This window comes from Bacillus sp. AFS037270, from assembly GCF_002585305.1.
Window position 1 is genome coordinate 1 of the sequence record NZ_NUNF01000052.1, and the last position, 57,069, is coordinate 57,069.

At 36.8% G+C, this 57,069-nt stretch carries 61 protein-coding genes, 2 pseudogenes, 2 riboswitches and 1 other annotated feature (1 of these 66 only partly in view); of the genes and pseudogenes, 31 read left to right on the forward strand and 32 right to left on the reverse strand.

Going from position 1 to position 57,069, the window contains the following annotated elements; all coding sequences use genetic code 11:
* Window positions 1–358: 358 nt before the first annotated feature.
* On the reverse strand, window positions 359–925 hold the full coding sequence (locus COD92_RS23050) for a cysteine hydrolase family protein (RefSeq protein ID WP_098533429.1): 567 nt from the start codon (window positions 923–925) through the stop codon (window positions 359–361).
* Between the two features lie 182 nt (window positions 926–1,107).
* Complete coding sequence (locus tag COD92_RS23055) at window positions 1,108–1,350, reverse strand: hypothetical protein (protein WP_098533427.1); 243 nt, start codon at window positions 1,348–1,350, stop codon at window positions 1,108–1,110.
* Between the two features lie 230 nt (window positions 1,351–1,580).
* Here COD92_RS23055 and COD92_RS23060 point away from each other — a divergent pair, with 230 nt between their 5' ends.
* Both COD92_RS23060 and COD92_RS23065 read left to right on the forward strand, forming a co-directional pair.
* Complete coding sequence (locus COD92_RS23060; RefSeq protein ID WP_098533425.1) at window positions 1,581–2,105, forward strand: YsnF/AvaK domain-containing protein; 525 nt, start codon at window positions 1,581–1,583, stop codon at window positions 2,103–2,105.
* Window positions 2,106–2,173: 68 nt separating this feature from the next.
* Window positions 2,174–2,596, forward strand: coding sequence for a YsnF/AvaK domain-containing protein (locus COD92_RS23065; RefSeq protein ID WP_098533423.1), 423 nt, complete (start codon window positions 2,174–2,176; stop codon window positions 2,594–2,596).
* A gap of 74 nt (window positions 2,597–2,670) precedes the next feature.
* On the opposite strand, the gene COD92_RS23070 is transcribed toward COD92_RS23065, so the two are convergent.
* A complete protein-coding gene (locus tag COD92_RS23070; protein WP_255286848.1) occupies window positions 2,671–4,446 on the reverse strand; it encodes a PhoX family protein in 1,776 nt (591 codons plus the stop codon).
* A gap of 226 nt (window positions 4,447–4,672) precedes the next feature.
* Here COD92_RS23070 and COD92_RS33655 point away from each other — a divergent pair, with 226 nt between their 5' ends.
* On the forward strand, window positions 4,673–4,912 hold the full coding sequence (locus tag COD92_RS33655; protein ID WP_098533421.1) for a YczF family membrane protein: 240 nt from the start codon (window positions 4,673–4,675) through the stop codon (window positions 4,910–4,912).
* On the opposite strand, the gene COD92_RS23080 is transcribed toward COD92_RS33655, so the two are convergent.
* From COD92_RS23080 to COD92_RS23090, 3 genes are read right to left on the reverse strand one after another with little or no spacing between them, the layout of a single operon-like run.
* Window positions 4,896–5,996, reverse strand: coding sequence for a GerAB/ArcD/ProY family transporter (locus tag COD92_RS23080; RefSeq protein WP_176541457.1), 1,101 nt, complete (start codon window positions 5,994–5,996; stop codon window positions 4,896–4,898). The two genes, COD92_RS33655 and COD92_RS23080, sit on opposite strands and share 17 nt — an antisense overlap.
* 19 nt (window positions 5,997–6,015) lie before the next feature.
* Complete coding sequence (locus COD92_RS23085; RefSeq protein ID WP_098533417.1) at window positions 6,016–7,200, reverse strand: Ger(x)C family spore germination protein; 1,185 nt, start codon at window positions 7,198–7,200, stop codon at window positions 6,016–6,018.
* Window positions 7,197–8,720, reverse strand: a complete 1,524-nt coding sequence (locus tag COD92_RS23090; RefSeq protein WP_098533415.1) for a spore germination protein — start codon at window positions 8,718–8,720, stop codon at window positions 7,197–7,199. Before COD92_RS23090 ends, COD92_RS23085 begins: the two co-directional genes overlap by 4 nt.
* 243 nt (window positions 8,721–8,963) lie before the next feature.
* Here COD92_RS23090 and COD92_RS23095 point away from each other — a divergent pair, with 243 nt between their 5' ends.
* Window positions 8,964–9,188: an ABC transporter gene (locus COD92_RS23095; protein ID WP_098533413.1), complete on the forward strand. Its 225-nt coding sequence runs from the start codon at window positions 8,964–8,966 to the stop codon at window positions 9,186–9,188.
* A 144-nt stretch (window positions 9,189–9,332) separates the two neighbouring features.
* Here COD92_RS23095 and glnA read toward each other — a convergent pair whose 3' ends face one another.
* The gene (glnA, locus tag COD92_RS23100) at window positions 9,333–10,694 is read right to left on the reverse strand and encodes a type I glutamate--ammonia ligase (RefSeq protein ID WP_098533411.1); all 1,362 of its coding nucleotides are present in this window, start codon (window positions 10,692–10,694) and stop codon (window positions 9,333–9,335) included.
* A gap of 463 nt (window positions 10,695–11,157) precedes the next feature.
* On the opposite strand from glnA, the gene COD92_RS23105 reads away from it, so the two are divergent.
* Both COD92_RS23105 and COD92_RS23110 read left to right on the forward strand, forming a co-directional pair.
* Window positions 11,158–12,045, forward strand: a complete 888-nt coding sequence (locus tag COD92_RS23105; RefSeq protein WP_098533409.1) for a permease — start codon at window positions 11,158–11,160, stop codon at window positions 12,043–12,045.
* Between the two features lie 12 nt (window positions 12,046–12,057).
* The gene (locus tag COD92_RS23110) at window positions 12,058–12,915 is read left to right on the forward strand and encodes a TIGR03943 family putative permease subunit (protein WP_098533407.1); all 858 of its coding nucleotides are present in this window, start codon (window positions 12,058–12,060) and stop codon (window positions 12,913–12,915) included.
* A gap of 85 nt (window positions 12,916–13,000) precedes the next feature.
* On the opposite strand, the gene COD92_RS23115 is transcribed toward COD92_RS23110, so the two are convergent.
* From COD92_RS23115 to COD92_RS23130, 4 genes are all read right to left on the reverse strand, one after another.
* Window positions 13,001–14,170, reverse strand: coding sequence for a DUF3800 domain-containing protein (locus COD92_RS23115; RefSeq protein ID WP_098533406.1), 1,170 nt, complete (start codon window positions 14,168–14,170; stop codon window positions 13,001–13,003).
* Between the two features lie 129 nt (window positions 14,171–14,299).
* Window positions 14,300–14,488: a hypothetical protein gene (locus tag COD92_RS23120; protein WP_098533404.1), complete on the reverse strand. Its 189-nt coding sequence runs from the start codon at window positions 14,486–14,488 to the stop codon at window positions 14,300–14,302.
* A gap of 93 nt (window positions 14,489–14,581) precedes the next feature.
* A complete protein-coding gene (locus tag COD92_RS23125) occupies window positions 14,582–15,067 on the reverse strand; it encodes a DinB family protein (RefSeq protein WP_098533401.1) in 486 nt (161 codons plus the stop codon).
* Window positions 15,068–15,109: 42 nt separating this feature from the next.
* On the reverse strand, window positions 15,110–15,631 hold the full coding sequence (locus tag COD92_RS23130; RefSeq protein ID WP_098533399.1) for a YfiT family bacillithiol transferase: 522 nt from the start codon (window positions 15,629–15,631) through the stop codon (window positions 15,110–15,112).
* Between the two features lie 241 nt (window positions 15,632–15,872).
* Here COD92_RS23130 and COD92_RS23135 point away from each other — a divergent pair, with 241 nt between their 5' ends.
* From COD92_RS23135 to COD92_RS23145, 3 genes are all read left to right on the forward strand, one after another.
* Entirely contained in the window at window positions 15,873–16,733 is an 861-nt protein-coding gene (locus COD92_RS23135; protein WP_098533397.1) for an SPFH domain-containing protein, read from the forward strand.
* 13 nt (window positions 16,734–16,746) lie between these two features.
* Window positions 16,747–16,902: a type II toxin-antitoxin system antitoxin gene (locus tag COD92_RS23140; RefSeq protein WP_098533396.1), complete on the forward strand. Its 156-nt coding sequence runs from the start codon at window positions 16,747–16,749 to the stop codon at window positions 16,900–16,902.
* A 162-nt stretch (window positions 16,903–17,064) separates the two neighbouring features.
* Window positions 17,065–18,489 (forward strand): Na+/H+ antiporter NhaC family protein, encoded by a 1,425-nt coding sequence (locus COD92_RS23145; RefSeq protein ID WP_098533394.1) that lies wholly within the window; start codon window positions 17,065–17,067, stop codon window positions 18,487–18,489.
* A gap of 72 nt (window positions 18,490–18,561) precedes the next feature.
* Here the strand turns inward: COD92_RS23145 and COD92_RS23150 are convergent, their stop codons facing one another.
* Complete coding sequence (locus COD92_RS23150; protein WP_098533392.1) at window positions 18,562–19,119, reverse strand: GNAT family N-acetyltransferase; 558 nt, start codon at window positions 19,117–19,119, stop codon at window positions 18,562–18,564.
* Window positions 19,120–19,339: 220 nt separating this feature from the next.
* Between COD92_RS23150 and COD92_RS23155 the strand changes: the two genes are divergently transcribed.
* Both COD92_RS23155 and COD92_RS23160 read left to right on the forward strand, forming a co-directional pair.
* Entirely contained in the window at window positions 19,340–19,534 is a 195-nt protein-coding gene (locus tag COD92_RS23155) for a hypothetical protein (RefSeq protein WP_098533390.1), read from the forward strand.
* Window positions 19,534–19,737, forward strand: a complete 204-nt coding sequence (locus tag COD92_RS23160) for a YwbE family protein (RefSeq protein ID WP_098533388.1) — start codon at window positions 19,534–19,536, stop codon at window positions 19,735–19,737. Before COD92_RS23155 ends, COD92_RS23160 begins: the two co-directional genes overlap by 1 nt.
* A gap of 33 nt (window positions 19,738–19,770) precedes the next feature.
* On the opposite strand, the gene COD92_RS23165 is transcribed toward COD92_RS23160, so the two are convergent.
* The gene (locus COD92_RS23165; protein ID WP_098533386.1) at window positions 19,771–20,556 is read right to left on the reverse strand and encodes an arylamine N-acetyltransferase family protein; all 786 of its coding nucleotides are present in this window, start codon (window positions 20,554–20,556) and stop codon (window positions 19,771–19,773) included.
* Window positions 20,557–20,730: 174 nt separating this feature from the next.
* Between COD92_RS23165 and COD92_RS23170 the strand changes: the two genes are divergently transcribed.
* The 4 genes from COD92_RS23170 to COD92_RS23185 all read left to right on the forward strand — a co-directional run bounded on the left by COD92_RS23170 (window position 20,731) and on the right by COD92_RS23185 (window position 23,905).
* A complete protein-coding gene (locus COD92_RS23170; RefSeq protein ID WP_098533384.1) occupies window positions 20,731–21,543 on the forward strand; it encodes a DUF4405 domain-containing protein in 813 nt (270 codons plus the stop codon).
* Window positions 21,544–21,556: 13 nt separating this feature from the next.
* A complete protein-coding gene (locus COD92_RS23175) occupies window positions 21,557–22,225 on the forward strand; it encodes a response regulator transcription factor (RefSeq protein ID WP_098533382.1) in 669 nt (222 codons plus the stop codon).
* Complete coding sequence (locus COD92_RS23180) at window positions 22,225–23,541, forward strand: sensor histidine kinase (RefSeq protein ID WP_098533380.1); 1,317 nt, start codon at window positions 22,225–22,227, stop codon at window positions 23,539–23,541. Before COD92_RS23175 ends, COD92_RS23180 begins: the two co-directional genes overlap by 1 nt.
* A gap of 82 nt (window positions 23,542–23,623) precedes the next feature.
* Window positions 23,624–23,905: a helix-turn-helix domain-containing protein gene (locus tag COD92_RS23185; RefSeq protein WP_098533378.1), complete on the forward strand. Its 282-nt coding sequence runs from the start codon at window positions 23,624–23,626 to the stop codon at window positions 23,903–23,905.
* Here COD92_RS23185 and COD92_RS33455 read toward each other — a convergent pair.
* From COD92_RS33455 to COD92_RS23205, 4 genes are all read right to left on the reverse strand, one after another.
* Window positions 23,815–24,438 carry a spore germination protein gene (locus tag COD92_RS33455; RefSeq protein ID WP_176541456.1) on the reverse strand — a complete coding sequence of 208 codons (624 nt, stop codon included), beginning with the start codon at window positions 24,436–24,438 and terminating at the stop codon, window positions 23,815–23,817. The genes COD92_RS23185 and COD92_RS33455 overlap by 91 nt on opposite strands.
* Before the next feature lie 17 nt (window positions 24,439–24,455).
* Complete coding sequence (locus tag COD92_RS23195) at window positions 24,456–24,725, reverse strand: hypothetical protein (RefSeq protein WP_098533374.1); 270 nt, start codon at window positions 24,723–24,725, stop codon at window positions 24,456–24,458.
* Window positions 24,726–24,772: 47 nt separating this feature from the next.
* Window positions 24,773–25,732, reverse strand: coding sequence for a DUF3231 family protein (locus COD92_RS23200; protein ID WP_098533372.1), 960 nt, complete (start codon window positions 25,730–25,732; stop codon window positions 24,773–24,775).
* Between the two features lie 169 nt (window positions 25,733–25,901).
* Entirely contained in the window at window positions 25,902–26,372 is a 471-nt protein-coding gene (locus COD92_RS23205; RefSeq protein WP_098533370.1) for a hypothetical protein, read from the reverse strand.
* Between the two features lie 629 nt (window positions 26,373–27,001).
* Between COD92_RS23205 and COD92_RS23210 the strand changes: the two genes are divergently transcribed.
* The 3 genes and pseudogenes from COD92_RS23210 to COD92_RS33465 all read left to right on the forward strand — a co-directional run bounded on the left by COD92_RS23210 (window position 27,002) and on the right by COD92_RS33465 (window position 28,171).
* The gene (locus COD92_RS23210; RefSeq protein ID WP_098533368.1) at window positions 27,002–27,346 is read left to right on the forward strand and encodes a helix-turn-helix domain-containing protein; all 345 of its coding nucleotides are present in this window, start codon (window positions 27,002–27,004) and stop codon (window positions 27,344–27,346) included.
* Window positions 27,347–27,488: 142 nt separating this feature from the next.
* Window positions 27,489–27,719: pseudogene (locus tag COD92_RS33460) on the forward strand (IS3 family transposase); the annotation flags it as partial.
* Window positions 27,720–27,731: 12 nt separating this feature from the next.
* Window positions 27,732–28,171: pseudogene (locus tag COD92_RS33465) on the forward strand (transposase).
* Window positions 28,172–28,260: 89 nt separating this feature from the next.
* Here the strand turns inward: COD92_RS33465 and COD92_RS23230 are convergent.
* A complete protein-coding gene (locus COD92_RS23230) occupies window positions 28,261–28,581 on the reverse strand; it encodes a BC1872 family protein (RefSeq protein ID WP_098533362.1) in 321 nt (106 codons plus the stop codon).
* A gap of 297 nt (window positions 28,582–28,878) precedes the next feature.
* Between COD92_RS23230 and COD92_RS23235 the strand changes: the two genes are divergently transcribed.
* The 3 genes from COD92_RS23235 to COD92_RS23245 all read left to right on the forward strand — a co-directional run bounded on the left by COD92_RS23235 (window position 28,879) and on the right by COD92_RS23245 (window position 31,398).
* Entirely contained in the window at window positions 28,879–29,559 is a 681-nt protein-coding gene (locus COD92_RS23235) for a TerC family protein (protein WP_176541454.1), read from the forward strand.
* A gap of 65 nt (window positions 29,560–29,624) precedes the next feature.
* Window positions 29,625–30,953, forward strand: a complete 1,329-nt coding sequence (locus COD92_RS23240) for an MATE family efflux transporter (RefSeq protein WP_176541453.1) — start codon at window positions 29,625–29,627, stop codon at window positions 30,951–30,953.
* A 181-nt stretch (window positions 30,954–31,134) separates the two neighbouring features.
* Window positions 31,135–31,398, forward strand: coding sequence for an HPr family phosphocarrier protein (locus COD92_RS23245; protein WP_098533356.1), 264 nt, complete (start codon window positions 31,135–31,137; stop codon window positions 31,396–31,398).
* A 190-nt stretch (window positions 31,399–31,588) separates the two neighbouring features.
* Here the strand turns inward: COD92_RS23245 and COD92_RS23250 are convergent, their stop codons facing one another.
* The 5 genes from COD92_RS23250 to guaC all read right to left on the reverse strand — a co-directional run bounded on the left by COD92_RS23250 (window position 31,589) and on the right by guaC (window position 38,488).
* Window positions 31,589–31,822: a hypothetical protein gene (locus COD92_RS23250; RefSeq protein ID WP_098533354.1), complete on the reverse strand. Its 234-nt coding sequence runs from the start codon at window positions 31,820–31,822 to the stop codon at window positions 31,589–31,591.
* A 452-nt stretch (window positions 31,823–32,274) separates the two neighbouring features.
* Complete coding sequence (gene metG, locus COD92_RS23255; RefSeq protein WP_098533353.1) at window positions 32,275–33,909, reverse strand: methionine--tRNA ligase; 1,635 nt, start codon at window positions 33,907–33,909, stop codon at window positions 32,275–32,277.
* 65 nt (window positions 33,910–33,974) lie between these two features.
* Window positions 33,975–34,247: a binding site (T-box leader), on the reverse strand.
* Between the two features lie 488 nt (window positions 34,248–34,735).
* The gene (locus COD92_RS23265; RefSeq protein ID WP_098533349.1) at window positions 34,736–36,907 is read right to left on the reverse strand and encodes a transglycosylase domain-containing protein; all 2,172 of its coding nucleotides are present in this window, start codon (window positions 36,905–36,907) and stop codon (window positions 34,736–34,738) included.
* A 59-nt stretch (window positions 36,908–36,966) separates the two neighbouring features.
* Window positions 36,967–37,206 carry a hypothetical protein gene (locus tag COD92_RS23270; protein ID WP_098533348.1) on the reverse strand — a complete coding sequence of 80 codons (240 nt, stop codon included), beginning with the start codon at window positions 37,204–37,206 and terminating at the stop codon, window positions 36,967–36,969.
* A gap of 298 nt (window positions 37,207–37,504) precedes the next feature.
* Window positions 37,505–38,488 (reverse strand): GMP reductase, encoded by a 984-nt coding sequence (gene guaC / locus COD92_RS23275; RefSeq protein WP_098533346.1) that lies wholly within the window; start codon window positions 38,486–38,488, stop codon window positions 37,505–37,507.
* A 401-nt stretch (window positions 38,489–38,889) separates the two neighbouring features.
* Between guaC and COD92_RS23280 the strand changes: the two genes are divergently transcribed.
* Window positions 38,890–39,444 (forward strand): DUF4865 family protein, encoded by a 555-nt coding sequence (locus COD92_RS23280; RefSeq protein ID WP_098996577.1) that lies wholly within the window; start codon window positions 38,890–38,892, stop codon window positions 39,442–39,444.
* A 359-nt stretch (window positions 39,445–39,803) separates the two neighbouring features.
* Here the strand turns inward: COD92_RS23280 and COD92_RS23290 are convergent, their stop codons facing one another.
* The 5 genes from COD92_RS23290 to COD92_RS32235 form a co-directional block, all read right to left on the reverse strand.
* Window positions 39,804–40,346 (reverse strand): flavodoxin domain-containing protein, encoded by a 543-nt coding sequence (locus tag COD92_RS23290; RefSeq protein WP_369689375.1) that lies wholly within the window; start codon window positions 40,344–40,346, stop codon window positions 39,804–39,806.
* Entirely contained in the window at window positions 40,285–41,328 is a 1,044-nt protein-coding gene (locus tag COD92_RS23295; RefSeq protein WP_098531200.1) for a ribonucleotide-diphosphate reductase subunit beta, read from the reverse strand. Before COD92_RS23295 ends, COD92_RS23290 begins: the two co-directional genes overlap by 62 nt.
* Before the next feature lie 24 nt (window positions 41,329–41,352).
* Entirely contained in the window at window positions 41,353–43,629 is a 2,277-nt protein-coding gene (locus COD92_RS23300; protein ID WP_098531199.1) for a ribonucleoside-diphosphate reductase subunit alpha, read from the reverse strand.
* Window positions 43,630–43,978: 349 nt separating this feature from the next.
* Window positions 43,979–44,159, reverse strand: a riboswitch (cobalamin riboswitch).
* Between the two features lie 86 nt (window positions 44,160–44,245).
* On the reverse strand, window positions 44,246–46,525 hold the full coding sequence (metE, locus tag COD92_RS23305) for a 5-methyltetrahydropteroyltriglutamate--homocysteine S-methyltransferase (protein ID WP_098531198.1): 2,280 nt from the start codon (window positions 46,523–46,525) through the stop codon (window positions 44,246–44,248).
* A gap of 156 nt (window positions 46,526–46,681) precedes the next feature.
* Window positions 46,682–46,870, reverse strand: a riboswitch (cobalamin riboswitch).
* 123 nt (window positions 46,871–46,993) lie between these two features.
* Window positions 46,994–47,158 (reverse strand): hypothetical protein, encoded by a 165-nt coding sequence (locus tag COD92_RS32235; RefSeq protein WP_176541250.1) that lies wholly within the window; start codon window positions 47,156–47,158, stop codon window positions 46,994–46,996.
* 105 nt (window positions 47,159–47,263) lie between these two features.
* On the opposite strand from COD92_RS32235, the gene COD92_RS23310 reads away from it, so the two are divergent.
* The 5 genes from COD92_RS23310 to COD92_RS23330 all read left to right on the forward strand — a co-directional run bounded on the left by COD92_RS23310 (window position 47,264) and on the right by COD92_RS23330 (window position 50,517).
* A complete protein-coding gene (locus tag COD92_RS23310) occupies window positions 47,264–47,482 on the forward strand; it encodes a hypothetical protein (protein WP_098531197.1) in 219 nt (72 codons plus the stop codon).
* A gap of 246 nt (window positions 47,483–47,728) precedes the next feature.
* On the forward strand, window positions 47,729–48,058 hold the full coding sequence (locus COD92_RS23315) for a hypothetical protein (protein WP_098531196.1): 330 nt from the start codon (window positions 47,729–47,731) through the stop codon (window positions 48,056–48,058).
* Between the two features lie 34 nt (window positions 48,059–48,092).
* Window positions 48,093–48,383, forward strand: a complete 291-nt coding sequence (locus tag COD92_RS23320; RefSeq protein ID WP_098531195.1) for a hypothetical protein — start codon at window positions 48,093–48,095, stop codon at window positions 48,381–48,383.
* Window positions 48,384–48,439: 56 nt separating this feature from the next.
* Window positions 48,440–48,817: a hypothetical protein gene (locus tag COD92_RS23325; RefSeq protein WP_098531194.1), complete on the forward strand. Its 378-nt coding sequence runs from the start codon at window positions 48,440–48,442 to the stop codon at window positions 48,815–48,817.
* A 122-nt stretch (window positions 48,818–48,939) separates the two neighbouring features.
* On the forward strand, window positions 48,940–50,517 hold the full coding sequence (locus COD92_RS23330; protein WP_098531193.1) for a GMC family oxidoreductase: 1,578 nt from the start codon (window positions 48,940–48,942) through the stop codon (window positions 50,515–50,517).
* Between the two features lie 94 nt (window positions 50,518–50,611).
* Here the strand turns inward: COD92_RS23330 and COD92_RS23335 are convergent, their stop codons facing one another.
* Genes COD92_RS23335 through COD92_RS23345 form a run of 3 tightly spaced genes read right to left on the reverse strand, consistent with a single transcriptional unit; the run spans window position 50,612 to window position 52,810 of the window.
* Window positions 50,612–51,727, reverse strand: coding sequence for a cysteine desulfurase family protein (locus COD92_RS23335; protein WP_098531192.1), 1,116 nt, complete (start codon window positions 51,725–51,727; stop codon window positions 50,612–50,614).
* Between the two features lie 27 nt (window positions 51,728–51,754).
* Window positions 51,755–52,480: a gamma-glutamyl-gamma-aminobutyrate hydrolase family protein gene (locus COD92_RS23340; RefSeq protein ID WP_098531191.1), complete on the reverse strand. Its 726-nt coding sequence runs from the start codon at window positions 52,478–52,480 to the stop codon at window positions 51,755–51,757.
* A gap of 21 nt (window positions 52,481–52,501) precedes the next feature.
* Window positions 52,502–52,810: a BC1872 family protein gene (locus COD92_RS23345; RefSeq protein ID WP_306418562.1), complete on the reverse strand. Its 309-nt coding sequence runs from the start codon at window positions 52,808–52,810 to the stop codon at window positions 52,502–52,504.
* A 306-nt stretch (window positions 52,811–53,116) separates the two neighbouring features.
* On the opposite strand from COD92_RS23345, the gene COD92_RS23350 reads away from it, so the two are divergent.
* The gene (locus tag COD92_RS23350) at window positions 53,117–53,326 is read left to right on the forward strand and encodes a hypothetical protein (RefSeq protein WP_098531190.1); all 210 of its coding nucleotides are present in this window, start codon (window positions 53,117–53,119) and stop codon (window positions 53,324–53,326) included.
* A gap of 182 nt (window positions 53,327–53,508) precedes the next feature.
* Entirely contained in the window at window positions 53,509–54,573 is a 1,065-nt protein-coding gene (locus COD92_RS23355; protein ID WP_098531189.1) for a sulfite oxidase, read from the forward strand.
* 69 nt (window positions 54,574–54,642) lie between these two features.
* On the opposite strand, the gene COD92_RS23360 is transcribed toward COD92_RS23355, so the two are convergent.
* Window positions 54,643–55,437: a GNAT family N-acetyltransferase gene (locus tag COD92_RS23360; protein ID WP_098531188.1), complete on the reverse strand. Its 795-nt coding sequence runs from the start codon at window positions 55,435–55,437 to the stop codon at window positions 54,643–54,645.
* A gap of 365 nt (window positions 55,438–55,802) precedes the next feature.
* Here COD92_RS23360 and COD92_RS23365 point away from each other — a divergent pair, with 365 nt between their 5' ends.
* Window positions 55,803–56,123: a hypothetical protein gene (locus tag COD92_RS23365; RefSeq protein ID WP_098531187.1), complete on the forward strand. Its 321-nt coding sequence runs from the start codon at window positions 55,803–55,805 to the stop codon at window positions 56,121–56,123.
* Window positions 56,124–56,381: 258 nt separating this feature from the next.
* Window positions 56,382–57,069, forward strand: the 5' portion of a protein-coding gene (locus COD92_RS23370) for a Cof-type HAD-IIB family hydrolase (protein WP_176541249.1). 92 nt of this gene lie beyond the right edge of the window; only the first 688 of its 780 coding nucleotides appear in the window; the start codon lies at window positions 56,382–56,384; its stop codon lies beyond the right edge, outside the window.

The following is a 57,069-nucleotide window of genomic DNA, read 5'->3' on the forward strand; positions in this document are numbered from 1 at the left end:
GCGACCTTTGTTCGGACAGAACCTTCATTCTTTTTGCCTTCTCTTGTCCGAAGACGCCCCATGTTTGGACAGAGCCTTTATTTTTTTGCCTTCTCTTGTCCAAAGGCGCCCCGTGTTTGGACAGGTCTCTTATTTTTTTGCCTTCCCTTGTCCGAAGCCGCCCCGTGTTCGTACAGGGTCTTATCTTTTTGCCTTCCCTTGTCCGAAGCCGACTCGTGTTCGGACAGGGCTCTCATTTTTTTGCCTTCTCTTGTCCGAAGGCCACCCATGTTCGGACATGGCTCTTATTTTTTTTGCCTTCCCCTGTCCAAATGTCACCCGCATTCAGTAGCTCATGGTGCTTCAGATAGTTGAATGCTCATTTAAAGGAATTAACCCAGTCATCCACCGTCATCACATCTGCTTGACGTGGGAACACTTTTTCAGTCAGAACACGGTGAACCTCAGGGTCACCATCGAGACAAGCATCCGAAAGGACCGTAATTGCATAGTCTTTATCCGCTGCTTCCCTTAATGTTGAAAGAACAACACCGCTCGTAGCAATCCCACTCAATATTAACGTGTCAATTCCCATAGATCGAAGAATGACTTCGAGGTTACTCCCAGCAAAAGCACTAACCCGAAACTTGGTTACGACTGGTTCATTAGGTTGTGGTTGAAGCGCTTCATGAATTTGCGTTCCTGGGTCTACAACCGTCATTCCCTCAGATTTAGACAATGCTGAAAACATTTTATTCCGTGGATTGTTCTCAGGATAACCCTCGCTGAAGGCAACACGGACAAAAATAACGGGAATATCGTTCCCGCGAGCTGCTTCCACCGCCTTTTGAAATGGAACAAGAATGTCTTGCTTTTCTGAGTACCGTGAAACAATACCATTTTGCAAATCCATAATTAATAACGCAGTTTTTTCATTAAATTTCATATATGGTATGATCTCCTTCACATTAAAGTAAATATGTAAATAGTAGGTATTAACAGACGATTTTATTCCTGATTGATTAATCATTGAAAACAGATTATGTTATTTTAACATAAAAATAAGCCATAAACATACAGGACAGACTTCCAACCTGTATATTTATGGCTTATTAATGTTAGCCCATTTTAGGCGTATTTAATACCAGCTATCTTAATATTGTTTTTATCAGATGATCCGCAAGGCGTAACAGCATAGGTCATTTCGCATTTTGGACAGTTCATAACAATTGTTTGTAATGTAAAGGTTTCTCCACACTCACATGTTATCTTATGAGGCACTGTCGGGGCAAAGTTTTCCTTACCTTTACTTTTCACGTGATCAACAACATCTTTTCCGCTTTTTAATTTCGATGTACAATTGCAGCTCATTTTATTATCCTCCAAATAATCAATTTAATAATTTATGTTCAGAATATCACAAACTCATCCAAAGCTCTGTGTCCAAAAATCAAGACATTTTTCCCTAAATGTATTCACCTTTCCTACTCTTGATCTTTACACTTTTCCCATTTTTCCAACACAATTTTAAAGAATAAAGATTTCTCCCTAGCACATTCTATAAGAGGCTTGACCAATATCAACTTACAAGGGGGATTTTTATGAGCGACTTCTTAGGTTTATTTAATGATGACCAATCACAAAAAACCGACAATCAAAATAGCCAGACTGATTCAAGTAACCAAGGGAACGAAACCACTTCGACTACCCAAAGTAATCAAAATGACGGCACACTTCAACTTCATAAAGAAGAGTTAGACATTACGAAAAATAATGTCGATGCTGGAGAAGTAGTGATTTCTAAGGATGTTGTGGAAGAGCAAAAAACGGTTGATGTTCCTGTCATGCATGAGGAAGTTGTCATAAAGAGAACCCCAATGAATAACGAACGCAGCGATTCATCAGCCATCTCGCAGGGGACCATCACGATTCCTGTATCCCAGGAACAAGTGGAGGTAAACAAGTATGCAGTAACGACTGAGGAAATCTCCGCTTCTAAACGTCAAGTTGAGGAAACGCAGCAAGTCCAAGAGACACTCAAACGCGAAGAGGCTCATGTTGATACAACCGGAAGTGTGAATATCGTTTCCGATTCGTCAAGCTTTAGTGATATTAATAATAGCTAAAAAAAAGCACCTATTCATTGCTAGGCAATGAATAGGTCTCTCATCACTTTCCTATGGAGGGAAATTAGTTGACTGAACAGCAGAATTCACCATTAGACCACCAAGATGAAGTAACGCTCCAATTACATAAGGAAGAACTGGAGATAAATAAAAAGTGGGTTGATACAGCCGATGTTACCATTTATAAGAAAAAGTATACCGAGGAAAAGCAAATTCTGGTACCTGTCACCCGTGAGGATCTAATTATTGAGAAAAAAGTAGCAAATCCAGAAAATCCTACGGATAAAAAATTGGAAACCATCCGCATTCCTTTATCTGAAGATCAGATTGAGGTCACATTGACCCCAGCTATACTGAATGATGTTGAAATATATAAGAATCAATATGAAGAACTTATCCAGGTTCATGAAACCTTGAAGGAAGAAATAGTCCACATAGAAACTGTTGGAAATGTTAAACTAGCTGACGAAGATCCTTTAACATCAGTTTAACGGTCGACTTGGTTATCATATAAAAAAGCAGCCTTGTTTCACAACAAGACTGCAAATCCATACTACTTAAAAATTTATTTTTTATCAACACCCATAGATGGAAGCCCTGAAAGATAACCAACATATCCTGGATTTTGGGAACTGTTCATAAGATACGTATGTCCGTCAAGATTATCGACCATTTGCAGGCCGGTTGATTCCCCGCCGCCTGGCACCGATAGGATTCTAGATAGTTTTTTGGTATCAACATTGTAAGCCCATGTATAGTTATTTTCATGTTTATCCGAATCCTCGGCAATGAATAAGGTCCTCATATCTTGTGAAAATACGACATTGTCCGGATTCGCAATCTTATCAACGTTGGCTGTATTTCCATCCGCATCCGGAGCTGTTAAATCTTCGCCCATTAGGGTTCCTGTCATGCTTACGGGTACATAATGACTGTTGATTTTCTCGTTTTCCATTGTTTTTCTATTAGGCTTGAAGGAAAGCTCATAAACTCCCCCTGCACTAATTTTTGGAAGCTGGATATCATCTGCAGGTGCAGTTGGATCAGCTAACATCGTTTTTTCTTGGTAGGAAATAGCAACGTAACCCTTATTGTCTTTTTCGTTAAAATCAAGACCTTCCATCTTATTAAATTCAACTGTTGCGCCGAGATAAGCTGCATAGCGATGAGTTTCTAAGAATGCGGCTGCGGTTTCCATTCCCGGTTTCACTTTCACCCACTCTACTTTTCCTCCATTCGCGGCTGTTTTGATCGCTTTATAACCTTCCGCTTTTCCTTTTACAGCATCATCTGTTGCGTCAAAAATATCACTAAATTTGGTTGTGTCAGCGAGCTTCTGTATTTCTTTATCAGTTGCATGTCCAAGCTTGATCCATTCAAGATTAGCAGAACCGCCATTTTCTGTGCCTGTTTGGACCCATTTAGCCGCATAAAGTGTACCTGCTGATAAATCCTTCTCTTTGTCAGCCACATACATAAACAGCCCGCCAGGATTGCTGTCGATTCCATAAATAACAGTTCGATTATCAGGCATTACTTTCACTCGTTCGAAGGCCATTCTGCCCATACTGAAGTGTTTGACCACCTTTGTTTCACCCTTAGCGTTCACTGTTACTTCTGGTACGTGGCCGTAGTAGTAGGGATTGCCCGTTATAGTTGGATCATTATAGTAGTTTTTCATGAAATTAGTTACGGCAGAAGCTGAAGGATTTTTTTCATGCGCTCTAGCATCTGGGTCTGTTTCTTCCGAGCCAAGATGGGTATTCCATGGAGTCAATAATCCTGCACATGGCTTCCAAATCCCATGCACCGCTGAAAAATCAATAGGTTTGATGTCGATGACCGTCAATTCACCTGTAGCCGGGTCCATCTTTACGGTGCTCAGACTCATGGTTCCTGGATTTTCTAGTCCATTTTCGTTTTTAGGCATAGATTCATAGTGGCTGATCAAATAATATGTATTTTCAGGTAATCGTGGAACCTTCATCAAGCTATTCATATCAGGTGCTGTCGATACGTATGGAGTTCCATTGGATTTGGTCATTACTTGTCCGTTTGCATTCAGGGTCACTCCCGCGATTTTACCATTAATCACATCTCCAGGATTGAACAAGGTTTCATAGCTGAGAGGAACCGTCTTCTTTGTTCCGTCATTGTAGGTCACCTCCACAGATGCCTTTGAATACATTAACTCATCTTTTTCTTGCTGGGTCTTGGGTGCATCCATTCCGAGGAATTCAACCGATTTAATTTTGCCAGGTTCATCAGGGGCTGCCATAACGGCATTAAACGAAGATAGTGTGAATGTAGCTGCGAAAACTGGTACTAATACTTTTTTCAATTCTTCTCACTCCTATTTGCTGTTTGGTTTACTCTTAAAACAATAACGAGAAATCATTAAGCCGATGTGAAAGGAGTGTAGGAGTTGTGTAAATTTTTCGAATTATTTCATCGCAAAAAAGTAGACCAGATTCAAAACGATAGAATCTGGTCTCTGATTCAAGTATTTGGATAGATTTTTATTCGTACTCAAATAATATAAGAAAATGGTTCAAAGGGTGTTTACAATGAAACAGCTTTTCATTTATATCCTCTTATTCTTCCTAGTCATTTCCGCTGCTACTTTTTTAGATATACTACAAGGTCTTAGCGTTATGGACACTCTACATATTTTTTTAATCCTTAAACAAAAGTTGACAGGTGAGGATTGGATGCTTATTTGTCTTTTTTTCTTACCTCTGATCTTTTCATTGTCCAACAACTTTTTAAAAAAGAACCATTCTTCCAATCCTACGTTTGAGGAGTAAACTTTTGTTTGATCATTGCAATGACCAATAGTACAGAGGGAATTATGATTTGAAAAGGAAGATGTAAATAGTACGGGACAAAATGTAATCCTTCATCTAGATGCTCAATATAATTGGAGGCAATAATCCGAGAGGTAATTAAAACAATGACACCCATCGGATAAATCAATTTCTGCGATTGTTTCAACTTAAATACGTCAGCGGCCCCCATGATTGCACAAAAGAAAAATACTGTAATTTTTACGAACCCCAATATCACCATAGTTATGATGACTACCGTATCTAGCCGTTGAACAAAATCAGCTATATTGATATAACCTACAGCGGTGAGAATAGGAAATGCGGAACGCGATGTAATATCTGCACCAGCTATCAATATATTCAATAGGGTAAATAGCAATAAAACTCCCCCACTTATACAAACACCTATAATCCCTACTTTCCTGGCCTTTTCCTGTTTATTTAGGAAAGGCAATAACATCGTAAAGGTAACCATTTCCCCGAATGGGAAGGTCAATGTCGTGGGGAAAAATGACTTAAAAACGGGATGCCAACCGTTTTCTAATAATGGTTGGAGATGTTTAAATCTAATTATTCCACTCGCCAATTCAAAAATAACAAGAAAAACTAGAATGAAAAGAATGATAAAAAGGCATAGTTCCGAGAAACGGAAAAATACTAAAATTCCTTTATAGGCTGCATACATCACACATAAAACCATAATAATTCCTATCGTTAGTAGTGAACTTGAACGGTAGGCCGTAATGACTAAAAGTTCTTCGAAATCCCGCAATACTCTCGATGCAATGTACATAAAATAGACTACATATAAAAGCGCAAATAATGTTCCTACATAGCGGCCCAAGATTTTTGGAATATAACTTGTCAATGGCAAGGATGGAAACATATTATTTAACTTTGAAAAAATAAGATAAAGCACACATCCTGAAACGATTCCCAATAAGATTGTAATCCAGGCATCCTGCTTTGCTTCTCCAGCCATCCCTAGCAGTATGGCACTTCCTAATTCAAATAAAAAAATAACACAAAACAGCTGGAATCCATTTATTTTTGCCTGTTGCATGCTGTATTTCCACTCCTGTTTAATAAGGATAAGGCTTAATTCGCATTCCTGTCTCTTCAATTGATACATTCACTTTAATATTTACTTTCGCCTGGGAAAATAATTGATCCCATTGGTGCTTAGATTCTTTCCACTTTTTAGGTTGAGTGGTATGGAGGATCTCTCCGAACCCGAATACATCACTTTTCAACTTTTGGGCAGTCAAAATTCCTTCCGATATTTCCTTTTTCAATTCTTTTTCTGCTTTTGCCTCATATTCACTAATAACTTCACGTTTCCTAATATCCTTATTGCATAATAATTCAACAATATATCCATAGGCCTTCGTATTAACTGTAATAACGGCTTGATTGTTTTGGATATTGACTTTCGTATCATTTTTCAATTGGTTAATAATCATATTGTTATACCGTTTCTCATCACAATGAAATCTCAAGTTCGTACTCTGCAATTTATTATTAATAATTTGCAGTGACTTTGTTTTTCTCCCATCAAGCCAGCCAACAAGTCTCCCTCCTTTAAAAATGGCAATACCATTAAGTTTAACAAAGGTTTTATCCATTGTTTCTAGGTTTTTCATTGTTGTACCTGTTTTCTTATTGCCAATTACGCTAACGCCACTGATTGCGGGTTCAGAACCATCGTTGGTTAAATCCTCAATCACTTCATAGATTTTAGTCTCGTCATGCTCCCCTAGCAATTTTGAGGCATTCTTTATTTTCCCCACCATTGCTCGAACAGGAATTTTATCAATTGTAGAAAGTGTATCCATGATGGTTTTTACCCCAGAACCACGGGCTATTAAAACCGGCACATTGACCCGTACCCCCGCATCCCGCTCAAACACATCAAAAATAAAGTTTAAGCTCTCTTTTTTTGCCAGTTGTTCGCCAATGATGACTAACTGAATGTGAGAATAGATATTCTGGCGTGAAAAAATATTACTAGAGTTTCCTGCTGCTTCATTAAGTGTTTTACCAGTTGCTTTATAGTTGATTATTGGAGTAGAACCAGAACCAGTCCCTTTTGCAGCATTTTCACTTGGTTTTACCACTTGATAAGTAACTTCATACTGGTTTTTATCAGGGATATAGTCGATCCCTACTCCAAGGACAATAGCCAACTCATTTAATTCTTTGTAATTTGAGCAAGCGGTGAGGATCACTATTAAACATATAAAAAGGAGTAATAATTTAGCCCTCATTTCTTATACCTCATTCTAATGTTTTTCCTACCTTTTGCTTTAGAAGGTCGATTAACTATATGTTCAATCGAGAAGCGAAAAAGTACGTCTTTTTGCTCCTTAAGTCGAAATGGTGCAACAGGATAAAGATAGGGTACTCCGAAAGAACTCAACCCGCACATATGCATTCCGATAATTAAAGAAGCAGCTAATACACCATATAACCCTGCATACGAAGCAACAACCAATAATAGAAACCTAAGAATGCGAGCAGTGATCCCAAGATTGTAGTTTGGCAGTGCAAAACTAGCAATCGCTGTAACTGAAACAATAATCACCATGGCGGCTGATACAAAACCTGCCTCTACCGCTGCTTGTCCCAAAATTAAAGCTCCTACGATGGAAAGAGCGGAACCTACAGCCCTTGGCATTCGAATTCCAGCTTCTCTTAGGACTTCAAAAGTAATCTCCATGATGAACGCTTCTATTATGGCAGGAAAAGGAATGGCCTCCCTTTGTGCCGCAATACTAACAAGTAAGACAGTAGGAACAAGTGCCTGATGATGAGTAATCATGGCGATGTATACTGCTGGTGCATATAAGGCTAATAAAAATGCCCCTAGTCGGAGAAGTCTTAAAAAACTGCCGATATATTGGTTCTGATAATAATCCTCTGAGGATTGAAAAAGTTGTGTAAAGGTTACAGGTACAATCAGTACGTAAGGGGTCCCTCCGATAAAAACGGCTACCCTTCCTTCCAGTAAATTCCCAGCAACAACATCTGGACGTTCTGTATTTTGAACGGTCGGAAAAGGTGAATGCCTATCATCTCTGATATAGTTTTCTATATAGGAAGATTCCAAAATGCCGGCAATTTTAATTCTCTTAATTCGCTGCTTAACTTCTTTAACAATTGAGTCATTTGCAATATCTTTGATGTACATGATTTCAACTGATGTTTGTGTCACATCTCCAATGATCATAGAGTCCAGACGTAGATTCGGACTTTGGATCCGTCCCCGCACTAAGGCTGTATTGGTTCGAAGGTTCTCCGTAAAACTGTCTTTTGGACCACGGATGACGGTTTGTGTTGTTGGTTCTGCGACACTCCGAGATTCGATTTCTTTGGTATCGAGTACTAAGGCTGTGGAGTCACCATCTATTAAAATGACAGTGCTGCCAGTTACAATGGCAGTAAGTACATCTTTTAGAGTAGTTTTTTCCTTTATTTTTGAGATAGAAATCGTTTGTTCTAGTTCATCCTTTAATGACACGGCATCCAGGGTCGATTTATAGGTTAGCAGAGGTTCTAAAATATGTTCTTGAATGATTTTGGTGCTAGATATTCCGTCTATATGAACTACTGCAAAGGCATATTTATTCTCGTTATGCTTAATAAAGCGATCGATCAAATCTGCGCTGCTTCCCAGTTTTTCTTTGACGTGTTCGACATTTTTAATAGCAGACTTTTCTAAAGGGATATTAGAGTATCCTGCTTCCTCCTTGCTTTTATCTTGTTTCAGGCGAGAATTTTTCCACATAGGTCATGCATCACCTCTTACCGTATTTTTTTAGATTTTCCAAATTTCTCATTCCTATGTAAAAACAGCCAGACGAAAAAATCCACCATTCATAAGAATGATGGAGTAAAACATTTTCCGAATGCCCAGTTTTTCAGCTTGAGTTATGTTAGGTCTTTTGCCTTTTTTCTATTTTAATAAAACAAATCCTCAGGTAACCGCATACACTGTTGGTGAACAACCGATGACAGGGGGTGAGAATAAATGAGTTCTAACCATTATTGCTGGGGAGCTTTTCTTGGATTTTTAACAGGGGTATTTTGGGTACTTGCTGTAGTATTGGGCTGGATTACTACATTACTTGGAATTATCGGCCTAGGCGGTTTACTTGTTACCGTTATCAACTTCCTAATTGCTTTAATTGGCATCCTAGCTTTCCTCATTTTCGGATTTTGTGTTTTCAAAAAAGCCTGGCATCATTGTAAGTGAATAAGCCAAGGTTAATTATAGATATTCATTCAAGCATGTAACTTACTAAAGACGGTCTAATATTTAGGGCGCTCTTATCAAGATAAATAAAAAAAGCGGGCAACAAGAGACGTAATGCGCCTTGGCCCGCTTTTTATCATTAAATTAGAATTTAGAATGATAGTTATCGATTTCCCATGTATGAACTGCTGTACGGTAGCTATCCCATTCTGCTTTTTTCATAGATACATATTCATTGTAAACATGCTCACCAAGTGTATTAAAAGCAATTTCTCCTGCTTCTAATTCTTTAACAGCTTCAGCTAAGCTGCCTGGTAGGTTATCAATTCCCCTAAATGCTCTTTGTTCTTCACTCATGTGGAAGATGTCATCGTTAATTGGTGCTGGTGCTTCAAGACCTTTTTCAATTCCATCTAAACCTGCAGATGCAATCACTGCAAATGTTAAGTACGGGTTAGAAGATGGATCTGGACAACGTAATTCTACGCGTGTCGCAAGACCTCTTTTTGCTGGAATACGAATTAACGCTGAACGGTTTGAAGCAGACCAAGCGATATAACATGGGGCTTCGTAACCAGGTACTAAACGCTTATAAGAGTTTACTAACGGGTTTGTTACCGCTGCAATACCCTTTACGTTTTCTAATACACCCGCAATAAATTGGTACGCTTTTTCTGATAATTGCATCTCATCAGATGGATCAAAGAATGCATTTTCGCTTCCTTCGAAGAATGACATATTCACGTGCATACCAGAACCATTGATTCCGAATACTGGTTTTGGCATAAAGGTAGCATGCATGCCAAATTTCTTCGCCACTGTTTTTACAACCCATTTATAGGTAGTTGCAAGGTCAGCTGCTGTTAATACATCCGCATATTTAAAGTTAATTTCATGTTGTCCTTCTGCTACTTCGTGGTGAGAAGCTTCAATAGTAAAACCCATTGCTTTTAACGCACGGTAGATTTCTAAACGAACACGCTCGCCAAGATCATTTGGAGATGGTTCAAAATAACCCGCTTTATCAGTTAACTCTGTAGTTGCGTATCCATTGTCATCGTTTTTAAATAAGAAAAACTCTAACTCAGGGCCTACTGAAATGGTATAGCCTTTATCAGCAGCACGCTCTACTGTTTTTTTCAATACATTTCTAGTATCGCCTTCAAAAGGTGTTCCGTCTGGATTTGTTGCTGAGCATAAGAAACGAGCTTCTGAATATCCCGCTTCTACTGTCCAAGGAAGAACAGCAAATGTAGTCAAATCTGGTTGAAGATAAAGGTCAGATTTATTAATAGGTGAAAAACCTTTGATAGAAGATCCATCAAACATCATTTTTCCTTCGACAACATCTTCTAATTGCGCACTTGTAACAGTGACGTGTTTTAAAATCCCTTCAATATCGACAAATTGCAAGTGTAAAAGTTCAACACTTTTTTCTTTGATTATTTCTTTGATTTGTTCTAAAGTTGCTTCTGCAGTTGCGTTTGAAATTAGTGTTTCAGCCACGTCACATTACCTCTCATTTTCATGTTATATTTTGTCACATCATTTAATAACTAGATTATATTTTAAAATTACTAGTTTGACAATCCTTTTTTGCATATTTTTTTGAATATTTATTACATTAATTCCGAAAGCGTTTTCAATCTTTTTATGTTTATTAGGGTAAATCCCTATTTACAGCTAGATCCTTATAAATAAATATGCAAAAATATGCAAGGTTATCAATAGACCCTTTCCCTCCGCTTTACAAACATTAGCCGGAAAAATTTCCTTTTATATAGAAATACCAAAAATAAGAGCTTTTTCGAACTTGAACGCAATTATAATAGTAGAAAGGGCTGCTCCAAGTTGCGAGCAGCCTTTTTTAATCAAACTTTAATGAAATACCAGTTTTTTAAGTTGGACGAAAGTTGGGTAATGGGGGTATAGTAGTTTCCATGAGTTTTTTATAAATAGGAGGACTATCATGTTTGGTATTTCCTTACCGCAATCTTTTTTACAAATGAATACTATTTTTATTTCCATTCTCATTGAGGCCTTGCCCTTCGTAACACTAGGCGTACTTATATCAGGGATCATTCAAATATTTGTAACGGAAGAAATGATTGCTAAAATCATGCCTAAAAATAAAATACTAGCCGTCATTTTTGCTAGTTTCCTAGGAATTTTATTCCCTTCATGTGAATGTGGGATCGTTCCAATCGTGAGCAGGCTTGTTTCAAAAGGTGTTCCAATCTCAGCTGGTATTGCCTTCATGCTGACAGCGCCGATTATCAATCCAGTTGTCTTATTTGCCACTTTCATCGCATTCGGCAGTGATTGGAAGATGCCTTTATACCGTGCGATTGGGGCAATTGTTGTGTCGGTCGTTGTAGGTAATTTAATTGCGTTTAAATATAAAGGCAGCCCATTTAAAGAACATGTTCATCATCACCAGCACCATTCTCACGACACCACCATTTGGAAAAAAATCTGGCAGACGCTTGATCATGCAGTGGAAGAGTTTTTCTCTATGGGTAAATATTTGGTGATCGGCTCATTAATTGCTGCGGCCGTTCAGACATATGTTAAAACATCGACACTTGTTTCCATCGGGCAAGGACAAGCATCATCGTCTGTTGTTATGATGGTTCTGTCGTTTATCCTTTCACTTTGCTCGGAAGCCGATGCCTTTATTGCTTCTTCTTTTAGAACAACCTTTTCAACCGGTTCCTTATTAGCCTTTCTAGTGTTTGGACCAATGGTAGATATTAAAAATTTAATGATGATGCTGGCAACCTTTAAAAAGAAACTCGTGTTTATGATAGTTTCTTCCGTTTTCGTTGTTGTCTTCGTTTACTCTTTGTTGTTTTAAGGAGTTGGAACTATGATAAGAAGCTTAATATTAATAGGGTTTACGTATTTAATTTTTCACATGCATATTACTGGGGATATTAATAAATACATCAATATGAAGTATTCCTACCTGTCAGCGTCTGCGGGGTATGCGTTACTTGTGTTAACGATTATCCAGATTTTGAAGCTTAACAAGGAAGCCGACGAGTCCCATGATGAACACTGTGATCATGACCATTGCGGACATAATCATTCGAAAGAGGATAAATGGTATAAAAAACTGTTGATCTATCCTATTTTCGCCTTTCCAATTATTTCAGGATTATTTTTCCCGATTGCTACTTTGGATTCCAATATTGTTAAAGCAAAGGGGTTTCATTTTCCGATTTACGATGAAAGCAAGGGCGACTCGTTTATGCAACAGCAATTTTTGCGTCCCGATACGAGTGTGTATTATGGAAAAGATGACTATGATGCGTTAATGAATAAAGAAAAGAAGAAATATATTAATCAAAATACGATTGTTTTAAACGATCAAAATTATTTAAAAGGAATGGAAACTATCTACAACTTCCCAGGTGATTTTCTTGGAAAAGAAGTCGAGTTTAAAGGGTTTGTGTTCAATGATTCTGAATCCATTAATAAGAACCAGCTGTTTGTTTTCCGCTTTGGGGTCATCCATTGTATTGCTGACTCAGGTGTGTTTGGAATGATGGTTGAAATGCCAGATGGTACGAAGAAATTGAAAAACGATCAGTGGATTACTGTTAAAGGAAAAATATCTACGATTTATTATCAGCCCTTTAAAACCAATATCCCATACTTAAAGGTTGAGGATTGGAAGACGACCACTGCTCCAAAAGAACAGTATGTTTTTAGAGGATATTAATAAAAATGACCTATTCCAAGTGTGAATAGGTCATTTTTTTATTTATTACGATGCAAAAAGTCTAACCGGATGAATGAGCTATTATTTATATCTTCATTTTCCCTAAATCAATGATTCTTTTCAGGTAATCGTATTCTTTTTGCTCTAGAATGTCGACCTCATTGTTGGTAGCAAGAAGAATCTGATCTCTGCACTTTGCAATTCTTTGGATCATGGGATGAATCGTGAGACTTGATAAATTCACAAAGTCATATAAGTCGTTTAGGCATACGGGCAATTTGTAGCCTTTATTACTGCTCGCTATCAATAACCCGCTGTCCCGCAGCTTTGAAACTATGTTAGAGCGAAAATTATGCGGATTTAATTTAACATCCCTAATTGCATTCAGATTATCTAAGATTTCTTCTGTATATACATACTCGTCCGGATTTTCCTTTAAATTAAATAAAAGAAACTTTAGAAAATCTAAGCGAAGCCTCTCATCTTCATCATCACTTTTTCGATGCTTTTCAATATATTTATAAGTTAAATTAACGGCTTGCTTAATAATAATTTCATCATATTTTGGGTGATCATGCTCTGATTGATAGTCAAAAAGAAAGTTTTTGTAGTCCTGGGGCAAAAGGTTTACGGCAGCAATCTTGCTTTTAAAAATTTTAGAAAAAGAACGGTATTGATCCGTATAGATTGTTCTTTCAAATCCTGTTGCAAGAATCCTGGTGATAAGGTTCGCTAATTGAAGAAGGATGTCTGAACGAGTTTGGTTGAATCCGAAGGTGGAATAATTAAATAAATCTGGGATACTTCTTGTTTTAATATAATTGTTAAATGAACTAATAAACAGTTTAGATTCTTGTTCATCTGCTGCAAAGTCAAGCTGTTCGAACGTTCGATTTAAGTCATCATAGATTTGTCTGTTTAAGTACTTAAGGAAAGGTACTTTATACAAAATCCCATGGTCTTCTCTTATTTTTCTTTTATCAATAACATAGGCATATACACTAAATGGTAAATCCTTTAGGTCATTTATGAGCAGCATAGTCTGGGTTGGATTATGGTCGCTGATATTTGCATCTAATGTTCCGGTTTGAAAGTACTTTTGGCTAATTTGAACAAGCCCACTTTCTAAAGACTCTTTATTTGATTCCTTTAGGAGAATGGACACAATTATAAAGTGGGTTGATCCATTCCCTTTTTCAAAATCAAAACAATAATCACCAAATTCATCTATAAAAGCATATTGGATTTCCTCCATCTTCCCACCGCCCAGAAATGAAATTTTGTTGTTATATACAAGTTCAACAAAATTTCATGGATACCTCCTAGAGGATGCTATTTTCAAAAAATAAGGACACTAAATAAATAGTGCCCCTTCAAAAAAGATTTACTTGTTTTTGCTGTCTTTTTCACCAACCACCGTATTTCCGATTTTCGGTTCGGTCGTGGAGTTGGTTTCATTAGGAACCCAGTCAAAACTTGGTTCGGTAGTCCCTGTTGACATCAAAGGCTGGTTGACTCCGTCGGCCGTTGATGCTTTTTTGGTATTTTTGGAGTTAGAGTTGTCTTGTGCCAAACTTTTTTCCTCCTTTTAGTGTCACAAATTGCTTTGCTAATTCTCCTTCTTATTATGTGACAGCATAAATGATTTATTCTCTAAAAAGAGTGATTAAATTAATTCTGTCTTCAATTCTTCAATTTGTGCAAGATGTCTTTTTTCATGCAATCCTATTAAGGGAATCCACTGTTTTAAACTTAATTCACCAAACACAGGATGGGGATATGCTCTTTGCTCTAATAATGAAGGATCAGCAGTATCCACCACTTTCGTTAATGCTTCACGAGATTGAGAGAGCTTATTCTTCATTTCAACTAAAGTGATAAATTTGTTTTGCGGTTCTACAATAGAAGGTGCTTTAATCTTAGTTGTCCGATTAACGGCTAAATGTATTGGTTTATCGCTTATTCTTTTAGATTCTCCATTTGCCAGCTGATCTGATATAGCAAATGTAATGGCCCGCTCTATTAAGTGTAGATGATGGAGAACCTGCATAATCGACCAGCGTCCATCTTGTACTTGGACATTCAACTGTTCATCTGATAAACCACTAACAGACTGTAAAACTTCCTCTCGAATCTTCTTATTTTCTTCCATATTCTAAGCCCCCTTTTTTATTTTCAAATTGAAATGTAGATCCTACCAGCCTTTTCGACAAATTAAAGATGTAATATGTGCTAGATGGTGACTGCCATGCCAAGCATACATTCCGATATTTCTGCCTATAGAAATCTCGCCGGATACAGGATGAATAAATGTTTTTTTCATATCAGCCGGACTTAAATGAAGCAAAAGGAAGACCAATCGTTTATGTAATGCTTCAAGAAGTTCTAATGAAACATCAATCGATAATTTGCTATCTGGAAGCTCTGCCCACATTCCTTCCTCATAAGGCTTGATGACAGGATTTTCTTCGGTAAGAGCTAGTTTAAAACGAATATAAGCATTCATATGACTATCTGCAAGGTGATGGACCACTTGTCGTACTGTCCAACCACCAGATCGATATGGAGTATCTAGCTGCTCTTTGTTTAAGCCTTTTACAGCCTCTCTTAAAAGTCCTGGTAATTTTTCAATTTCCTTTATCCAATCACTTGTTACCTCGTTCGTAATTTCACCATTAAAATCGAATTTCCCAATCGGGTACCTTTCGTCCAACATGATCCCTCCTAAAAAACAATTAATCTATTTATAATCCAGTATTAACTTAAATAAAGATAAAAGGTTTCTTTCATTAACCCTCCTTCTTTTCTACCTAATTTTAGCAAATTATACCATTAAATAAAACATCCCTTGTGTAACTAATTTTTACAATGGTAATGATTTACTTTTTAGACTAAATGTACTATGATATTAATGTGATATCACTTTTATATCACTTTACCTTTGGGAGGGGTTCTAGATGAGGGAAAAGTCAATTTTTAAAATCAATGGATTTGCGGCAATGATTATTGCACTTGCTTGTATTGGTTTTGGTATCTTTTTAATCGTTACTGGTATAGCAATAACTGATAAAATAGCTGGAATAATAATGTTAGTTTTGGGATTGATTATTGCAACAAGTTTAACGATTGTTCAACCAAACGAAGCTAAAGTATTAACGTTCTTTGGTACTTATCTTGGTGTCATTCGCGATCAAGGTTTATGGGCAACTATTCCTTTTACGTTCAAACGAAGTGTTTCACTGCGTGTGACGAATTTTAACAGCGAGAAATTAAAAGTAAATGATTTAGAAGGTAATCCAATTGAAATTGCTGCTGTTGTTGTTTATAAAGTAAATGATGCTGCTAAAGCATTGTATGATGTAGAAAACTATGAAAAATTCATCCAGATACAAAGTGAAACAGGTATTCGTCATATTGCCAGCAGGTATGCCTATGATTCGTTTGAGAATACCGGAAATAATTTAACTCTTCGTCAAAATAGCGATGAAGTGGCCGATGTGCTTGTTCAGGACCTTCAAAAAAGACTTGATGTTGCTGGTGTCGATGTAATCGAAGCTCGAATTATGCATCTTGCCTACTCTTCCGAAATCGCTTCTGCTATGCTACAACGACAACAGGCACAAGCTGTTTTATCCGCTCGTAAAGTCATCGTTGACGGTGCAGTTGGACTAGTAAAAGCGGCTATTGACCAGCTTACTGAACAAGATATTGTCGAGCTTGATGAAGAGAAAAAAGCGCAGATGGTCAATAACTTGATGGTAGCGATTGTCTCAGAGAAAGGTACTCAGCCAATCATCAATACCGGAAGCATTTATTAAGGTTGTGTAGGAAATGAGTAAAAGAAAAGCTTTTCCGCTTCGAATGGATCCGAAATTATACGAAGTATTAGAAAAATGGGCAGAAGATGAGTTGCGAAGTGTAAACGCCCAAATAGAGGTTATTTTAAAAGATGCTGCAAAAAAAGCGGGAAGATTGAAAAAAGACTAAACCTTAAAAGCAATAAATAGCCTGTATCCTTTGTTATACGGGCTTTTTTATGTGGTCTTACCCCTTATACACAACAATTAATTCTGCCATTCAACATAATGCTCACAGCCTTGGAAATAATAAACAAATAGTTTAAAGATTAATTGCCGGAGGAAAGAAACTTTGGAGCATACTTGGCTTTCTCTGTTACCTTTTATCATTGTCATTTCCATGTCCATATGGCTGAAAAACATATTGCCGGGCCTTGTTGTTGGCTTGCTAGCCGGGGCTTTTATTGTTCAAACTGATTTATTGGCTGGAGCCTATCAAGCAGTTTCCTATATCGTCACGACCCTCTCCAACGGGAACAATATTAAAATTATCGGGTTTCTTTATTTATTTGGCGGGCTTGTCGGCATGATGAATATTTCAGGAGGCATTAAAGGTTTTTCGGAATGGATTGGAACTAGGATTAAGACTGAACGCGGACTGTTGGGACTCATTTGGCTTACCCTCCCGTTCACGTTTATGATGCCGATGTTTCGGATTATGATGATTGGGCCCGTCGTAAAATCTCTTATTAAAAAAATGAACGTTCCGAAACAAAGGGTCGGCTTGATGATGGATATCTCCACGGAATCGGTCATTGTCCTTTTACCCGTTGCGACAGCGTTTGTGGGATTCATGGTTTCTTTAGTGGAAGGAAGTATCCGAAAGCTGCAATTAAACATGTCGGCCTACCATGTATTTTTGCTAAGTATCTTGTACGATTTTTTTGCGATTGTAATGTTATTGATTGGAATCCTACTTACCTTTTGGAATCCAGCAAAAAGGAATCTTTCTCAACAACGTGATCATGAACTGTTAGATGAGGAAGGAAATGAATTTCATCGGGCGGGCATTCAAAAAGAGTTGTCCTTAGTAAAAGCACAGCCCTGGCATTTGATTTTTCCAGTCTTTTTACTCTTGGGATTATCATTATTCCTATTGTGGAAAGACGGAATAGATAAAGGGGCTATAACGATATTCGAAGCTTTTTCGAAGGCAGATGCGACATTCGTGATGCTATTAGCCGTTTTTGTTACCCTTGTTCTATCCTTTGTGTTTTACATCATAAGGCGCGAACCTTTGCATGAAATCTTATACCATTTTTATGATGGCGGGAACCAAATGATGGAGGCCATTAGTTTACTAGTCCTCATTTGGTCATTGACATTGTCGGCAGAGGATCTCGGTTTTTCAAAGTTTATCAGCTCAACATTAGGGTCCTTTCTGCCAGCCTTTTTAACCCCGGTTACGATTTTTGTACTCGGTTCTTTGATTGGTTACTTCATCGGTTCTTCCTGGGGAACCTGGGGATTGTTTATGCCCCTAGGTATGTCACTGGCTGTTTCGACCGGAGCATCGATTCCTTTAACCGTCGGTGCAGTGTTTGCCAGCGGGGCGTTTGGCGCACTAACTTCGCCGCTCGGCGATACGACGATTACGACGGCCTCTATTCTCGATATGCCGCTGGTGGATTATGCTCGTTTTAAGTTGAAGATTTCTGTGATTGGGGCAGCGATTGCGATTGGTTTGTATTTAGTTAGTGCTTTGTTTATTATCTAACGAAATTTGGAGTCTTGACGGTCAATGAGATGATTTTTCATTGACCATTCTCATTTTTAAGTTGTTTTTACGTCAATGTGACTTATTTTCATTAAACCTGCCCATTAAAATAGTATTATAGTATTTTCCATCAGAAAGCAGTTTGTCCTTTTTTAATACCCCTTCTACTTCAAAACCATATATTTGATAAAGCTTTATAGCTTTTTCATTGGTTTCAAGGACATTTAACATGATTTTATGAATACCGTTGTTATCTGCCCACTGAACTGATTGTTCTAAAAGATTTCTCCCTACCCCGTATCCCCAATATTCCTTTAATACACAGACTCCGAATTCAACTCTATGAGAGCTTCGTTTTAATTTGTTCCCTTCACATCTTGAGAATCCTACAATTTCCCCACTGACCTCTGCCACTAAAAAGAGATTATTTAAACTTTCCGTGTCATTTTTAATGATTTGTATAAATCCAGATTCGTCTATATATGCCTCGCCCTGTTCCCTGTCCATATTTTCCGTTTCGCCATCGATCTGCACTCTAACTTTGGACAACTTTTTCGCATCCTTCTCCATTGCAGATCTTACCACATATCGTAAATTTCGAATGAAAAATTCCTTTTGTTTCACAATCATTTAAAGTGACCTCCCCTTTTTAAAACTGTTCTGAAAGAAAGATAATAAATCTTACCATATTAGCACATATTTCCACCAATATTATTATTAAGTTAAGAGGCTTTGAATTAACATCCGTTCTCCCAAGAATTACTTCCATTTTCCTTTAGCTATCCTTTCACTATCCTTAAAAATAGATTATACTGTATTAACAAACCCTATTTGAAAAAGGAGATTTTCCATGACTGAAAATAATCAAACTGAAGAATCTAAAAAGAAGGTTAGTCTTCAAGAACTAATGAAACAACAGTTAGCAAACAAAAAGAATCAATCTTCTTCAGGCAAAGGAACTGCAAATAGCAGCCTAGCGACACAGAAAATGAAAAGCCAGCAATCAAAGAAGCCAAGCAATACCCGCAGAAAAATGGGTGTCTAATGAACGGACGAAATCGAATCGACCTGCAGCCGGGCATGACGGTTGACATTGTTTTAAAAGCAGACCAAAGATCGGGGAAGCTAACTAGGGGAATTGTCAAAGATCTCCTAACCAAATCGGCGACCCATCCTCATGGTATTAAGGTCCGCCTGACCGATGGACAGGTAGGGCGTGTACAAGTCATTCACACTCCGGAAAAATAATCAAAGCAACGCTTTTGGGCGTTGCTTTTCATTTTAGTCTTGATTTAGGCTAAAATATTGTTTGGCCAATTCCTTAAATCTTTCAGCCTCGATGGTTTCTTTTGAAACTTTCCCTTCCTTCCACTCTGTCCATGTAAAATTGGTTAAAGTTATATTTCCATTACTAGTTAGACGGGCAAGTAACGGTACTTTATTAAAAGGAGACTCCGGATGTTCGGCAATAATTGATTGGATCTCATTAAATTCTGTTACATCGTAAATAGGCTTCCTAGTGTCAAAAGCATAGCCTATTTTCCACTCGGTATCTTTATGTTTTAACTTCATCTCTAGCACATAATCCCCATAATTCGTATCCAGTTTGCGAATTCTAAATTCTCCATTATTAGAACTGACCGTCTCCCCTGTTAAAGGAACAGGTTTTAAAGGTAAATTCCCGCCAAAGCCAGTATCCACAACATAGCTTCGACCTTCATGATTCACTAAAATACTAACATGGGTTCTGCCAAGATCTTGATAATCCTGTTTAACATGATTGTAAACAACACCACGGACCAAGGCAGCCTCAAACCCATTTTCAATTAGGTAGAAATAGAAAAGCGAATTCAATTCATAACAGATTCCCCCCTCCCTTCTAATCAAGATTTTGTCGACTAAGTTAGCCTTTGAAATCTCGCTTGTCTTTCGATTAATAATACATATATTTTCAAACGGAATTGATTGCGCTGTTTTTTCTAGAACACGATCTAATGAATCCAAAGTAATGTTTTGCCCCTGTGACAAGCCAATTCTCTCATGAAACAATTTACTGAACTCACTCATTCATTTCCCCCCTTGTCCTATGTCATTATTCTACCAAATTATTTGTGATCCACTGAAACCAATCCAAAAGAAAATCTTAGAACACATATTTTTCACATATTTACTCGATAATTCCACGGAAATTCCTCTTTATACTCATATTTAGATAGAAACAACATATTGGAGGAATTAAAAATGAAGAAAAATAAATTTAGATTTTGGCTGGATCTCGCAATGACAGTCGTATTATGTTTACTATATAGTCCTGAATCAACAAGCTTACCGTTTCATGAAATCGCAGGACTTGTCTTAGGCGGTGCCTTAATCATTCATGTCCTTTTGAATAAAAAATGGGTGGTTAACATTACTAAAAAGATTTTTTCAAAAGACCTGAAAAAGAAAACAAGGTTCTCTTATCTATTGAACGTCATCCTTTTGATTGATATGCTCTTTATTATGGTTAGTGGTTTATTTATTTCCAAAGTCGTTCTACCGAATTTCAGATATTTTCCAAATGTCAACTGGATGCCCATCCATATCGTTTCTTCCATTTTAGGACTTGTGATTGTCGGTATCCACATTGGTCTGCATTGGAATTGGATTAAGCAAATGGGCAGCCAATTCCCTAAGCTGGCTAAACTATTTACATTTCGTAAACCTTCTCGAAAATTAGTGTCACGACTCATTCTAATCATTGGTACTGTCTGCATGCTAGTTCAAGTACCAAAAGCGGTTTCGATGACACCAGCGATGTTTAGTAATGCTTCGGAAAACGGATTTGAGAAATTCAAAAATGAAATGAAGGATAAACAAACTGGACAGAATCAAACAAACAGTGATAAGGACTTTAAAGGACATGATGAATCATTTTCGATCATAGGGTTAGCAGGCAGTGTTCCAAACCTCGTTCTTTATTCTTCTGTTTTAGGTTCGATGGCTTTTTATACCTATTCAGTCGAAAGAAGACGAAAAAGAAAACGGACCATTTCGGCAAATTTGGAAGGTTAAGGTGGTTGTTTAAATGGCGACAATCTATTTAGTAGAAGATGAAGAACATCTTAATCAATTACTAAAAAAATATTTAGAAAAAGAGGGATACAAGGTAGTATCCTTCTTTGATGGGGAATCAGCAATGCAAAAAATTCATGATCTGCCGGATCTTTGGATTTTAGATATCATGCTGCCAGATATTGACGGTTATCAGCTAATTAAAAATATTAAAGAGTTTAATTCAAAAACCCCTGTTATTTTTATGTCAGCCCGAAATCAAGAACTGGATCGCGTTGTGGGATTAGAATTAGGCAGCGATGACTATTTATCCAAGCCGTTTTTACCAAGGGAATTAATTATCCGCACAAATAAATTAATCCAGCGAATGTCTGGTGAAAAGGCAGAAACCTCAACTGCTCATCAATTAGTTGATTATCTAGTGGACCGTAAACAGCGAACGGTTTTTGATGGTGATCAAGAAATTATTTTAACGAATAAAGAATTTACTTTACTCCTTTATTTTATTGAAAATATCAATACGGTTGTGACCAGAGAGCAGATTCTTGAAAAAGTATGGGGAAATAATTATTTCGGTTCGGACCGCGTAGTGGATGATACGATTAGAAGATTGAGAAAAAAATTAATTAGAATTGTTATTGAAACCATTTATGGTTTTGGCTACAAATTGGCAGGTAAATAATGAAGTTTAAATCCTTAACATTAAGAATTTGGTTTATCATATCTGTCATTGTTTTTATAATCGTATTTATCACATCACTTGTCTTTACCTTTATACTAAGGAATCACAATGAAGATAAAATGAGATATGTCCTGCAATCTGCTCACCAACTTGTCCTTCAATCCGTTCTTGATAATAAATTAGATTCGAATATAGGCAAGATGGCCAGCCGCGAAAAAATGGGACATTTTCTTTTGAACAAACAGACGAGTGAAATAACCTCTCTTTCAGAAGACAAACAGGTCTCGAAGAAGGCATTAGTGAAAGAAATAAATGATTCAATAGCTGGGAAGAGTCATAAGAGTATAACCGAAACCCTTGATAACAAGAATTATCAAATAGAGATTAGTTATGTAAAAGATTATATTTATTTAATATCCTTTCAGGAACAACATGATGATGAAGACTCACTTCAAATCTTTCTAATTGGTCTATTAATCATTCTATGTGCACTGCCTATAGCTAAGCTTATTGCAAATAATATTGCAAAACCCCTCAAACAATTAGAAACTTACACAAAACAAATTGCCAATAAAGAATGGGATCGGGACCTTCTTTTAACGAACCAGGATGAAATTGGCCGTTTAGCCAATGCTATGACGGAAATGAAAAATGCCCTTAAATTGGCCGATGAAGAGGAAAAGAAATTCCTGCAAAGTATTTCACACGATTTAAAAACACCTGTCATGGTGATTATGAGTTATGCACAGGCCATTATCGACGGAATGTATGTAGATACGCCGGAAAATACCGCGGTAATTATTAAGAATGAAGCAATTAGGCTCGAGAAAAAAATCAAACAGGTCTTGTATTTAAACACGCTTGATTATGTATTAGATAATGAAAAAGAACAGGATGAGGTCTATTTAGATAAATTACTCTCCTATCTGGTATCTAATTTTCAAGCTGTCAACCCAGATTTATGTTGGCAATTAGATATTAAGAAAAAGCCTGCCATTATGTTAGGGAACCCAGATCGAATCCGGGTCTCGATTGAAAACATATTAGAAAATCAACTGAGATATGCAGCAACAACAATCCAAGTATCATTACTTGATTCGGGTCCTTTATGGGTTATTGAGATAAAAAATGATGGGCCACATATTCCTGAGAAGGACATTAATCAGATATTTAAAACACTCTATAAAGGTACGAAAGGTAACTTTGGACTTGGGCTAAATATCACGCAAAAAATTGTTCACTTCTACAAAGGAAGTATTGAGGTCGAGAATCAAGACGGACAGGTTTGTTTTACGATACGCTATCCAAAAAAATAATCAGCGAAAAATAAAAGTAACCCCCTTCTTTGTACTGCACCCCAAAAGTTAGAGTAAAATCTGACTTTTGGGGTGTTTATTTATGGCTAAATATAGTGAAGAGTTTAAGCTGATGATTGTAAGAGAATATAAAGAAGGTACATTAGGACATAAGCTTTTAGCCAAAAAGTATGGTGTAAAGTCATATTCACAGGTTAAAAGGTGGATAGATGTATATGAGAAGTTTGGAGAGCAAGGGTTAAAGAGGAAGAATCATAAGGAAACTTATTCTGTTCAATTTAAGCTGGAAGGCAATAATAATGCTATTAAAAGTGCAAAGAATCGTACAGCTCTTAATGTAACTCCTAACCAAAACCTCTCATAATAATCCTCAGATGCTTGCAAGAACATTTTCAACGTAGATGGCAAAATTAAAGCGTGAGGGCTCCCGTCAAGGGGTATTGCGATTCTCCCATCTGATATATCAGATGTAAGCTTATCAGGCCTTTCGGTTGTGATTATATGTGGGAACAGAGAAAGTGGATGATTTTCTAATAAACGTTCAATCGTACCTGAGTCATGAGTATTTTCTAATTTAATACTATTAATGCGATCAATAATTTTTTGCAACGTATCTTTTGGAACTTTATTTTCCATGTAGATTATCGCAGTAAAAGTCTTTGATTCAGATCCGATTTTTTTAAAGCGTATTTTCAAGTTGGTACTGGGTAGTCTACTGCGAATCATGGCAACATTCGTTCTTATAACTTCAACGAATCCCTCTCTAGGCCCCCTTATAACCACTTCGGATTGTGGTTCTCCCACTTGCCTAAAAGTCTTTTTAGAGTAACAGATTATTCCTGCTTTATTCTTGTTAGGAAATAAGATGATACAAAAACCGTATAATAAGTACGACAATATATCCTCAATTTTATCTAAAAAAAAACTGATGCTGTGGGAAACACATTATCTAATACTGTGATATCGACATCATCGTTTCCGTGAGGATAATTTTTGACAACTTTTTCAAGCAAGGATTCGTATAATAATGTTTCGTCAACAATATTTTCACAATACATAAAAATAATTTGCTTCCCTTTAATATTTCGAGGGTTTAAAATTCTAAATTCTATATCCTCACAATGTGTAAGTTTATCTTGGAAAAATTTATAATTTTGCTCAATAGAATCGGTTAATTTTTCCATAAAATTCCTCCTTCTTTATTATTTACACTATTGGATTCGGTTTATAATTATTTAATTGACCTACTAGTTAATGGTGGTTCATTAAACCAACCTTTTTTAACCAATAGTTTAAACCCTTTTTCTGAAAAACTTTGGACCTGTTCCATTAATTCACTTAGTATTTTGACATGATTCTTCTTATAACTAGATACAGCAGCGTTTTGTAAATTTATTATTCCAATAGGATTTAAAAACATTATTAGGTTCGTCATTAACTTATCTGAAAATGGAGATTCATGGACCCTATGAACGAAGCTCTCTAGTCCAGTTGTAGTACTAACTCCGTTTTCTCTGAAAATATCCGATAAAGTAGCAGCTTGATGAAATGCTAATTTCTTGCCATCATTAAATAATTGCTTTGACTCTTCATCTTTTACAACATCAGCAAAAGCAGCGCATAGAGCAACACCAACATTATTGCATTGAAGTGCACTGTACATATGTCCCAATTCTACCGCATTAAGTGGTCTCAATTGTGTAGATACAACCTTAAACAGTTTGCTCTCTCTTTCATGTGCTTTCATGTATAAAAATGGACTGTTTTGTAACAAGTTCTTTTCTTTTAATAAACCTAAAAGAGATTCATCAATTTGAATAATCTTAGTGAGGACTTCACTAAAGAATTTCTTTACATTCATATCCGCTAGTTCTGAATATTGAGAAGCGAGGACTCGCATCCCATTTCCGGTAATATGCTTAAGAATTTCAATGATTAATTGATCGGTAAAAAGCTTTACTGAGGAGTTATATAAATCAACTTCACTGAAAAATGGCGTTTCATTATAACCGCTGTCATTTAATATCTTTGTAGCCTCTTTTTCTTGAAATGTAGATAATGAATTGATTTCATCTAGAACACTTCTCAAATCTTTATCCTCAGCAGTGTCAATAAGATTTTTCAAAATAATATTAACCATATTCGAACTTGATTGTAGATACCAAAGAAAGCCGAACTCATTTACGTTCATACAAAAGGCTCCTTCATTATTTATTTTCTCTTATTAGAATGACAAAAATATTGGTAATTATTCAGGGTATATTTCTAATTAATACATTTAGTCTCAATCTCAAACTTTATTAATTATTGTAATTTATATAATTTAATTAGAGTTTCTGTTAAAAGAATACTAATTAAATTCACTGGCTCTCAGGTTTCTCAATAGCTTTTTTAATGATTTTCATTAGTAAAAGGCCTATACAAATTCCTGGTATCACGCACAAAATTGGTAACCATATTGGGCCAAATAAAAATCCGAATATCTTGAAAGTTGATGAATATATACACCCCACTGTTACAAAGAAAGCACAAAAAACGAATGGTAAATAAGAATATTTTCTATTTCCTCCACCAGCATCTTTATAAGCATCCCACATAGCAAAAAAGTATAAACAAGGATAAAACAATAGCCATAAGTAATCAGTTTGAGCAATGGCTTTTTCGATTTCTCCATGAAAACTAGAAATTATAACAACATTAAAATTTGCATTTACATTTATAAGGAATTCTAAAGATACAAAAACAATACCTTTTATTAGTTTGCCATTTAAAAATTGACCAAAGCCAGGAAGAGCAATACTCCATAGTAATACTTCTTTTGAGTTAGCCACCTAATTCAAGCTCCTTACCAAGTTTCGTATAGTGTGATTATGTCAATTGTAAAAAAGGCAATCGCACTAATCATTATTCATTAAAAACTTAATTAGTTTTTTATTGTGGAAATAAAATTTAACATTACACCAACGTAACCTTAGAATGTCCTGCTTAACATAAAAAATGTGATGAAAAGTACAGTGATGGCATTTCATTTCTAAATATTAATAAACAGAGATATCCAATAAAAAGAAATGCTTCTATCAACATGGTCTTATAAAAAGCATAGAAAACTTATGTTAAAACACATCCATTATGTGAAGGCCTTATAAATTAGAATATAATTTCTCTAACAATTCTAAGAAAGTGATTTATGATTATAATTCCTTCTATCAACTGTTTTTCCTCATCATAGATGAAGTTCTTGTCCCCATCGCTTGTGAGGATACCGTTCTGGTCATCCGTTTATGCCTAACACAATACCTGACTAATTTAGGAGTATTTGATATTGATAAAATATTTTAAAAATATTGGGATGTATATTAGCTTTCATGCTTTAAAATTTTTTCGTAACCTAACTCCCCAAAAATAGTGAAATGTTTATTGTACTAACCTACTCCTTCGTTGAACAAGGAAAAGGCTCTTTATGAAGAGAACAGGTTCTTCAGAAATAGAAACAGCCCTTCATTTTGGGCTTACTAATCCCCCTATGATAAGTTCATTGAAAAGGTCTTTTTTAGAAGGTGGGGCTGAAGCGCTGGATAGACCGAAAGGACGACCACCCATGTCTGATATAGCAAAGAACAGAAAAAACAAACCTACTAATGAAAAAGAAATGACTTATGAGCAAAGATTGGAAAGAGAAAACGAGCTTCTTCGTTTGGAGGTAGAATACTTAAAAAAGTTGCGAGCTTTTCAGATGGATCCGAAAGGCTATCTCGAAAAGCACAAGCAGTGTTATCATTCGAACTCAAAGAAGCCTTCAAATTAAAAGATGTTTTACGTATAGTCGGTATTCCTGAATCCTCCTCTCACTATCATATAAAGGTGATGAAGAAGCAAAATCCAGGCCAAAATCTTGAAAAGTCTATACAAACCATTTTTGATGAACATAAAGGCAATTTGGTTATCGACGTATCAAGCTAGAATTGAGAAACCGTGGTACTAAAGTGAATCATATGAAGGTACAACGCATCATGAATAAACTCGAACTAAAAGGAGATAAGTACAGGAGAAAATCACGTAAATACAGTTCTTACAGTGGGACTACGGGGACGGTTGCCAAGAACCGCATTAATCGTCGTTTTCATACAAATGTGAGTCATCAAAAATTAACAACAGATATAAGTGAATTTAAGTGTTAGGACGGTGTAAAACTGTATCTAAGTCCTATTATTAATATGTTCAACGGTGAAGTCCTTTCATATGGGATAAGTATGCGTCCGACCTTATATTTAGCGCTCAACCCTCTGGAGGAAGCTCTTAAAATAGTAAAAAATTCAAAGTACAGAACCACTATACATTCAGATCAAGGCTGGCATTATCAACATAAAAAATGGGTAAAAACACTTAAGAAAAACAAGGTGTTCCAGAGTATGTCGCGAAAAGGAAACTGTTTAGATAATTCCCCCATGGAGAATTTTTTCGGGTTACTAAAACAAGAAATGTATTACGGAGAATCACTCAGCTCATTTGAGGTATTAAAAAAAGAATTGAAGAATATATCGATTATTATAATAACAAGCACATAAAGCAAAAATTGGCAGGTATGAGTCCGGTTCAATACTGTACCCATACCAGCCAATTAGCTGCTTAGTATAAAACTCTAACTTTTCGGGGTCACCTCACTTTGCTAAGAGATCGGGGTTACTTTTTGTAATTACTATAAATAACGCAGCTAATTCATCATATTTTTTGCCATAATCTGGTGCTATCCATAACGGAATGACGTTCAACAATTTCGTATGCAGCATTAGTAATCGCTTGGGCTAACGAATCCCCTGTTGCACAAATATCATTAAAGCACACCTTAGATAACCCTTTAATTTGATACATAAAACCTAGTTCTTCTAACCGCTCAACGATAAGCATGGCATGATCTATGTTATGCTCAGGCTGAAACTCGGACTCATGAATAAATTTCCCCTGTTCATAATCATACCAGCGGTCCCATCTATTTAACTTCCAACCTAGGATTCTCCGTGCAATCGCATCAATTTTCATCATTTTCGATTCCCCTTTTCAATTATTGATAACTTTTTATGTCCTCTTTTGTTATATAACAGTTTAATTAATTAATTGTAATTATATAACACATTTTTATCATTTTCCAGTATTTATTATAAAATTTTCACCTGAAACTTTTTCTACTGTACATGCACAAGTTGAATACTAGCCAAATAAAAAAGAACACGAACCCAGTGGGATTCATGTTCATAGTTTAAGTGGTGAATCTAAATAGTTTAATATTAAAATGTATTTCTACATAAATGTAATAAGGAGATGAAAAAAAGGGGAAGTCTAATGAATGAACTAGTTAAGGTTTTTTTAGTCACTTTAGTTAGTGACATTGATAATATGTTAATATTAGGAGCTTTATTACGTAAATATACACATTTAAAGATTACCCTGCCAGCCATTATCGTACTTACATTCGCTAGAGCTTTTTATGTATTTATTATAAAAAGATTATTAGATGTTCCTATGCTCCAACTCTTGATGGGAATCATATTGCTATTTATTGCATTTAAACTTGTTCGAAAATCAATCGATGGGGAATCTTTTACAAGGCCTTCTTATCAATCAATCTTTATAAAAATTAAGGTCTTATCAGTCCTTGCGGCAACAGACTTTTTAATATGTCTTGACAGTGTGGTCATTATTGCTGGAATATCTCAACATGTTGAAGCTGTAACGATTGGGATCTTTTCTAGTCTTTTGGTATCCCTCCTATTTCTCCCATTTGTGATAAAGCTTGCGACCACCTTTTTTTGGATTAATATTATCGCGGGAGCTTTTATTGCACAGAATGCTGTGATTGGCATTTTAAAGGACCCCGTATTAGCTGAATGGCTTGGTACATTGAATAGGCTATTTCCGGATATGAATTTAATTAATATGACTGCAAATGGGGCGATTATTATTTTTATTATTATCGGGGTCTACTCGTATATTAAGCATCAAAGAATCACTAGACATAAGTAGCAATTAGCTTACAAACAAGAGAAAATAAAATAAACTCTTAAACTTTGAAAATGAGGTATACAATTATGAACCTTCCCCATAAGGCAAAAGAAGTCTTAGGTGTGGCATTACCTGCGATTGGTGAATCTTATTTGCAAAGTCTACTTGGAGTGGCAGACTCTTTTTTTATCGCAAGATTAGGTCTATTAGCGATTAATGCAGTCGGTGTGACAAATATATATAGTATGACCTATATTGGAGTTTTTACAGCAATTTCGGCCACTCTTTCCGTCTTTTTATCAAGGGCCTATGGGGCAAAGAATACTGAACAAAGTAAGTCCGTTATTTTTCACGGGCTATTAATCTCTTTTTTAATTGGCTTACTTTTCTCTGTTATTTCAGTCTTGTTCGCCAAACCATTATTAGTATTTACAGGAGCAAACGAGCAGCTTAAGGAAGCCGCTTTAACCTACTTTAAGATTGTTTTAGGTTTAACCCCATTCATGGCCTTATTTACTGCTCAATCTGCTTCATTTCGAGCCATAGGTGATACCAAAACCCCTCTTCGGATCGGTTTTGAAATGAATGTCGTCCATGTTATCCTCGATTACCTTTTAATTTTTGGAATAGGCTCTTTTGCTGGCTTAGGTTTAACAGGTGCAGCAATAGCTATGATCTTTGCTAGAATATATGGATTTATTCGTTTGGTTATAAAATCCCAAAGCATTTCTAACATTGCTTTAAAAAGAAGCGATTTTAAGATCATTGGGAAATTAGGACGCAGCATGATACGTTTTGCAGTTCCCGCTACGGTTGAAAGGTTATCCATGAGATTAGGCCAGGTCCTCTATTTTGGTTTCATTGTCCGGATGGGAACCGAAGTCTATGCAGCGCATAACATTGCCGGTACGATTACAACCTTTTCCTCAACAATTGGCGGTGGCTTTGCAGTAGCTGCAAGTACTCTTATAGGTCAAGCAATTGGTCGAAATAATTGGTCTGATGTTCAAGAATATCGAAAGTGGAGTTACCTTCAATCGGCGGTTTCTATGACAGTCATAACCGCCATATTAGCTAGTACAAGCCCTTGGGTGGGGAGATTTTTTACAACCAATGAACAGGTTATTCATTTATTGATGATTGTCTTATTCATAGACACTCTCTCACAGCCATTTCTAGCTTCAGTGACGGTCGATACATCTGTCGTTCAGGCTGGCGGAAACAGTAAGTTCCCTATGTTGGTCACCATTATTGGCATATGGTTGATCCGCACTCTGGGTGTTTATATATTCGCTTGGAAGCTTGGCCTTGGTTTACCGGCCGTATGGGGCTCTATTGCCGTTGATAATGCTCTACGTGCAGGGCTGTTTATGTGGTATCGCAGGAATCGAAATGTCATAAAACAACTAGTTTAATACCTTTTATTACTTTATTATTCAGTGTCCCTGCTATTGTTTTCCCACTGTAAGTTGGACTCCCCTACAAATTTTTGCCTAACTTAAAAATCAACAGCATTTTTTATGATTTTGTTTCATACATAAGAGAATGGTGATAGCAAACCAAATATACAGTACAAAAGCACTCAAGGAGGCTACAATGATTCAACAAACAGTGAAAATTAATAACAAAGCAGGATTATATGCTCAACCGGTCAACCAATTAGTTCAAGCGGCTTCTCAATTTAATTCAGATATTTTTCTTACCCACAACGGAAGAACTGTAAGTGTAAAATCAGTTCTCGGCGTTTTATCATTAGCCATTCCTAAGCAAGCAGAGATTACATTAGAGGTTTCAGGGGATGACGAAAACGAGGCAATCAAAGAAGTCCTTCTAACCTTGAAGAAGTTAGAAAACAAGTAAAAAATACAAAAAGAGGCAGGGTTTTGGTTAAGCCTGCCTCTTTTTGTTCATTATTTTAGAAAAAGTGTGTTAGTAAATCTTACAAGATACTTGGGAAATACCTAGCTTTAAAATTATAATAAACTTGTGACATTACTCCTTGAATGAAAACCATCGTGTGGGAAGGCACTTTGGTTTTCACTCTTTTACATCAAATATTCTGACGACGTTTTTGTCTATTTCTTTGTAATTCGCTCTGTTTCCATATATATTTTTGCATGTATACTCTAAGTACATCTTTCATTGACTTTCCGTTATTTTCCACTGCATCACGGAAATTTTCTCTAATGTTTTCTGGGATTTCAATACTTAATCGAACATTTTTTGTATTGGCTTCCTTACCTTTCCTTTCATTCACTTTTTCGCATTTGTGTACTTGTTGCATAATTTAACCTCCTAGCAAAAGTTCTAATGAATACACAACACTATTCAAAGTAGTCTTAAGAGAGTAAATATTTAAAATATTTAAGCATGAGTATATATTAACAACTGAAAACGGATACAGTAAAAAATATTTTTCGTCAAATTTCGACATTCCTCCAAAAGGACTCCTTATTAAGAAATAGAAAAACGCTGCCTTATTAAGCAGCGCCATACAATTTTTCATTTTTGAATCTATTTATACTAATGTGCAGGTACAAAATGGTCTTTCTTTAAGATTGGGACTCTCTAATAAACATTTAAACGACTACAATGTCTTACATCTTCTTCCAATCCTCTTTGACTTATGTTACCAAGTTCGGTTGCTTTCCTCCTCGCACTTACATATCCTCCTTCTAGTCGACAGTCTTCTGGAGATGGATCAAACATAAATACACCTCATCTAATAGATTTATTTTAAACAGTTTGATTGTTTAATCTTTCAAGCTCTTCCTCTATTCTTGTTAAGTCAATGCGTTCAAATAACTGTTCCACGTTTAATAACCGTATTGGTTTAATCGAAAAAGAACTCCAATTTGTTTCTGGTAGATTTAACATGTTTTTAACTTTTTCACTTGAGAAAGGAAGAAACGGAGTCAATATATGTGCTAAATTTCCAATAAGATAGACACAATTGGCAAGTGTTTGTTTACAGGATTCCGGTTCTTGGTGTATTTGCTTCCAAGGCTGCTGTTCATCAAAGTATTTATTTGCATACCTAACCAATTCAAAAACCTTTTCCAAGCCTTGTTTGAAAGAGGTATGTTCAATCAAGGCTCCTACTTCATTATATAAATGATTAACCTTTTCTTGTATGGATGGAGTGATGTCATTTTCAGGTATAACACCCTCAAATGACTTTTGAATAAACTTCAATGTGCGATTGACGAAGTTACCATATGCCCCCAATAATTCACTGTTGTGACTATAAATGAATTCCTTCCAAGAAAAATCAGCATCCCGGGTTTCTGGTGCATTGATAGTTAAAAAGTAACGGATTGAATCAGGCTCATATCTATCCAATAGTTCTGGAACCCAAACGGCCCAATTCTTACTTGTCGACAACTTTTTCTTTTCTAATGTAAGATACTCGTTTGAAACAATATGTGTTGGTAATGGATCTATTCCAAGACCAGCCAGGATTCCTGCCCATATGATCGAATGAAACGGGATATTATCTTTTCCGTGAACATAATAGGATGTGGCCGAAGTATTCCAGAATGTTGAATCGTCCTGATTCGTTTCTTTCGCCCAAAGTTTACTGGCTGTATAGTATCCCGAAACCGCTTCAATCCAAACGTAGATTTTTTTATCCTCATAACCTGCAACTGGAACGCTTACTCCAATAGGCAAATCTCTCGAAACTGCGCGATCCTGCAAACCTTCCTTTAAATATCTTTTCGTCAATGATATGGCATTTTCACGCCATAGTTTATTGATGTCAGCTGCTTGAGTGTAGTTCTCTAAAAGTGCTTGGAAGGAACTTAACGAAAAGTAAAAATGTTCCGTCTTTCTCGTTGTAGGGGGGTTTCCGCAAATTTTACAAGTTCTCTCTAATAACTCAAGTGGCTCTAAAACACTTGAACAAAAATCACATTGATCTCCACGTGCTTTTGAACCGCAATGGGGGCAAATGCCTTCAACATAGCGATCAGGTAAAAATTGCTGATCATGTTCACAATAGGTTTGTTCGATTTCTTTTTTATAAATAAGCCCTTTTGAAAGGAGACTTATAAATATTTCTTGGACGATTCTGTGGTGATGTACGGTATCCGTTCTTGTATAGGTATCGTATGAAAATCCTAATCTAGAAAAACAATCTGCAAATTCTTGATGATAACGATCGGCAATCTCTTTTGGCGACACTCCTTCTTGTTTTGCTCTAATTGTAATAGGTGTCCCATTACAATCACTGCCTGATACATATAACACTTTTTCACCTTTTAGACGGTAATACCTTGCTAAAATATCACCAGGTAACAAACTTGAAATATGTCCAAGATGTAAAGAGCCATTAGCATAGGCCCAAGCACCACCAATAAATATACTCATTAATAAAATCCTCCCTAAAAACAAATTTAATAAAAAAACAAAAAAACCCCGACCTTAACTGTAATGTTAAGGACGAGGTTTGAATTCCACGTGATACCACCTTATTTTGCAAATAGCTCACACTAGTTGCCTCTACAAGTACGGAGTTAGAAAGCTACTCTTATACTGTGACTTTGATAACGAGTGCCAAAACTCGTCGCAGCCTACTAATACAATAATGTATATTCAGTACGAAGCTCAGAGACCATTGTTCAAATGAGCGTTTTTGCTTCTTTTCAGCTGCCGAAGCTCTCTGTGGAAAACAACTTCATTTTACTTTTTCTCTTCAATGCCTTTTTTTGTTAATTAACAATAGTTTAGTCAATGTATGAAGTCAAGTCAATATTAAAATATTTTATATATTTAAATTATTCTAATCAACTTCATATCTTATCAATCAACTGACGAGCACTAATATAATAAGATGTCAAAAAGGTTGGTGATTTACTTTGCTGGCAGCATTAATTGTCATTGTAATTGGAATCTTATTTATATTGTTAGGATCGCTCTTTTGGAACAAAGGCCTAACCGAAGAAGCTGCGCCTATTTGTTGGATTATTGGCTTAATTTTATTCTCATTAGGTTTCGTCAGTTTATTTAATCATAAGATCTTGGAAATTCTTTTCAACTATCTGTAAAAATGTCTGAAAATGTCATTGAAATATTGAGATAAAAAAACTCTTTGTAATTGTTTTTTAAACTCGAAATACTAAGGGGATACCCATTATTTTGGGATAGTTCTCGTTATAATGGAAGCATAAGAACCGTCCCCATGCTTCCATTCAACTTAGTCCTTTTTATTTTTCCCCTTGGCCTTGCCTTTTCCCTTACCATTTTGATTTTTTTGATCCTTAGATTGAGATTTTTCATCTTCATTATTATTTTCAATCTTTTTAGGAGTTGCTTTTTCTTTGTTGATTTTAGGTTTTACAGGGATTTCTGCTGAGCTGTTTCCTTTTATATATAGTTCATTATTGTAGCTGTAAACACTATCTGGCTGCTGAAAATTGGATGAGTCTGTTCCAAAGGATTGCATCATGGCTTTAAACATATACTGAGCAATTTTCGTCGTATTTCCAGCCATATAGTTTCCAGATCCGTTTTGTGCATATCCAGTCCAGACTGCCATGGTGTATTGTGGTGTATATCCAGCAAACCAGCTGTCATTTGTTGCAGTACTTGGATAACCATATCTTGCACGAGTTTTTGCATCAAAATTGGTTGTTCCTGTTTTCCCGGCAACATCTAATCCTGGGACGTTTGCAGTAGTCCCTGTCCCCTCATTTACGACTGATCGTAACATATCCGTTACCATATAGGCAGTGTAATCCTGCATTACACGTTTTGGTTTTTCGGCAAAATTAACGACTTTACCATTTGGAAAAACAACTTTTTGGACAAAGTGTGGTTTATTGTACACACCATCGTTTCCAAAAGCACTGTACGCTCCAGCCATTTCTACAGGATTGACGGTATTACTCCCAATTGAATAAGATTCATATACTTGGTTATTTTTAAAAGTAATCCCTAACTGTTCTGCAAAGTTCTTGGACCTATCAAGTCCAACCTCTCTAAGCGTTAGTAGCGCAGGAATATTATAGGATTTTTCAAGTGCTGTCCTAATCGTAAGTAATCCATGATATTGGTGATCCCAGTTTGAAATGGGCTGGCCGGTTGAATAGAAAGTCGCTTGATCATTGATTAAATGGGCAGTGGACCATTTTAACTTTTCTATCGCAGGGCCATAGTCAAAAATCGGCTTAAATGAAGATCCTGGCTGGCGATTTAAATCGACTGCAAAGTTGTTACCAAGGAATTGTGCTTTATAGTCGTTCCGCCCACTTCCAATCGCCCTGACTTCCCCTGTCTTTGTATCTAAAAAGACGAAAGCTCCCTGAAAACTCGCATCTGGATAGGCAATGACTTCATTGGTATTCATTATTTTATCTGCATAATCCTGTGCTTTTGGATCCAGTGTCGTATAAATAGATAACCCATCCGTGCTGATGTCAACATCCTTCAGTTTTCCCTTTACTTCTTTCACTACTGCATCCAAAAAGGCCTCGTAAGGCATACTTTGTTGTGTGGTTTTTTCTACTAGCCCCTCTGTTACGGGAACTTTTGCTGCTTCCTTCATTTGTTCCACTGTTATATAACCATCTCTCAGCATCGAACTTAAAACAATATTACGGCGTTTCGTGGCATCATCTCTGTTTTCTGGCTTTGTTGGATCATAATTATTTGGACTTTGTGGCAGTCCCGCTAGCATTGCCGCCTGTGCCAGCGTCAATTTGTCCAATTCATCCGCTTCAATACCATAGTAATTCTTTGCTGCTGTGGCCACACCATATGATCGGTTTCCAAGGTAGATTTTGTTTAAGTACATCATTAAAATATCATGCTTAGAATATTTTTGTTCTAACTGATATGCCAAGTCCCATTCTTGAACTTTTCGCTTTAATGTTTTCTCAGGAGTTAAAAATGAGTTTTTAATCACCTGCTGCGTAATGGTACTACCGCCCTGTGAACCGAAATCTCCTGTTACATTCACTAAAATAGCCTTAACCGTCCTTTTGATGTCGATTCCATGATGTTCATAAAAGTGGGAATCCTCCGTAGCAATAAACGCATGTTCGAGCACTTTGGGAACTTGTTCATACGTAATTTTTGTTCGCTTTTCCTTACCATATTCATATAAAAAGTTTCCATTTTCATCATAAAATTTCGTCGAAAGCGGATCTACCAGTTTAGAAGAATCCAATTTAGGCACATCCTTAATCATGGAAGCGAACGTTATCGCTCCTGCTCCTGTTGAAACGAGTCCAAGCACCAGACAGACAATAATGACCTTCTTTAACAAGGAAGTTTTTTTCGGGATTCGATTACTCCTTTGTTCATTCTGTCTTTCTCTTTCTGCTCGTTTTCGCTCTTCACGAGATTGATATGTTTCTTCTGACATTCATCTTCTCTCCCCTGTATAATTGGTTACTCAAAGTTGATTTAAGAGGCAATAATCAGTTACAACATATGGATAAGATTATATTTAAGCCGTTTCTTTTCATTTACGCGTATATAACGGATTAAGGAACTATTAATCCAGCAATCTCCTTTACTGTCCTTCGCAAGAAAGTATTTCCGTTGTTCGATTTTTTCTAGTATTTCTTGGACCACATCTTCTTTTTTAATAGTTGACTCTTTCATTATTCTTTCTCTTTTTATATCGTTTTCTAAGGTATAACAAACCACAAACTCCTTCAAAAAAACTCTCCCCTATTCCCTTGTTCATGAAGTTGATTTTAATGTTAATAATAGCTGAACAGAAAAAAATATCCATTCTTTATTAAACTATATATAAATATTCGTAAGAAATCTAATTTTTATGAGGGAATTAATCTTTAAAATTTAATTGTAATAATATTAACCTAAAAAAAATATAAAAATCGACCAATCCAATCACTCATTTTAATGACTAAAAATGCTTCTAAACTAGAAAGTGAGCAAGTCCTATAGAACCTTGCTCACTTTACATTACTTATATTTAGTTTAAAACAATTCCTTAATAGATCTTATCTCCATTGAAAATAGAATTCTTAACAATGACATAATCTACATTTCGAATTGCTGAGAGCTTGTTACCGCCAGCATAGGAAATTGAAGATTGCAAATCCTGCTCCATTTCCACTAGGGTATCCTGTAAAGACCCTTTAAATTTAACATACATCTTTTTGCCTTCGACATTTTTCTTCTCACCTTTTTGAAACTCAGAAGCCGAACCAAAATACTCTTTATACAGTTCTCCGTCTTTTTCAACTGTTTCTCCTGGTGATTCTTCATGCCCTGCAAATAACGAACCGATCATGACCATCGATGCTCCAAAGCGAACAGATTTGGCGATATCCCCATGTGTACGGATGCCTCCATCGGCAATAATAGGCTTGCTTGCTGCTTTTGCACACCATCTAAGTGCAGCTAATTGCCAGCCGCCAGTACCAAATCCTGTTTTAATTTTAGTAATACAAACCTTACCTGGGCCAATTCCCACTTTTGTGGCATCGGCACCGGCATGTTCCAATTCCCTAACTGCTTCAGGGGTTCCAACATTTCCTGCAATAACAAAGCTGCCAGGAAGGTGTTTCTTGATATGCTGAATCATATTGATGACAGCATTAGAATGACCATGTGCAATATCAATTGTAATGTATTCTGGTGTAAGATTCTCTTCTGCTAATTCTTTTATAAAACGATACTCGTCTTCTTTGACGCCCACACTAATCGATGCATACAATCCTCGAGCTTGCATATCTTTAACAAAATCTAACCGTTTCTCAGGCTGAAAACGATGCATAATATAGAAGTAATTATTTTCCGCTAAATAAACTGCAATCTTCTCATCTATAATTGTCTGCATATTTGCTGGCACAACAGGCAGCTTAAACGTACGACCGCCAAATGTAACCGTTGTATCACATTCAGTCCGGCTGTTTACAATAGATTTTGCTGGAACAAGTTGAATATCCTCATAGTCAAATACATTATCCATGTGTTTTCACTCCATATTTTGGTTTTGTACTAAGAAATAGTTTTTAAATTAAAAATAACAGGTCTAATAAATGTAGTTTCCCGAAAGTGGACGGTTTCATCCACTTCTTTAAGTTGAGTTTTAAATACTTATTATCTTAAACACAAAATCGATTGTATAACACGAATATTAATTTGTCAATTAATAAAAAATGTTCGTCTTTTAGGCGAAAAGTATTCACTCAGAAAAAAAATCCAACATATTCACCATAATCGAAAGTTTATGCTGATTATTCTAACTTTTAATCCCTAATTCAATTTATCTTTGGTGAACTTTCCATTACTTCCAGTTCTTAGTGAAAATATGTTTTAATAAAATAAATAGTTTTATATTTTCCATGTTTATCAAGGAGGGATATTTTAATGTTTACAACTCAATACAAAATCACATTACCAAGTGATTATGATATGAATATCATCAAAAAAAGAGTGAAAAATAATGGTCATAAAACAGATGGATTTGAGGATTTAAAGTTCAAGCTTTATTTAATAACAGAAAAAGGAATCCAAGATAATATACAAAATAGTTATTGCCCTTTATATCTTTGGAAAGGTCATAACGGGCTAAATCAGTTTTTATTTAATGGTTTTTATGACAATATTATAAATTCGTTTGGATGGCAGCAGATTAATATTTGTATTCCTCTAATAGATACAACTTCATCTAAAGTCATAGAGAACAACTATTTATTTCAAATTACAAGGGAAATACTACCACAAGAAAGTCTAAATAACTTAATAGAAAAAATAAGCGAAGAAATCCCCTCGGTTGAAGGCAGTGAATTTCTTGTTTCATACAACCCAGATAAATGGGAATATCATGTTTTCTATTTTTTAAACGATTTAAGTAAATTACCAGAAACAAATGGGGTCATCTATACAATCTTACATATATCTCAAGAAGAAATACCTATTTAAGAACAATAAAAAAGTGAGGATCGATGCGTTCGGTCCTCACTTTTTTCGTCTATTCAAAAAATAATTTACAAAAAACTATTCAAAAATATAAGAAAAAATATTCAAATCCTTTTTAGATTGGTCGGAATTTTAACTTCCGCCCTGATTCTTTCTTTTATTCAGTAACTTTTTCACATTCTCCTTGGGGATCCAGCAATTAAATTTGTAGTTCGGCTTTGTTTCATAACCTAATCGGCTGCAATAATAGTTTATTCCTTCTGATTTTTTCTCCGCTCTAAAATTTTCGCATGTTGCACAGCAATGGAAATCTTTCATGGACACCAGCACCTTTGCATCAGAAATATCATGGTGATTTTATCCTATTTTTGTTGTAGTTTATTCTTCAAATCTGATTTGTGAGCTAATTGATTTAACCTTTTTATTATCGAATCCACAAAATTTTGACTGCGCTGGAAGTCCTGTATTTGCGGAAGCAGTTCAACCTTCAACGTGGCAGCAAGGTTTGTGTGAACGTATAACATATCCCGAAACAAATTGACGGCACCACAATAGTTCGGATAAAAGCTATCTCCGGTTCCGAAAACTGCTGTAACCAAGTCTTTATTGTTAAGCTCCTCTAATGCTTGATAGAGTTTCCACATTTCTTTAGGAATTTCACCATCTCCCCAAGTATAGGTCCCAATCGCAATCGCATCATAGATTCTTAAATAAGCAGGAGAAAAGTCTTCAACCCTATACATCATTACGTCGACCGAATGGCCGAGGAAGTTCCGATAAATTACTTCGGCTAATTCTTTCGTGTTTCCAGTAACAGACGAATAAACAATCGCAATCTTCATCTTATAATTCGTCAAACCCATTGGACTGTGAAACTTTTGAGTAGGTCCTTGATTTTTGCTCAAAGAAATCCGACTTCGTCTCATTCACCATGTCATCTCCAAACACTTGAATCCATGGCATAGGGTTTATTTTTTCAGAATAAAGATTGTTTAATCCTAACTGTCTCAACCGTTTATTTGCAAGATATTCGACATACTCTTCAAATTCCTGTAAATCAATACCCTTTATATCAGCTAAAATGTAATGAGCCCATTCCTTCTCCAGCTCGACCGCCTCGTTAATGGTTTGATACACATAGTTGATATTCTCTTCTGTATGAAGAGCAGGATTTTCCGTTAAAAGAATGCGGATAAACTGGGCAATAAAGTAGGCATGCTGCATTTCATCACGCTGGATATAACTGATCATGGTACTGGTTTTCATCATTTTTTGCTGACGAGCTAAATGATAGAAAAAAGCAAACCCTGCGTAAAAATAAATGCCTTCAAGATTAATGGAATTCACACATAATTGAAATAACGATTGTGGCGTCGGATTCTCTCTAAAATTCTCATACGCATCTAAAATCAATTGATCTCTCTTCCTAACAATCGGATCCATTTTGGCTTGATTGAAGCGCTCATTTTGTTCGCCAATTGGAACTAATGAGCTTAAGATATAGGAATAGGATTCATTATGGACCGCTTCTTGCTGTGAAATCACGGCAAAGATTGCTTTGAAGCTAGAGTCTGTTACATAATCCATGACCTGACTCATCGTCGGTGTTTGCAGGCTGTCAAGTGAAGCAAGCTGTGTGTTTATTCGCAGGAAAACATCTTTTTCTGTTTCACTTAGGGAATCCCACTGTTTAATATCATCCTGCATATTAATTTCTTGCGCCTTCCAAAAATTCGCAAGCAGGGTTTGATACAAATCATACATTTTTGGATAGGCGATATCATTCCAATTCAACAAACCTGAAGACTTGCCATTGATAATTCCGGTTGACTTATTAGGATATTCCGGGTTTAATAGTTTAATTTTGGTTAATGGTGTATGATTCATTTTGTAATTTCCTCCCTTTGTTCACTAACTATGGCATGCTTCGCATTCTTCGATTTCTGATTGAGATGTACTTCTGACGTAATAAGTTGTTTTTAAACCTTGCTTCCAGGCTTCCATATGAAGATTCAATAATTCCTTCGCTTTAATATCATGACGAACATAAAGATTAAAGCTAATCGATTGATCAATGTGCCGCTGGCGAGCAGCATTTTGTCGAATGCTCCAGGTCTGATCCAAGACATGTCTCGACCGGCGATAATAGTTATAAGTGTTATGATCTAAATCGGGTGCCGTAACTTTAAATTTGAAATTCTTCTTTTCTTCCGCGTATTCGACCGCATACAATGGATCAATTCCATCTGTCGAACCCCCGATTTTTGCTGTAGATGAATTAGGAGCAATGGCCATCATCCAGCCATTTCTCAATCCGAATTTGGAAACATCCTCTTTTAGCTGATTCCACCGTACACTTTTATAACCTTTTCGCTCAAAATAACGGCCCGTTTGCCATTCTGACCCAGCGAACTTACTATAAAAGCCTTTTTCCTTTGCTAACAACATTGAAGCGCGAATGGTATAGTAGGCAATCTCCTCATAAAGTCGGTCAGCAAATGAAACGGCCTCATCTGATTCCCAGAAGATCCCCTCTAAGGCAAGGAGATGGTGCCAGCCAAATGTACCCAAACCAATGGCACGATATTTTTTATTGGTCGCTTCCGCTTGTCCGACTGAAATCGTATTAAGGTCAATGACGTTATCTAACATTCTTACCTGAATGGGAATTAACCGTTCTAAAACATGCACTGATTTAGGCAGATTAATAGAAGATAAATTACAAACTACAAAATCCCCAGGTTTGCGAACAATCACGATATTTCCATCTTCATCCTTATATTCTTTGACAATGGTTGTAGCAGACATATTTTGAGCAATCTCCGTACACAAATTGCTGCAAAAAATAGACGTACGTCCAATTCCTACTATATGTTTGTTAGGATTTTGCCGGTTGACTTCATCTCGATAAAACATATATGGCGTTCCTGTTTCTAATTGAGAAATCATAATTCGCGCCATAATATCCATTGCCCGATACGTTTTCCTTGGCAGTAATGGATGCCTTACCGCTTCTTCGTATTTTTCAGTAAAGAACTTTTCATCCAGCTCGTCATAAAAATCTTCTAAACCAAGAGGCGTTCCGTCTTCATCCTTCCAGCCCATGATTTGTTTGACTTGATGCGGACAAAAGGTATGCCATTCTCCGATGCTTCGGCCATTTTCATCGACTTCTTCCAGTTTCTTCATAAACAAATCTGGGATGGAAACACCCGTGAAAATATCATGTGCCTTTCGTCTTTCGTCTCCATTGTTTGTTTTTAAATCTAAAAAGCCATTCATCATGTCTTTATGGAAAACATCTAAGTAAACGGCGATGGCTCCTTGTCTTTGCCCTAGCTGATCCACACTCACAGCCGTATCATTAATCAGCCTGATCCACGGGACAACCCCGGATGAATTACCTTTGAATTTTTTGATATCGGACCCTAAGGCACGGACTTTTCCAAGATAAATGCCAATACCGCCGCCATCTTTACTCAGACGGGCAATATCCCAATTATTCATATAAATTCCGTCTAACGAATCGTCCACCGTATCAATAAAACAGGAGGAAAGCTGTCCAAAGCTTTTCCCGGCATTCGAGAGGGTCGGGGTGGCAACTGTCATATACAAGTTGCTTAATGCCCAGTATGCTTCTTTTACATACGAGATCCGCTTATCCCTAGGTTCGTTTTTCATTAAAGTCATGGCGATAATCATGAACCGTTCTTGAGGTAATTCGTAAGTTTTACCTTCATAATCCTTTGCAAGGTATCGATCTGCTAATAAAAATAAGCCTATGTAATTAAACAAATAATCTTTGTTTGGATCTATTTCAGCCCCCAAGATTTCAATCTCTTCCCGGGTATAATCATTTAATAGATCTTCCGAGTAGATTCCTATTTTCGTAAGATAGGTAAGTAGTCTATAAAAATCACCGTATTTTTCTGTTTGGTTATATCCTCTATGTTTGGCTGCTTTATGATATAAATCATTTAAAAATAGGTTTGCCGCAAGAAAGGTCCAGTTGGGATGTTCCATGGAGATTTGATTTAAGGCATAAAGCAATGATTGGTCATATCGTGAAGATTCCTCTAGTTCGGCTATCTTTTGGACTAGCTGTGTTGTATCCAGTTTGTATTTTTCATTTGCTCTTTTAATGGCCTCTAAAACAGTATCCATTTCAGGATGATTTTTAACATTCATATGATTACCCCTTTTTTGTGACCGTCGCTCGCCGATATTGAAGAGTTCGGTCGTAATTATCTTTTTTTATGACCATTGGTACTCTTTTCACTAGTGTACGGGCACATTTATCTGCTTTTGTGACCGATTAGAACTTTTTACACGTCCCTCGGTAACAATTATCTTCCTTTGTGCCCCAATACCGCCCTTCGTCCAACCGCTCGGTCATTATTACTTGTTCTAACAACAGTAAAAAACCCATCTTCAAAGAAGATGGGTTTAATAAAACGTGGATTGATCTAGTAAAACAGCAGCAACACTGTATTAGTCAGAATACCCCTCGTTCTATCTTCCTTCCTCCCGAAGAAGATAACACGCTATAAAAATGGCAGGTCTCCTGACTTATGCTTCCACCCTACTCTAATCCCTTCCCGTCCGAGGACAGTGGATACGATTATTTCGTCAGCAATTACAGTTGCGGGTACAGTTCTGGATTTACACCAGATTCCCTATTAAGTCTATATATAGACACCATTTTCATTGGTTATTATCTATATTTAGTATCTATCTTTAAAAACAAACACTAAATATTGTATATCAACTAATATAGTATACTACTTACACTTTTACAAGTATTTTATTTTTTCACCACTAGTTTCTCTCTCACTTGCTCCGCAGCCTCAACCATTACTTCCAATGCAGCAATGGTCTCCTCTAACCCGCGGGTTTTCAAGCCGCAGTCAGGATTAATCCAGAACAACTTTGGTTCAAGGACTTGGAGCGCACGCTCAATGTTTCTCGTTAATTCTTCAAGTGCAGGTACTCGAGGACTATGAATATCGTATACTCCCAGACCAATACCTTTATCATAGATATTCTCTTCAAACGCGGAAAGTAATTCACCATGGCTTCTGGATGTCTCAATTGAAATAACATCCGCATCAAGAGCGTTAATTGCATCGATGATGTCTTCAAAATTCGCATAACACATATGGGTATGAATTTGGGTCTCATTTCGCACGGATGTGGTCGAAAGTTTAAAGGCATAAACCGCTGCATTCAAATAGCTTGCCCAGTTTTCACGCTTTAATGGCAGCCCTTCACGGAGTGCTGGTTCATCCACTTGAATCATGCTAATTCCATTTTCCTCTAGCAATTCTACTTCTTTTCGAAGTGCAAGGGCAATTTGATTCGCCACCTCAAAGCGCGGAATATCATCGCGGACAAACGACCAGTTTAGAATCGTAATTGGTCCTGTCAACATCCCTTTTACAGGCTTTTCAGTTAACGACTGAGCATAGACTGTTTCCTTAACGGTCATTGGGTCTTGGAAGGATACGTCTCCATAAATTAGCGGCGGTTTAACACAACGGGATCCATAAGACTGCACCCATCCGTATTTGGTGAATTGAAACCCAGCTAATTTTTCACCAAAGTATTCAACCATATCGGTTCGCTCAAATTCTCCATGAACAAACACATCCAGCCCAAGTTTTTCTTGGATCTCAATCCATTTTTTAATCTCTGCATTAATATATTTCTCATATTTCGCATCGGTTAACTCACCTTTACGCCACAGTTGACGCTGCTTCCGGACCTCCTGTGTTTGCGGGAAGCTCCCAATCGTTGTTGTCGGCAAAAGCGGTAATCGGAATGTTGTTTCCTGGATGGCTTGTCGAATGTTAAATGGTACATCACGTTCAGCACGAACCGAAGCCAAGTTTTGAATGTCGTTTTGTACTTGTTGATTGTTTCGGAACGTTGATTCATTTAATGCTTTAATCGCTTTTGTTCTTGAAGCGATTTCTTCTTTGATGGAATCTTTCCCTAGACGAAGTCCTTTTGTTAGAACAACCACTTCATGTAATTTTTCATCCGCAAAGGATAGGGCATTTTTTAGCACCTCTTCAAGTGTATCTTCACTCTTCACTGTTACAGGAACATGTAATAAGCTTGATGATGGCTGTACAATGAGGCGATCCTCTGGAACGATCTCCGCGATCTCGGAAAGTAATGATAACTTCTCATCAAGATTGGCGCGCCAGATATTACGCCCATCGAGAATCCCCGCCGCAAGCACCTTATCTTCCGGGAATCCAAACTTCTTCAAGGAAGCCAAATTCTCACCGCGATCATGGATAAAATCCAACCCTATTCCCTGAACAGGTAGTGAAAATATCTTCTCGTAATAATCGATGCTATCAAAATAGGTTTGCAGCAAGATGTTTACGTTAGGTGCAGCATCATGCAATTGCTGGTAGACGTCAGCAATTAGTTCTACCTCTTCCCTTGAGAGCGATGTCGTTAAAATAGGTTCATCGACTTGTACCCAATCAACGCCCTCTGCTTGCAGCTCACGCAAAATTTCAGCATATAATGGAATGAATTGATGAATGACTGTCTTTAAATTAGTGTACCCTTTTGATAATTTAACAAATGTAACCGGACCTATTATTACTGGCTTTCCTTTAATCCCAAGTTTTTGTTTTGCCTCTTTATAAAATTGAAGCGGGCGGTTTTCAACAAGAGTCGGAACAGTTTGGTCCAGTTCCGGAACAATATAGTGATAGTTGGTGTTAAACCATTTTGTCATTTCTGCTGCTACAGCATCCTTTGTTCCTCTTGCGATTTCAAAATATGTTTCAAGTGAGACTTTACCACCCTTATAGATAAACCGCTTTGGTACAAGCCCGAACATTACTGCTGTATCAAGGACATGGTCATATAGGCTAAAGTCACCTACAGGAATCAAGTCGATTCCTTGGTCCTTTTGCTTTTGGAGGTGTTTCAGGCGAATCTCCTCCATTTGTTTTAAAAATGGCTCTTTTTCTAATTTTCCTGTCCAAAACTGTTCCAATGCCTTTTTCCACTCGCGTTTTTCTCCAATTCTCGGATACCCTAAATTCGAACTTTTCATTTTCTAGAAACATCCCCTTATATGTTTGTATTTTTGTCCCAACAAAAAAATCTCCCTTTCAATGGAAAGAGAGATTGATACGCACAGTTAACTGGAATTGAGACCTTTTGGCTTTCTCAACACGTATTCCTCACTCCCCCCTATACACCCGTAGAGTTCAAGCGCATACAACAGGCAGGTCTCCTGGCTTAGGTTCATCGCTCCTTACCCCTTCCCATTTCTAACTGAAACAGTGGTTTTTGATAAGTTGCTCACCTTTACAGTGGCGGGACCGCGCCGGATTTCCACCGGTCTTCCCTTTTAAGCTGTTTAATATTAAACAGCACCTGTTGCATTTCTTATGTAATTTTTACAAACATTTTGAATTTAATAGCCATATTAGCATGTATAACAAAGACTGTCAAAACCTAATTTTAGGCTTGAAGGAATTTTGAACAGGCAAAACATTTTGTTTTACCTGTTTTATTTTTAGTATACAGTGACTGAGGCACGATCTCTAATCTCAAGCGGGTCCTGTGTGTCAGTAGGTTGATTCACTTCCACCATTGGTGCCTTCGATTCATTCTCGGGACTCATTTCAGTTGGTTCACCCATATCATTCATGGGTACTGGAAACTTATTTTGTTTCTCCATTTTTTTATCACCTCCATCCTTATTATTACGAGAAAATGAAAATTTAATGGTTTCTTTAAAATTTGGAAATAGTAAGGTGGAAATAAATAAGTTGGAGGAAAAATCATGGAAGAAAAGAAACCGAATTTCCATAAAGAAACAATTAAAAGTTCGCATGAGAATGAACCAGCCTTTAATGTGTATCTAGATGAGTTATTAGTTGCCGAAGTACGTGGGAATGATCCCACTAAATTAACCGTCATTCCGATGAGGGAACTGAATGATTATGAAGAGGACAAACTTCATGAGTATATTGAATCAATGGTGTCAGATCAAGAATACTAATGTGAAAAGGGCTAACGGCCATTCGTTAGTCCTTTATTTCTATAATGCCTCCACTGTATTACTCTCCTTCTCTGAGTCTTCTTTTCCTGCATTTCCTTCTTTATTTAATTTAGTCCATATTACAAATTTTAGATAAATATAATCTTATTTTACAGCAAATGGGTATTTAACCTCGGTAACTTGTCCAATCCATAGTGCATTTCGGGAATAAACTACTTAATAGAAAAGGGAAAGGAGTGGAATCAATTGAGAAGAACAAGAGAATTTGATAATCAAGGAAATCAATCTGTATTTAGAGGTTCTGGTAGAAATAACAATAACAACAATAACTCCAATGTTAATGTTGAGGTTGATAATGAATTCGATAATGAAGTAAGAAATACTTCAGAATCTGAAGCAGAGGCTGAAGTTCGCAACACAGACAGAAATACCAATGTGGCAAGAGCAACTCTTGCTAATTCAGGAAATGCTCGTGTGAATGTTACATTAAACAGCCGCAGTAACGCTCGTGCTAACACTGACCAAGAACAAGACAGTGACCAAGAACAAAATACAAATATAGATGTCGAAGACTAGAAGTAAAAATTAAAAAATTTAGGGGGATTATTAAATGGCAAGAAGTGAAAGTGGAAGAAACCGCCGTAATAACACAAACACAGATGTGAATGTGGATGTAAACAACGATTTTGAAAATGACGTTCGCAATCGTTCAGAATCAGAGGCAGAGGCAGATGTACGTAATACTGACAGAAATACAAATGTTGCTAGAGCAACAATCAATAATTCGGGAAATTCTCGCGTAGATATTACACTAAACAGCAGAAGCAATGCACGTGTAAGATCAGATCAAGATCAAGACAACGAGCAAGATCAAAATACTGATGTAGATGTAGATTTTTAATAAACAATGAGGGTGGGATATAAGTGTTCCACCCTTAATTAAGATAGGTGGAAATAATGGAAAGATACAGAGATAAGAACCAGTACATCCCTCCTAGTTGGCAAAATTCAAGAAACCATAACAACTCCTCCGATTCTCTTGCATTCCAAGAAGATAATGTAAAGATTAAAAGCGAAAACATTAACACAATTGGACAAAGTGGCAATTCTGATGTAGATGTGAAAGTCGACGTATTTGTAGATACAACTCCAATTGCATTTGCCATCCTTACTTCCTTACTTGCAACAAACCAAATGACTGTGGAAGAGTTTAATGAAGCGATAAGGCGTCTTGAAAATCTTACCCAAGGAAGGGATTTAAACGTTTCTTCATTAATACCGAATAATGTTTCAGATGTAAAATTATTCACAAAAAGTAAAAGAAGAGTGGATTAATGGTCCACTCTTCTTTTTCAAAAAATTTATAAGAGAATGAGTATTTTTGATATTTTATCTTTACCTCCTTTCTCCCCATTATTTTCTCGAATCACAGATTAATGATATAAAGAGGGATTGATATGATAAATAGTTCAATTAACACGTTTGATTTTATTGTTGTTGGAACGGGTCCCGCTGGTGCAGTGATAGGTAAGACACTCACAGATGATAAAAAAACTTCGGCCCTAGTCTTGGAGGCGGGGGAAAACAATGATAAGGATCAGCCGATAAGTGATTCAAGATTTGCGCCTGAACTAGAGGAACAATTTTACCCACAATATTTTTGGCAAGGAGAAGGTATACCTCAACCAGGGGTGGATAATAGATCTTTTGAATGGACAACAGGCCGTCTTTCTGGTGGTGGATCATCTATTAATGGAGAACAATATGTTAGACCTACACCATCGGTTTTAAGAGAATGGGAAATGCTTTTAGGGCCACTTTGGTCACCTGAACAAGCCATAGAAAACTTTAAACAGTTAGAAAATTTCCATGGGAAAACAAATAGCCCAGAATTTCACGGGTTTAATGGTCGTTTGAATATCAGGCAGACACCAAAAATTCCACCTAGTATGACAAAAAAACTGGTTTCAGCTATGGAACAGGCAACTGGTTTTAATAAGATACTAGATTATAATGACCCTAGAACCCCAATTGGTCCTTTTACTCGATGGCAGCTATTTCAGAAAAACAATGGACAACGTGAAAGCTCATCCACAGCATTTTTATCTTCCGATTTGATGACTCCCGATGGTTTTGGTGTAAATGGTCGTAAATTAAGAGTTTTGTATAAGTCAACTTCACTTCGTATTTTATTTAACGGGCAAACTGCAATTGGAATTGAATTTCTTAAAGAAGGAAAAAAGGTAAAAGCCTTTGCCCGTAAAAAAGTAATTATTTCAGCAGGGATTAACAGTGCCCAGCTGTTAATGTTGTCTGGAATTGGTCCAGCAAATGACCTTCTTCAAGTTGGCATACCAGTTGTTTTTGATAATCCGAATGTAGGGGAATTTTTGACTAATCACACCTTAAATACTGCTACATTTACTGTTAATCAAAAAGATGTCTCTGAGTTGCAAAGAGATCCATTTGCTCTTTATACTGGTGGTGCTTTTTTACCTAATCCACTTAGCGGAATAAATGATCGACGCCGTGGTGTGCAATTAATAGGAATCTTTTCAGAAGGAAACTTAACTATTGCTATTTTATTCTTACAGCCTAAAAGTCGGGGAGCCATTAAAATACAAAGCAATGATCCATTAAAAATTTTATTAGCAGATGAAGGTTTTCTCGATAACAGGTATGACTTGGAGGCAATTAAAGCAATCTATAAAACTTACATTAAAGGTATTGCGGAGAAACTCTCCAGCATAGATCGGAATTATAAGCTTATAAACCCCACACTAGAAATGATTGAAAATGATGATGAACTTGAAGAATTCATTAAAGAAAACTTCGGTCATAACCACCATCAACAGAGTTCTCTACGGATGGCGCCTTTTAATCGCGGTGGAGTAGTAGATCGGTTTGGTAATGTACATGGAGTGGATAATTTAATTGTAGCTGATGCTTCAATTATTCCATTTACCGTTGATGGCAATACATCCGCATCTGCTTACCTAATTGGCTATACAATCGCAAAACACTTAACTGAATAGTGTTATAAAATGAAAGCCATTTGTGATTTTAATCAAACTAACAAATGGCTTATTTAATTTCAAAATTTAGGTAATATCGTATGGTCCTTGTTTTCTACACTATTCTTTTTAAATCTAATACGACCTGATCTATTTCGTCTTTTGTCGTGTACCTGCCTAAACTAAAGCGAATCGCCCCCATCCCAACTTCCTCAGTGACACCCATCTCCTTTAATACCGGTGATAATTCAATGCTTCCGGCATGACAGGCTGAACCAGTCGAGGCAGCTAGACTTGGTATTGCCGATAACAGGTCTTGACCTATTTTTCTTACAAAACTTACATTCAAGGTATTTGGCAGCCTTTGTTCAGGATGCCCATTCAGGACAATCTGCTCCCCAAATGCATCGATTAATTGACTCCAAAAATAGTTAGTCAAATTTTCCAAATCAGGATTACCTTCCTGCTGCTTCGCGAGCTCACAGGCCTTTCCTAATCCTACTGCAAGTAGTGTATTTTCGGTGCCGGCACGAAGGCCGAACTCATGCCCTGCTCCGTGAATGAGCGGTTCAAGTTCGATTCCGTTTTTAATATAAAGTGCCCCGATTCCCTTAGGTGCATATAGTTTATGACCGGCAATCGTGAGCAGGTCTACCTTTAGATCATGCACATTGATCGCCACTTTTCCCGCTGATTGGGAAGCATCTGTATGAAAAACAATCCCATATCTTTCAGCTATTTCCCCAATCTCTTTGATGGGCTGTAAGGTACCTGTTTCATTATTGGAGTGCATAATCGAAATCAGGATGGTCTCATCGGTAATCGCCTTTTCGACTTCTTCAGGTAAAACTCTCCCATATTGGTCAACTCCTACGTAAGTCACCTTTGCCCCAACTTGTTCCAAAAACCTACAAGGATTCATGATCGCAGGATGTTCAATTTTAGAAGTGATGATGTGGCTGCCTTTATGCCGATTTTTAAAATAGAAGCCTTTCAAAGCCAGGTTATTTGCCTCGCTGCCGCCACTGGTAAAAATGATTTCCCTCGCCGAACTTCCGATTAAATCGGCCACCTGTTCTCTAGCATTATGCAATAACTCTTTTACGGGTTTCCCAGACCAATGTAAGGCTGATGGATTACCATAAAAGTCGGTCAGCAGCGGCTGTATTGCATCAACGACTTCAGGTGCCAATGGGGTACTTGCATTATAATCTAGATAAATTTTTTCCATTATCAATTCCTCCGTTCCATCCATTAATCAAACCGTTACTTTCAAACAGCTTTTAATAAATTCTACGAACAAATTGTTCATCTGATTATTGGTGTTTGCCATGGATTCTGGATGCCATTGCACTCCCACTGTAAAAGTGCTTGGATAAATGTATTCGACAGCCTCAACAATCCCGTCAGACGACACAGCTACTACTCGTAAATCTTTGGCCACCTTATTTATTGATTGGTGATGAAGACTATTTACTCTAAGCTGCTCCGTATCCAGTATTTGAAATAATTTACTATCTTTTTGGATGTTCACCCAATGAGTATCGCGGCTTCTAGTAACCTTTTGCGAGTGTTGAATCGGCTCTTTGACTTGGCTTGGGATATCTTGTAGTAACGTTCCTCCTAAGGCCACATTTAAAATTTGAATTCCTCTGCATATGGCGAGCAAGGGAATATTGTTCTCTAACGCGTATTTGGCAATGGCGATTTCAGCCAAGTCGCGCTCACGTGTAGTGGGACCTAACTGTGGATGTGGATCCTCGCCATAAAAAAGTGGGTCTACATCTTCTCCGCCACTGAGGATAATCCCGTCACAAAGCGGCATCGTTTCTATAGCTAGTTCCGCATTTATGTATGGAAGAATGATCGGTATTCCTCCATTAGCGGCGACTGTCTTATGGTAATCATGATGAACATAAACACCTTCCATAAATTGATTATGATTTACATATGCCCCTGTAATACCGATAATTGGTTTATTCATGAAAAATTCTCCCCCTTAGTACTAAAGCCAGCCCTCATCAATGGAGCTATTATCCGCAATGGAAAAGGCTGCGTTTGTAATCGCGTGGGCTAAGGTTTCACCCGTTTCACAAACATCATCAAAACAAGCCTCGTTTTTCCCATTTGTTTTATAGACAAAGCCTAGCTCTTTTAATCTTTCTACTAAAAGCATAGCATTTTCGAGGTTGTCTTCCGGCTGAAACTCCGAAACAGGAATGAAGATTTCCTTTTCATAATCATACCATCTGTCCCATCGATTTAGCTTCCAGCCTAGGATTCTACAAGCAAGGATTTCTATTTTGTTCATCATGTGTAATGACTCCTTTATTTACTAAGTTTTATTATTTTACCATTTTCATAGTTTCTCTCCTATAAAAACAGACCCAGTTCCGGCAAAAGCAAAAAATTTTCACAAAATCGCCACAATAGACTATACTTGGACTTACTAACTTTTTCCGGGTTTTATATAGTTAGGAAAGGGAAAATAAGTATTGAGGTGAAAAAAATGAACGTTACTATCACTACTGTCGCCAAGCAGCAACTCAAAACTCAGCTTGGTGAGGCACCAATTGTTCGAATTAACGAAATCCGAACTACTGGTTGAGGGGCGACCTATATGTATGAACTTGCTCAGGTTGAGCAGGCAGAAAATGATGAGGTTTTTAAGATTGATGATATTACCATTCTTATTGACTCACTGGTGATAAGTCATCTGGATGGGGATGTTGTGATTGATCACAACAAAAATTATGGCTATATCCTCAAAAACAGTTACGAGATTTTAACCTTTGGGATGAAATTAAATATGAACACCAAACTAGATTAGCCCGTAAACAAAAAGGCCGTTAAATAGCCACTGTACTTAAAAAGTTAACAGTGGCTTTCTCATGATATTGATGTTTTCTTTTTACACCGACAGTCTGAAGAATTATGTAAATTCCTCTTCAATTGAATAATCATCCTCCAACTACATATGCATTAAATAGCAAAGCTTAAGGAGGTAGTAACTTGAGAAATTTCCGTCAACCGGAGGTAAAGCCCTACCTAATTACAAAGTCTTTAACCCCAGAAAATCAGGAAACACCCATATATTTTATAAATGGCGATATCGTCGATGGAAAATTATTTTACAGAAGAAACCATTTTACGTATCCTCACTTTACATCTTCCTTCTACTTTCTTCCAATTCAGGGATTCGTGCGTACCCCAAGAACATTTTCATTACCGGATATATACTCACTGCCATCGAGAACAATCAAAATGATTTTAGAGTGTTCAGGAGATAAACGTGACTTTTTTGAACCAAAAGTATTTGGAGAACAATGGGAAAAAGGTGCCATAAGTCAAGGAAGCTGGAAGGGAGTTTCTTTAAGGACCTTACTACAGTACACTGGGGTGATTGATGGTGCCAAAGAAATAGTTTTTGAAGGCTATGATTATGGTGAAAGACCTGATTCCAACCAAATAGTTCACTTTTCAAGAAGCTTACCAATTGAAACGGCTCTTGAAGCGGATACCATCATCGCTTATGAGTACAATAATCAGCCTATCCCCTTTAAGCATGGTTTTCCCTTGAGATTGATCGTACCTGGATGGTATGCCATGGCTTCTGTAAAATGGCTAAAAAAAATTACGGTGATTGATAAGGAATTTAAAGGCCCCTTTCAAACAGTGGACTATGTTTACTATCCAAACAAAGAAGATGATAGTGGGAAATTTCCTGTCACGACGATCAATGTAAACTCCACGATTCAATATCCATTAAATAGGCAATTACTGGCTTCAGGAATATACCAGATAAAAGGAATTGCGTGGACTGGAAAAGGAAGTATAGACAAAGTGGAAATTAGTTTAGATGGTCAAACTTGGGAGACCTGTCAATTACCTTCTACATCCGAAAAGTATTCATGGGTTTCTTGGAATTATCAATGGGAGGTGCTAAAAAAAGGTGAGTATACGATACAAACAAGAGCAACAGATTTCGACGGGAATGTTCAGCCTTCCAAACCATTGTGGAACCGAAAGGGCTATGGTTTTAATGCGGTTGATTATATAAAGGTTAAAGTAGAATAAAGTCCACATTCAAATTCCACATATGCAAAGGGCGGAGATGAATCTCTGCCTTTTACATTCCAAGTTCATTTATTCATATGTATACATCATCCAAAATCCAATGTCTTCAAAACCAATCCGTTTATAAATGCCTCCTGCTTCTGGATTGTCGTAGAACAAACATAGTTCTTTTCCTTCATCAAGAAGTTGATTGCACAACTTCAGCATACAGTTAGTAGCATATCCTTTTTTCTTATAGTTTTCTAGTGTAGCTACCCCCACCACCATGGCTGACATTGAATTTTCTGCTGCTGTTGAGGCAGTTGATACAATTTTCCCATCTTCCTTTATAAAAAATGATCGCGAACTTCCGTCTTTCAGTTCACGTAGTTTTCTTTCCAAAGTCATGGTTGATCCGTTAAACTCTGGAACAGAGTTTAGTAATTCAACAAGTTCTTGAGCATCGTGGGGTTGTGCTTGCTGAACATTTAATAGGTCAACATTATTTGTACCAGTATTTAATTTAGTGCATTTAGCATAATATAGTTGTCTTTTCCTTTTGTAAGGTTGATTCAGGAAGGGCTCAATTTGCGCGGTAATCCCCTTTAGACCTGACATCATCTTAAAAGTAGAATCATTAGACATGACCTCAGCAAATCCTCGTGCATCAAATGAATCTAATGCAAATGGAATATAATTTTCCTCGAATTTTAACAAAACAGCAATAAGGTCTCCACCTTCGTTAAACTCTCCCCAAAGCTTTTGAAATTCTTGTTCATATCCATATACCTCTATGTCACCAATAATAAATAAGTTTTCAGCAGGTTTGGTTTTCAATAAACTTAGACAAACGTTATGATCATCTTTATTTAATCTTCTTATCATCATTCTCCCCCATTTTAAGTTCTCTCTAAGTAAAATTTCCCTTGTAATTTATTAGTATAATATGAACCCTGCTAACATGGAAGATCTAATCCTTCTCTGTCAGACCTATATTTCACCTTCTGCTTCCGGATCATTTTTAATAAAGAAGGAAAGAGTTTTTTTGTCATTCTAAAAAAATATTTCTTTTACGTGCTAAATACTTGAAAATTATTAAAATTATGGTAATCTAATATTAATTTTTCCGTATTTTCAGAATAATAAATTTGATTCCAACATCGTCCTCTACATTCTTCGTTTTCACCTCAAGATTTAATCCTAATTTTTTTCATTGGAACTGAAAATAAAAAATGATTGGAGTGGTTGAAATGTACAATTCTCAAAATGGATCTTATGAGGTTGTGAACACAAATGTTTGTCAAAGCTGCGGAAGAATCACCCTAAAACATGAAGGGGCTAATTCTGACAAAAAACAAGGTATCATTTTTCCTATCTTAGGTTGGACATTCTTTGTTATTTCTCTCATGTTTATTCCTATTTTGTTCGGAGCAGCGGCATTTCTGATGGGCTTTTTTACTTTCCATGATCGAAGTAAAGCGCACGGTGTAGTTTTAATGATGTTTGCCTCGGGAGGATTAATCCTTGGTTCACTGTTTAGCATTATGGTATCTGGAACCTTGTTTTTATAGGTTACAAAAGGTTGGTAGATATTCTATCAACCTTTTTTTATTTTCCAAGTTATAGCTGAAGTATCAACCGAAATATAATAAATTACTAATACAAATTAAGCCTGCGAGAAAGCTATTAATACCATTAACTTTTCTTACCATATTTTTTGTTTACACTTTTGGAGTGGAGCTTTTATTCGGTTTTTAAACAGTCATGATATACTTGGGGATATGCATTTGATAATCTAGCTATAGAACAGCAGCTTAGGAGTGTGAATGATGAATTATAAGGTAGTCATCTTAGATATAGACGGAACTATAGTTCCACATGGAAAAACCGTCAGCCCCGCCACAAAGGATGCGATTCAGCGGTTAAAAGATAAAAACATGAAGGTAGTCATTGCTACGGGACGGGCTCCTTATTTTTCAAATTCTGTTGTAGAGGAAACCGGAGTAGAATCAATGGTTTTCTTTAACGGATCGTATGTTTATCATGAAGGAAAAGAGATTTATCAAAGCGCAATTGATAAAAGTATCTTAAAAAGGGTTCATCAGTTATCTGGTGATTATCAACATCCGCTCACTTTCTTGAGTGGTTCAAGCTTTACATCAACCGACTTGAGTCACCCTTTTGTTGTTGAAGCCTATAGTCATGATCCGTGGAAACCTGTTCTAGCGCCTCCTCGTTATTGGATGGACCAAGATATTTATCAGTTGTTCCTCCACTGTAATCTGGAGGAAGAAATTCATTATAAGGCTAAAATTCCCGAGTTGGATTTTCGCAGATGGAGCTCTGGGGCACGAACCTGTGATGTGAATCTTACGAATTCAAACAAGTCTGTTGGGATTACAAAGTTATTGGAGAAGCTTGGTATTGCTCCAGATGAAGCTGTTGCCTTTGGAGATGGTATAAATGACATTGAAATGCTCTCATTGGTAGGAATGGGCGTTGCCATGGGGGCGGCAT

What these genes read in the sequence shown, in the direction of transcription:
- COD92_RS23050 (WP_098533429.1), bottom strand. Translation starts at nt 925, where the DNA reads ATGAAATTTAATGAAAAAACTGCGTTATTAATTATGGATTTGCAAAAT.
- COD92_RS23055 (WP_098533427.1), bottom strand. Translation starts at nt 1,350, where the DNA reads ATGAGCTGCAATTGTACATCGAAATTAAAAAGCGGAAAAGATGTTGTT.
- COD92_RS23060 (WP_098533425.1), top strand. Translation starts at nt 1,581, where the DNA reads ATGAGCGACTTCTTAGGTTTATTTAATGATGACCAATCACAAAAAACC.
- COD92_RS33655 (WP_098533421.1), top strand. Translation starts at nt 4,673, where the DNA reads ATGAAACAGCTTTTCATTTATATCCTCTTATTCTTCCTAGTCATTTCC.
- COD92_RS23080 (WP_176541457.1), bottom strand. Translation starts at nt 5,996, where the DNA reads ATGCAACAGGCAAAAATAAATGGATTCCAGCTGTTTTGTGTTATTTTT.
- COD92_RS23085 (WP_098533417.1), bottom strand. Translation starts at nt 7,200, where the DNA reads ATGAGGGCTAAATTATTACTCCTTTTTATATGTTTAATAGTGATCCTC.
- COD92_RS23090 (WP_098533415.1), bottom strand. Translation starts at nt 8,720, where the DNA reads ATGTGGAAAAATTCTCGCCTGAAACAAGATAAAAGCAAGGAGGAAGCA.
- COD92_RS23095 (WP_098533413.1), top strand. Translation starts at nt 8,964, where the DNA reads ATGAGTTCTAACCATTATTGCTGGGGAGCTTTTCTTGGATTTTTAACA.
- COD92_RS23105 (WP_098533409.1), top strand. Translation starts at nt 11,158, where the DNA reads ATGTTTGGTATTTCCTTACCGCAATCTTTTTTACAAATGAATACTATT.
- COD92_RS23110 (WP_098533407.1), top strand. Translation starts at nt 12,058, where the DNA reads ATGATAAGAAGCTTAATATTAATAGGGTTTACGTATTTAATTTTTCAC.
- COD92_RS23115 (WP_098533406.1), bottom strand. Translation starts at nt 14,170, where the DNA reads ATGGAGGAAATCCAATATGCTTTTATAGATGAATTTGGTGATTATTGT.
- COD92_RS23125 (WP_098533401.1), bottom strand. Translation starts at nt 15,067, where the DNA reads ATGGAAGAAAATAAGAAGATTCGAGAGGAAGTTTTACAGTCTGTTAGT.
- COD92_RS23130 (WP_098533399.1), bottom strand. Translation starts at nt 15,631, where the DNA reads ATGTTGGACGAAAGGTACCCGATTGGGAAATTCGATTTTAATGGTGAA.
- COD92_RS23135 (WP_098533397.1), top strand. Translation starts at nt 15,873, where the DNA reads ATGAGGGAAAAGTCAATTTTTAAAATCAATGGATTTGCGGCAATGATT.
- COD92_RS23140 (WP_098533396.1), top strand. Translation starts at nt 16,747, where the DNA reads ATGAGTAAAAGAAAAGCTTTTCCGCTTCGAATGGATCCGAAATTATAC.
- COD92_RS23150 (WP_098533392.1), bottom strand. Translation starts at nt 19,119, where the DNA reads ATGATTGTGAAACAAAAGGAATTTTTCATTCGAAATTTACGATATGTG.
- COD92_RS23155 (WP_098533390.1), top strand. Translation starts at nt 19,340, where the DNA reads ATGACTGAAAATAATCAAACTGAAGAATCTAAAAAGAAGGTTAGTCTT.
- COD92_RS23160 (WP_098533388.1), top strand. Translation starts at nt 19,534, where the DNA reads ATGAACGGACGAAATCGAATCGACCTGCAGCCGGGCATGACGGTTGAC.
- COD92_RS23165 (WP_098533386.1), bottom strand. Translation starts at nt 20,556, where the DNA reads ATGAGTGAGTTCAGTAAATTGTTTCATGAGAGAATTGGCTTGTCACAG.
- COD92_RS23170 (WP_098533384.1), top strand. Translation starts at nt 20,731, where the DNA reads ATGAAGAAAAATAAATTTAGATTTTGGCTGGATCTCGCAATGACAGTC.
- COD92_RS23175 (WP_098533382.1), top strand. Translation starts at nt 21,557, where the DNA reads ATGGCGACAATCTATTTAGTAGAAGATGAAGAACATCTTAATCAATTA.
- COD92_RS23180 (WP_098533380.1), top strand. Translation starts at nt 22,225, where the DNA reads ATGAAGTTTAAATCCTTAACATTAAGAATTTGGTTTATCATATCTGTC.
- COD92_RS23185 (WP_098533378.1), top strand. Translation starts at nt 23,624, where the DNA reads ATGGCTAAATATAGTGAAGAGTTTAAGCTGATGATTGTAAGAGAATAT.
- COD92_RS23195 (WP_098533374.1), bottom strand. Translation starts at nt 24,725, where the DNA reads ATGGAAAAATTAACCGATTCTATTGAGCAAAATTATAAATTTTTCCAA.
- COD92_RS23200 (WP_098533372.1), bottom strand. Translation starts at nt 25,732, where the DNA reads ATGAACGTAAATGAGTTCGGCTTTCTTTGGTATCTACAATCAAGTTCG.
- COD92_RS23210 (WP_098533368.1), top strand. Translation starts at nt 27,002, where the DNA reads ATGAAGAGAACAGGTTCTTCAGAAATAGAAACAGCCCTTCATTTTGGG.
- COD92_RS23230 (WP_098533362.1), bottom strand. Translation starts at nt 28,581, where the DNA reads ATGATGAAAATTGATGCGATTGCACGGAGAATCCTAGGTTGGAAGTTA.
- COD92_RS23235 (WP_176541454.1), top strand. Translation starts at nt 28,879, where the DNA reads ATGAATGAACTAGTTAAGGTTTTTTTAGTCACTTTAGTTAGTGACATT.
- COD92_RS23240 (WP_176541453.1), top strand. Translation starts at nt 29,625, where the DNA reads ATGAACCTTCCCCATAAGGCAAAAGAAGTCTTAGGTGTGGCATTACCT.
- COD92_RS23245 (WP_098533356.1), top strand. Translation starts at nt 31,135, where the DNA reads ATGATTCAACAAACAGTGAAAATTAATAACAAAGCAGGATTATATGCT.
- COD92_RS23250 (WP_098533354.1), bottom strand. Translation starts at nt 31,822, where the DNA reads ATGCAACAAGTACACAAATGCGAAAAAGTGAATGAAAGGAAAGGTAAG.
- metG (WP_098533353.1), bottom strand. Translation starts at nt 33,909, where the DNA reads ATGAGTATATTTATTGGTGGTGCTTGGGCCTATGCTAATGGCTCTTTA.
- COD92_RS23265 (WP_098533349.1), bottom strand. Translation starts at nt 36,907, where the DNA reads ATGTCAGAAGAAACATATCAATCTCGTGAAGAGCGAAAACGAGCAGAA.
- guaC (WP_098533346.1), bottom strand. Translation starts at nt 38,488, where the DNA reads ATGGATAATGTATTTGACTATGAGGATATTCAACTTGTTCCAGCAAAA.
- COD92_RS23280 (WP_098996577.1), top strand. Translation starts at nt 38,890, where the DNA reads ATGTTTACAACTCAATACAAAATCACATTACCAAGTGATTATGATATG.
- COD92_RS23295 (WP_098531200.1), bottom strand. Translation starts at nt 41,328, where the DNA reads ATGAATCATACACCATTAACCAAAATTAAACTATTAAACCCGGAATAT.
- COD92_RS23300 (WP_098531199.1), bottom strand. Translation starts at nt 43,629, where the DNA reads ATGAATGTTAAAAATCATCCTGAAATGGATACTGTTTTAGAGGCCATT.
- metE (WP_098531198.1), bottom strand. Translation starts at nt 46,525, where the DNA reads ATGAAAAGTTCGAATTTAGGGTATCCGAGAATTGGAGAAAAACGCGAG.
- COD92_RS32235 (WP_176541250.1), bottom strand. Translation starts at nt 47,158, where the DNA reads ATGGAGAAACAAAATAAGTTTCCAGTACCCATGAATGATATGGGTGAA.
- COD92_RS23310 (WP_098531197.1), top strand. Translation starts at nt 47,264, where the DNA reads ATGGAAGAAAAGAAACCGAATTTCCATAAAGAAACAATTAAAAGTTCG.
- COD92_RS23320 (WP_098531195.1), top strand. Translation starts at nt 48,093, where the DNA reads ATGGCAAGAAGTGAAAGTGGAAGAAACCGCCGTAATAACACAAACACA.
- COD92_RS23325 (WP_098531194.1), top strand. Translation starts at nt 48,440, where the DNA reads ATGGAAAGATACAGAGATAAGAACCAGTACATCCCTCCTAGTTGGCAA.
- COD92_RS23330 (WP_098531193.1), top strand. Translation starts at nt 48,940, where the DNA reads ATGATAAATAGTTCAATTAACACGTTTGATTTTATTGTTGTTGGAACG.
- COD92_RS23335 (WP_098531192.1), bottom strand. Translation starts at nt 51,727, where the DNA reads ATGGAAAAAATTTATCTAGATTATAATGCAAGTACCCCATTGGCACCT.
- COD92_RS23340 (WP_098531191.1), bottom strand. Translation starts at nt 52,480, where the DNA reads ATGAATAAACCAATTATCGGTATTACAGGGGCATATGTAAATCATAAT.
- COD92_RS23345 (WP_306418562.1), bottom strand. Translation starts at nt 52,810, where the DNA reads ATGATGAACAAAATAGAAATCCTTGCTTGTAGAATCCTAGGCTGGAAG.
- COD92_RS23350 (WP_098531190.1), top strand. Translation starts at nt 53,117, where the DNA reads ATGTATGAACTTGCTCAGGTTGAGCAGGCAGAAAATGATGAGGTTTTT.
- COD92_RS23360 (WP_098531188.1), bottom strand. Translation starts at nt 55,437, where the DNA reads ATGATAAGAAGATTAAATAAAGATGATCATAACGTTTGTCTAAGTTTA.
- COD92_RS23365 (WP_098531187.1), top strand. Translation starts at nt 55,803, where the DNA reads ATGTACAATTCTCAAAATGGATCTTATGAGGTTGTGAACACAAATGTT.